Source organism: Brevibacterium sp. VCM10, assembly GCF_000583215.1.
Taxonomy (GTDB): domain Bacteria; phylum Actinomycetota; class Actinomycetes; order Actinomycetales; family Brevibacteriaceae; genus Brevibacterium; species Brevibacterium linens.
In genome coordinates this window covers 1-56,344 of sequence record NZ_JAJB01000034.1, presented here as the reverse complement: position 1 = coordinate 56,344, position 56,344 = coordinate 1, and the positions used below count along the sequence as shown (strand labels likewise).

The following is a 56,344-nucleotide window of genomic DNA, read 5'->3' as shown; positions in this document are numbered from 1 at the left end:
TCCGTCCACCTCGGCGGAGTCGATCATCGACGTAAGCGTGCGCGTCAGGCGGATCGCCTCGGCGACGAGGTCGACGTCTCCCGAGTGACCTTCGTTGAACACGAGGTAGAGGGTGGTGAGCACCGAGGACAGGTCGCCGGGCCGGTTGAGCCGCGCCCCTGCGATCGTGGCCTTGGCGCGGCTGATGCGCTGGGCCATCGTCGGCTCGGGCACCATATAGGCTGCGGCGATCTGCTTCGTCGTCAGTCCACCCACCGCCCGCAGGGTCAGGGCCACCGCCGAGGCGGGGCTGAGGTCGGGATGGGCGCAGAGGATGTAGAGGTCGAGGGTGTCATCGGCGTTCGGGACGCCGTCGGTCCCGGGTTCGGACGAGGTTCCGGGTGCGGCGAGGGTGGCGGCCATGACCCGTTCCTCGCGTTTCATCCGCGATCCTTCGGATCGCACGGCATCGAGGAACTTCCGCCATGCCACCGTCACGAGCCAGCCGCGTCGGTCACGGGGCGGGTCGGTAGGCCACGATCGCAGTGCTTCGATGAGCGCGTCCTGAACGGCATCCTCGGCGGTCGGGAAGTCTGCTCCACGGCTGACGAGGATGCCGATCACGGCGGGGACGAGCTCACGCAGCTCCGTCTCGGCGAGGGGATCCGGATCGATCATCGCGGACTCCGTTCGCTTCCCTGATCATTCGGCCACGCTGGGTGCCTGGCCGAGGAAGGGGCGCAGTTCGAGCCATTCGTAGATCGGCTCCCCTCCCTTGCCCGGTGCCGCGGACAGCTCACCGGCAAGTTCGAGAGCGCGGTCGTAGTTCTCGACGTCGATGACCATCCACCCGGCGATGAGGTCCTTCGTCTCCGGGAAGGGACCGTCGGTGACCGGAGGCTCGCCCGGTCCGCCGGATCGGACGAAGGTGCCCTCGGGCGAGAGCGCCTGGGAGTCGACGAATTCGCCGGAGTCCTTGAGCTTGTCGGCGAAGGCGTTCATGTACGCCACATGCGCGTCGACCTCCTCGGGACTCCACTGATCCATCGGGGTGTAATCCATATACTGCTCCGGCATCCGATAGTGCTTGAGCATGAGGTACTTGGCCATGATGGTCTCCTTGTCTCGTGCCGCTCGCACGGGTTGTGCTCGCTGACATGTCTGGGACGCAGCCGGACAGGTGTTCTCGACATCAGCGCCGAAGAATTCTCGATCTTCTTCGGCGCCGAAGCCGAACACAGTCCCAGAATAGGCCGATGTGTCCGTCCTGGAACATGCGTCACCGGATCCGAACACGAATCGGCCCAGGTCACGGCTCCGCGCTGAGAGGCTTGTCTTGTACGAAACACCGACAGCCTTTTGCACACGAGACCAGGAGCAGATCATGAAGGCACAGACACTTCTCAAGACCATCACCGTTGCCGGAGCCGTCGCCGCGACCCTGACGCTCTCGGCCTGCGATATGAACATCACCTTCGGCCCGGAAGGCCAGGGACAGGAACAGGGCCAGGACGGCCAGCAGGAGCAGCAGACCGAGGACACCGAGACGACCGCCGAAGAACCGGCATCGGATTCCGGCTCCACCTCGGACTCCGCCGGTTCGGGTTCGACCGGCACGAGCGATAACGGCACTAGCGACAACGGCACCACCGGCAGCGGCGGATCCACCGATTCGTCCAGCGCCTCCTCGGCGAGTGGCTCCTCCACCTCGAACGGCTCGTCGTCGACCGGATCGTCGTCCTCGAGCGACTCCACCTCGAGCGGATCATCGTCGTCGAGCAGCACGACCGACAACGGCTACCAGGGCCCGCGGATCGGCGAAGACGGAGTCGAACTCGACGCCGACGGCAACGGCAAGATCCCCGCCGACGTTCTCGAGGCGGACATCAAGAACGCCTACGCCAAGCAGGGCACCACGGTCGACACCGTCGACTGCTATTCCGACCTGCGGATCTTCTCCCACAGCGGATCGCAGAACTGCACCGTCACCGCTGCCGGCAAGAATCACTACGGCACTGTGAAGATCACCTCGGCGTCGCAGTCCGGCATCGGCTACAGCCTCGAGTTCCCGAACATCTGAGCCGTCCGCCGGGCCTACGAAACGTACCCCTCGAGCGTCTCGCATCCCCGAATCGCATTCCCCTGGTGACCTCGGCCAGGGGAATGCGTTCGTCGCGGTCTGGAACAGATCGGTATTCTTCGTTGTTGAGCCCAGCGTGGGTGTCGGTTCAGCCGCACGTCGGCCTCGAGGTTTCGGCCAGCCGAGCCCATGTCAGATTCGACAATCTCACCAATCACAACCGACAAGGAGCACCATCATGGCACTCTCGGACAAGAAGATCGCGTTCCTCCTCACCCGCGGCGTTGAGCAGGTCGAACTGACCAGCCCCCGCACAGCCCTCGACGAGGCCGGAGCGACGACCGTCATCGTCTCCCCCTCAGAGGGGACTCTGCAGGCGATGGAAGGCGATTGGGAGCACGCGAAGACCTTCGACGTCGACGTTCCCGTCGCCGAGGCCTCGGTCGATGACTTCGACGCCCTCGTCCTGCCCGGCGGCACTCTCAACGCCGATGCCCTGCGTCTGAATGAGGAGGCAGTCAACCTCGTCAAGGCGTTCTTCGCCGCCGACAAACCGGTCGCGGCCATCTGCCATGCGCCGTGGATCCTCGCCGAGGCGGGAGTGGCCAAGGGACGGAAGCTGACGTCGTTCATCTCGACGAAGACCGACCTCATCAACGCCGGAGCCGAGTGGACCGACACCGAGGTGGTCGTCGACGGCAACCTCATCACCTCCCGTGACCCCGGCGACCTCGACGCCTTCAACAAGGCAATCGCTGATAACTTCAGCTGACCTGGAACGATGCCTCTTTCGCCGAGGCGGAACCGCCTCGGCGAGGGAAACGTCGAACCGATCAGGGCAAGCCTCGACGAGCTCCCCGGAACGATCGTTCCGGGGAGTTCGTCTGTTCGACACCTGGGGTATTGACAGCCCCGCTTATGATCTACTCATGCCAGCTTTCCCGTTCGTCAAGGCGACGACTCCTGCCCTCGCGGCCGTTCTCATCGGACTGCTCCTCACGCTCTTCGCAGCCCCGTCCCCCGCGAACGCCGCGTATCCGACCGCGGGGGCGATCGGGACGGAGTGGAAGAAGTCCGGGGCGAAGGTGACGCCAGCGAAGCCGCCCTCGTCATTCGCGATCAAGGGGTCGGGGTTCGGCCACGGTGTCGGCATGAGCCAGTACGGAGCACGCGGGATGGCGGCGGCCGGAAAGTCCTCGACGCAGATCCTGCAGCACTACTACACAGGTGCGAAGGTCACGACGATGTCGAAGAACGCCGACGACAGGCTGCGGGTGCAGCTGCTGACCGGGAAGAAGTCGGTGACGATCACTCCCCGGTCCGGGAAACTGAGGGTCAAGATCGGGTCGAAGACCGTCGAGTCGGGGGCGACGGTCACGGTCGAGCGCACCTCGTCCGGTTCGGTCAAGGCGAAGGTCGGGTCGAAGAGCTATGCGGCCTCGAAGCTCATCGTCGAATGGCAGGGAACACGCTATTGGAAGTCATCCTCGGCGGCGACGGTGTCGGTCAGCGGTGCACAGAACGGGGCGACCGGCGTCTACCGGCACGGGCGGATCGAGATCGGGCAGCTGAAGAGCTCGCTCAATGTCATCAACGTGGTGGGTCTCAACAGCGGATATCTGCCGGGCATCGCCGAGATGCCGGCATCATGGCAGTCCGAGGCGCTGCGTGCTCAGGCCATCGCCTCCCGCACCTATGCCTATCGCACCCTCGGCACTCCGAAGTCCGCATGCGACTGCAATGTCTACGACGAAGTGGCCTCGCAGCGTTTCCTCGGGTGGACTCATGAGAACGCAGGCGATTCGGGTCCGTGGCGCAAGGCCGTGGCGGCGACCCAGACGATGAGCGGTCCGACGGTGAAGTCCGCGCGAGTCGTGACGTACAAGGGCAGCCTCATCGACGCCGTGTACTCCTCTTCTGCCGGGGCGACGACGCATTCGGCCGCCGAGGTGTGGGGATCCCCTGTGCCCTACCTCGTCTCCGTCGATGACTCACCGTCGAAGTATGCCTCCGCGAAGAACCCGAACGCCTCGTGGTCGGTGACGGCTAAGCAGGCCGATATGGCCAAGGCGTTCGGTCTGGCTGACGTCCGGTCGGTGGCGGTGACGAAGACCGGCTCGGGTCTGGTGAAGACGGTGAAAGCCACCTCGGTGAAGGGAAAGACCGAGAGCCTCACCGGCGATCAGCTGCGGACGAAGCTCAAGCTCAAGTCCGCATCGTTCAGCGTGGCCTGAGGGAACCTCGCCTCCAGGTTCAGACTCCGGCAGACGTGAGCAGTCCCCTGTTGACGAGTTCGGCTTCCTTCTCGCGCACGATCGGGATGACGGTCTTGCCGAAAGCCTCGAGTTCCTCCTGGAAGTGGAGGAAGCCGGTGAGGATGAGGTCGACGCCGATCTTCTTGTATTCGATGATGCGGTCGGCGACCTGCTCGGGGGTTCCGATGAGCTGAGTGCGGAAGCCGTCGTTGTACTGGACGAGGTCTTCGAAGCTCGAGTCCGCCCACATGCCTTTCTTATCGTGAGTCGAGGCTCCGGCCTGCTGCACGGACTTGCGGAATCCTTCGACGGCGCCCTCATCGGCTTTGGCGATGATCTCGCGCAGCTGTTCGCGGGCTTCAGCTTGGGTGTCGCGGACGATGGCGAACCCGTTGGGTCCGAAACGAACCTTTCGATTGCGGGCGCGGGCCACTTCGGTGACGTCGTCGTACTGTTCGCGGAATCCGTCGAAGTCCTTGCCGTTGGAGAAGTACCAGTCGGCGTGCTTGCCGCCGTTGATGCGGGCAGCCGACGAGTTTCCGCCTTGGAAGATCTCCGGGTGGGGGCGGCCTTCGACCGGATAGGGACCGGGGCGGAGGGTGAAGTCGTCGACGGTGTAGAAGTTGCCGCGGTACTCGACGTTCTCCTCGGTGAAGAGCTTGCGGACGACGTCCATGAACTCCGCGGACCGGCGGTAGCGTTCGCCGTGTTCGAGCCACGGCAGGCCGAGGCGGGTGTATTCGTCCTTGAACCAGCCGGAGACGACGTTGATCGCAGCTCGGCCCTTGCTGAACTGGTCGGCGGTGAGGATGAACTTCGCGAGCACGGCCGGTTCCCAGATGCCAGGGTGGATGGCGGCGATGACCTTGAGCTTCTCGGTGGCCAGGGCGAGCGCGAGTGACGTGGCGGTCGATTCGTGCTGCTGGGCCGCGCCGTAGCTGGAGAAGTAACGGACCTGGCTGAGCGCGTATTCGTAGCCGACCGCCTCGGCGGTCTGTGCGAGCTTGACGTTGTAGTCATAGCCCCAGTCGGTGCGCTGTTCGATGTTCGACACAACCAGGCCGCCGGAGACGTTGGGCACCCAGTAGGCGAACTTCAGGTCTTCGGGCTCACCGGTGTAGATCGGGTTGGCGTGGATGTTCGTCATTGTGAGTCCCTTCCCATCGAAACTGGCATGAGCACCGTGTCCGCTGACTGCGGGCTGCTTGCGTTTGCGGCGTCCGCACCGGACCGGTTGCTGCGACATCATCGGGCCAGTTCCCTTAAGTCGCTCGAGATGTGTGCAGGTGTGCCGTGCCAGACTGCTGAGACGCAGACCACAAGCGGCGGACAGATTTCGCGGACCGACGTACGGCGTCACAATGACGCACTTCGCCATGAGCCGTCATCCGATTTGTGTTCTTGTGGCGGTCGCCCGCTGCCGTCTCGCGGAGCACCCCTCACGTTTCGCGGCAAACCGCCTCGTTGCGCCGGTGAGTTAAGGCAGGAACGACGAGGGATGCGTAAGCACGTGTAGGAGATACCGCGACCGAGGTGATTTGCCGCGAAAGGTGATGGATGCCCGAAAACCGGCGTCCGACGACCACTCGAATGAAGTCAAAGCGCTCTGAACAAGTGGTCTCGTCCCAGCTTAGGATCTCAACGTCGACGTCCCGGCCCGCATTGACTGCGAGACCGGGACTTCCGTGGCGGAGGATAGGGGATTCGAACCCCTGAGGGCGTTAACCCAACCCGCGTTCCAGGCGAGCGCCATAGGCCACTAGGCGAATCCTCCGCGAATCAGCTTATCCGAGTCATGACGACAATGCGAAATCGCGGTGGCCGAGTGTGAAGCATCCCACTTCCCGCAGGTGAACACGCGACCTCGACGTCCGACCGCGATCCCGCGACCTCATCACCCGACGGCACACGGTTCAGTCCGCGACGGCGCGGAGATGCCGTTCTGCCGGCGGCTGCGCCCCGTCCTCCCGTCGGCGTTCGATGCTGCCGTCGTTGATCCAGCCGTGCAGCGTCTCCAAGCGGGACCGCGTCACCGTGTCCACCGGCTGATAGACCGAGAGCGTCAGCCTCTGGTTCTCCTGCGCGATGAGCGTCGTCATCGTCAGCTTGAGCGTGCCCACATACGGGTTCTCAATGGTCTTGACCCGCCCGACAGATCGACCGACCGTTCCCGAGTCCCACAGGCGGCAGAATTCCGGATTCCTGCGCAGCCGCGACAGCAGCGGCGACCACTCCGGATCGTCGATCGACTCCGCGTACGAGGCACGCAGCTTCGCCACGACCTGCGCCCGGTGACCGTCGTCGGAGTGGAAGGTCCGCGCCCATTCCGGGCTCTCGAAGGACTGGATCGCGCAGTTCCGGTCGGCCGGAGCGAGTGCTTCGAGGTCGGAGGCGAGATACCGTTCGACGGAGTTGAAGGCGAGGATCGTATACCGCGGATCAGTGACCATCGCCGGCATCGGCAGCAGTTCGTCGAGCAAGGTGCGGACCTGATCTCCCACCGCCGAGTCCCCCGGGTTCGCGACTCGATCCGGGTATCCGCCCAGCAGGAAGAGATGGGCACGCTCCTCACGGTCGAGCAGGAGCGCCTCGGCGATGGATTCGAGCACCGACTCCGAGGGGTGGACCTCGCGCCCCTGCTCAAGCCAGGTGTACCAACTGGTGCCGATGTTCGCGAGCACAGCGACCTCTTCGCGCCGCAGTCCCGGCACCCTCCGCCGGGTGCCCGACGCGAGACCGACCTCGCAGGGCCGCACCCGGTTGCGTCGCGAGCGCAGGAATCGTCCGAGCTCCTCAGTTCTCACTTGTGCCATGCCTCCATTGTCCGCCCGACGGTCACACCCTTCCACCCCGTCACCGCTCTCAACCTGGTGGTCCGACCAACACCATCAGCACGCCCTCCCACTCCCCCACCGCCCACCGCAGACTGGATCCATGAGAGATTCCCACACGCAGACATCATCGACCTCCTCCGCTGCGGTTCCGACCTCGGCCCTCGCCGAGGCGGCACCCGGTCCCGCGGCGCCCCCGACTCAGCCGTCCCCAGTCCTCTGGCCGCTCCACCTCGGTGCGTTCCTCGCGACGTTCATGTTCTCCGTCTCGAACGTCGCAATCCCCGCGGTGAAGGCCGACATCGGTGCGAGTGATGCGACCTCGGCCCTCATCGTCGGTCTGTTCTCCGCCGCCTTTGCCTCCGGCCTCATCCTCTGCGGTCGCATCGGGGACCGCTTCGGGCGTCGCCGCCTGTTCATGATCGGCACGGGCGCGCTCGTCATCACCTCAATAGCCGTCGGACTGGCACCCGATCCGCTCTTCCTGCTCGTGGCTCGCGCAGCCCAGGGCTCGGCAGCGGCGATGATGATGCCGCAGATCCTCGCGAGCTTCCAGCATTCGCTCTCCGGGGCCGCACGGCTGAAGGCGATCAGCCTCTTCGGCGCGTTCTCCGGAGTCGGCACCGTCGGCGGTCAGGTACTCGGCGGAGGCCTGATCTCGGCATTCGGCGATACCTGGGGGTGGCGGGCAGCATTCCTCAGCTGCGCGGTCGCCGCCGCTGCCGCCTTCCTCGGTTCCCTGCGACTGACCGAATCGCACAGCACCGACCCAGCCCCCCTCGACGCCCCCGGTGCGGTCCTCCTCGGCGTGGGCATGATGTGCCTCGTCATCGGACTGGCGCTGGGCCCTGTCACCGGCTGGCTGCCCATGCCGGCGATCCTGCTGACAGTCAGTGCGCTGTGCTTCACGGTTTTCGCTCTGTGGCAGTCGAGGGCCGCAGCGACCGGCCGGTTCCCACTCATCCCGCCCGACGTCGTCGCGGTGCCGGCCGCGTGGGCGGGAATGCTCATGGCTCTTGTCTTCTTCGCTGGATTCGGCACCTTCCTCTTCAACTTCTCCCTGCTCTCACAGACCGGACACTCCGATCCGGCATATGTCTCCGGTCTCACCCTCGCCGTGTTCTGCATCGCATTCCTCGTCGCCTCCTTAGTGGTTCATCGCCTGGTCGCATCTTTCACCGGTCCAGGCACGATGCTGCTGGGCACCGGGCTGCAGATTGCGGGACTCCTCGGCGTCGCATGGGTCGCCTCGAGCGCGGGAGCCGGGTGGCATCTGTGGTTCCAGGGTCCTGCACTCATCCTCGGCGCGGGTCAGGCAATGCAGTTCGGTCCGCTGGTGGGCACAGTCGTCGGCGCCGTCCCCGACCGGCTCGCGGGACTGAGCGGCGGTCTCATCGCGACGATGCAGCAAGCAGGCATCGCCGTGGGTGTCGCACTCCTCGGTGCGCTCTTCCACTCCTTCACAGCCGCTGTCGGGTTCGACAGTGCCTTCGCCTTCGCCTGCCTGGTGCAGATTGTGCTGAGCATCGTCTTCGGCGCAGGCGCGTGGTATCTGCATCATGCAGGCCGCAGATGATGTCCTGGAACGGCTGTTTCGGCATAGGCTTGCCGTGAGCAGTGCCTGAGCGGTCTCAGCCGACTCCGCTCAGGCACGGCACTGACAGAGGAGTCACCATGAAATTCATGCTCATCATGCGCACAGTCGACCAGGCCGCCGTCGAACGGATGGCCGAGGCGGATTTCGACGAGATGATCGCCGCCATGGGCGCCTACAACGAATCGATGATCAACGCCGGTGTCATGTCCGACGGCGCAGGTCTGGCCGATCCCTCCGAAGGCGCGGTCGTCGACTTCGGCGGACCCGAACCGACCTCGACGCCCGGCGCCTACGGCAGTCTGCGGGAGCTGTTCAACGGATTCTGGATCGTCGAAGTCGCTTCCCAGGACGAGGCTATCGCCTGGGCGAAGAAGGCTCCGCTGGAGGCCGGATCCCAGATCGAAGTGCGGCGAATCAACGGTCCCGAGGATTTCCCCGAGGACAACGAATGGATCCAGAAGGAGAAGGAATGGATCGAGCAGGGCCGCCTCGACAACGGTTGAGCCCTGCGGCACCCGATTACCCTGTGGCCCCGCCCACTCGTTTTGTTCACCGAGGCCGCTCTCGACTAGACTGATTCACGGCTCCCCGTGCGGCGTCATCTTGTGAACTCCCCCAGGGCCGGAAGGCAGCAAGGGTAAGCGAGCTCTGTCGGGTGCACGGGGAGTCCTCTATTCCCCAACATCACAATTCCACAACTCCCCTTATCCCCCGTCTGCCCTGGTCAGCTCTGCCCGCACTGACCTCCGGGCCCCGAAATCGGGGCCGCAAAGCGAATTCGTTAATACTTTCGTGATTTTGCTTCATTACCATTATTCGCAGTTCTCATCCCTGTGTTTTAACGAGGTTTCCCTGTTGTCCACGAAGATCCAAGGGGCCATTGCCGCCCTTTCGGCACTGGCCCTGCTCACGGCGTGTACCCCGTCGAGCGACGATCCCGATGCGACCCGCGATGGCGCGAACAAGACCGCCGAGGCGGCCGAGGATCCCGTATTCCGCGTCGGAGCCATCAGCTCCGAGGACGCAGAATCCGCGTCCGAATCGACGTCGACCTCGCAGCCCAGTGACGATGCGACCTCCACTGCGGAACCGAGCCAGTCCACCGATGCGGCCACCGCGATGCCCGGCGCCGGGGACTTCGGCGAAGTGACCGAATCCGGCGACGAGATCGACCTGGAAGCCGGCCAGCGGATCGGCATCTCCGTCGAGAACGCCGACCTCAGTGACATCTCCGTCACTGAGGAGGCTCACCCCCGGATCGCGCACGATCCCGGCACCTTCTTCGACGCCTCCGGCACCGCACTCGAGCCCGATGAGGACGCAAAGGCCGGTTCGTCGACACCGTCCTCCACCGAGTCCGAGCCCACCGACAACGCCGAAGCGGTCTCCGCCCCGGATGACTCCGCCGCCTGGATCTCGACCTACGGCCTCGTCGCCGACAGCGAATACACCGTAAAAGTCACCGCTACCACCGCCGACGGAGACGAAGTCGACCTCGACGCAACGATCACCGTCGACGCCAGCGACGGCGCTCCGATGTCGGTGCGCACGACACTCGCCGATGATCAGACGGTCGGCGTCGCCGCCCCCATCATGCTCAACTTCGGTTCCACCGTGTCCGAGGAATTCCGTGACGATGTGGAACGTCGACTCTCGGTCAAGGTCACCGACGAGGACGGCGAGGAGCGTGAGGTCGAAGGCTCGTGGGGTTGGCTCTATGACGATCCGCAGTCCCGCCTGCATTTCCGTCCGAAGGAGTTCTGGCCCGCTCATTCCAAGGTCTCCGTCGACGTTCCGCTCAAGGACGTGCCGACGGGTGAGAACAGCGTGGGACAGAACGATCTCACCCTCGATTTCGAGATCGGACGCAAACAGGTCGTCAAGGCCGACGTGAAGACCCACCGGATGACCGTCACCCGTGACGGCAAGACGGTCATGGACTTCCCGGCCTCCCTCGGCGCACCGAAGTCACCCTCGTACAACGGCACGCACGTGGTGATGTCGAAGGCCGCCGACTACACGATGACCTCCGAACAGTGGGACTACGAGACCGATGTCCAGTGGGCTGTGCGCATCCACAACAACGGCGAATTCATCCACGCCGCTCCCTGGTCGGCGGGCGTCCAGGGTTCTCAGAACGTCTCGCACGGCTGCGTCAACCTCACCACCGCGCGGGCGAAGGAGTACTATGACTCCGCGATCTTCGGTGATCCCGTCGAGATCACCGGTTCGCAGGTGAGCCTGTCGACCAATGACAGCGACATCTCGGATTGGGTCTATTCCTGGGATGAATGGAAGAAGCTGAGCGCCCTCGATTGAGAGCGCCCAGCTCGCCCGGCTGATTCGGCTGCCGCTTCGCCGTCGACCTACTTGTCGAGCTTCTTCACCGCTTTGTCGATCATCGGCACATAGCGCTCCAGCGTCCAGGGGACGGTGAGCGGGTTGATGATCGAGGATCCGGTGACGAAGGCCTGATCTTCGGAGGCCACGACGGCGCCGGATCTGATCGCCGGAATGTTCTTGTACAGTCCCTGCGATTCGATCTCCTTTTTGTTCTTCGCATCGGAGTAGAAGGTGAAGATGAGGTCCGAGTCGTTGAGCTTGTCCGCGTTCTCCAAGCCGATGAGCGCGGAATCCGTTCCCGGCTCGTCGTACTCCTTCTTCAGTTCGTCGATGACCGGATCCGGGGTCAGCCCGAGAGCCGAGACCATCGCCACGCGCTGTTCGGTGGGATAGAAGACGCCGAGGGTGCCGGGACCGGAGTTGTAGATATAGGAGAATGTGAGGTCCTTGTACTCGTCCCGCTCGGCTTCTTTCAGCTGTGTCTTGATGTCGTCGACGAGCCCAACGGATTCCTCTTCCTGACCGAGTGCCTTGCCGATCGTGGTGATCTGCTCATCCCATTCGATGGTCCACGGCTGCTTCGGGTAAGCCACGGTCGGGGCGATGGCATCGAGCTGCTCATACTGGTCGGCCGTGATTCCCGACCAGGGAGCGAGGATGACATCGGGTTCGAGTTCGGCAATGGCCTCGACGTCGAGTTCCGTATCGCCCTGGAACTGCTCGGGCAGCTTCTCGCCCTTGTCCTTCACGGCCTCGTAGATCCACGGCATATAGCCGGTGTCATCGGATCCCCAGGCGTATTCCTCCATACCGACCGGAGTCTTGCCCAACGCGATCGCGGTCTCCGTCGATCCCTGACCGAGGGTGACGACGCGCTGGGGCTCGGACTCGATGACCGCTTCGCCGAGTGCGTGCTTGATCGTCACGGTCTCGAAATTCGCTGACCCGGACTCCTCCGCGGCCTGCGATCCCTGCCCGCAGGCGGTGGCGGTGAAAGAGAGTGCGACGAGCGCTCCGGCGATGACGGCCCGGCGGCTGTGAGGAACTGGCATTCCTGTCCTTTCGACAGTGGTCGGAGCCGGTTGCGGCTCCTCGACATTAACGTAGGACAGCCTAACTTAACCTACCGACGTTTCCGCAACACCTGTGAGCCACTTCACTTCAGTCATCCTCATTCTGATCCGAGCTCGCAGGTCGGACTGGGAGTCGATGACGCGATCGATGAGTCCGTACTCGATCGCCTCCTCGGCGGTGAACCACCGGTCACGCAGGGAGTCGTCGAAGATGCGGTCGTAGGTCTTTCCGGCCGCCTCGGCGATCCGATGCAGGACGGTGTCTCTGACCGATCGGAGGTCGTCGCCCTGGAGTTCGATGTCGGCGGCTCCGCCGATCCCGCTCGACCGTGCCGCTGTGAGCGGACGGGCACCGGCGGCTGAGGCTCCGGTGGCCCTTGACTCTTCGACCGGGCCCGGACATAGGATCGGCCGCATGAGCACACAGCGAGATCGGGCCGGTCGCCTCATCGATGTGCACGGTCGCACATTCGCCGCGGAGGCCGGGATCACACTCCGGGACAAGCCGGCCCCGCTGTGGCAGCTGCTCGTCCTCAGCCTGCTCCTGTCCACGCGCATCAGCTCTGACATCGCCCTCGCGAGCGCGCGCGAGCTGTTCTCGGCGAAGTGGAGAACGCCGCGGCGTCTGCGCGCGAGCTCGTGGCAGCAGCGCGTCGATGCGCTCGGACGCGGCGGGTATCGCCGCTACGACGAGAGCACCGCCACCCGTCTGGCCGAGGCCGCCGATCTGCTCATCGACCGATGGGACGGGGACCTGCGGAAGCTGCGCGATGAGGCCGAGGGGCAGCCTCGTCGGATTTCGGGGCTCCTGCAGGAATTCACCGGGATCGGTCCGACCGGGGCATCCATCTTCCTCCGAGAGGCCCAGCAGGTCTGGCCCTCGGTGAGGCCTGCATTCGACACTCTCGTTCGCAAGGGCGCGAGGACGGCCGGGCTGCCGGAGCAGGACGAGAAGCTGGCCGCATTGGTCGATGACGACGACCTCGCAGGACTCGCGGCCGCGCTCGTGCGTCTCGCCCGAGACCCGGACCTCTCCGCCGACGCAGAGGACTGAGACCTCCGCCCAGGCCCGCGTGCTAGCATCGTGGCGTCTGAAAGGGGACGAGATGATGGCGAATATGTGGCTGACGCTGCAGCTGCTCGTCGTCGTGCTCTCTTCCGACCTCGACTCGGTCGTGCCCCAGTCCCCCACTCATCTCATCGTCCTCGCCCTCCTCGGTGCAGCCCTGCTGACGCCGATCGCCGCATGGGCGAGCATGGCCCTGCTGCGTGTGCTCTCGCTGTCGGCACGCCCGCCGTCTCTGCCGGGCACGCGCCGAAGCATCCGCGAATTCCGCATGCCGGAGGAACCCGGCACTCCGGGTACGGCTCTGCCCAGAGCTCCCTCTACCGTCGTTCACGCCATCGCCTGAACGACCCGTTCCGTACGGAATGTCTCCCCGCCTCGGCGCGGGCAATTGTCATCAATCGTCACGGTGATGGCCTTCAACGGCCCATTCAACCGCGCCTCAGTGCGCCTATGTCCGAAGGACGATCACCTGTGAACATCTACGAATTCCTGCCCATCCGCCTGCTCGTCGAGGCCGCCTACACAGTGGTCACGGGGATCAGCGACATTCTCGAACCGCTCGCTGGCGGCTTCAGCGCCGCCCTGGCCGTCATCGTACTCACCGTGCTGGTCCGCGCCGTGCTCATTCCCGTCGGGGTGTCCCAGGTCAGGGCCGGCATCACTCGAAAACGGCTGGCCCCGAAGATCAAAGAGCTGCAGACGAAGTACAAGAAGCAGCCCGAACTCATGCAGCAGAAGCTCATGGAACTGTACAAAGAGGAGAATGCCTCCCCCTTCGCCGGATGCCTGCCGGTGCTGGCACAGACCCCAGTGCTCATGGCCGTCTATGGCCTCTTCATCAATGCGACGATCGGCGGGCACGCCAATGAGCTGCTCGGTCACACGCTCTTCGGTCTGCCCCTGAACACGAGCTTCGTCAGACTGCTCGGCGCCGGGGATCTCACCGGCACGGCCATCACGGTCTACCTCATCCTCGTCGTGCTCATCACCGTCGTCGCCGGCTTCTCCCGCCATCTGCTCACTCCGGCTGCGCCCGAGACCCCGGCCGTTCCCGCGGGGAATCCAGGGAAGAACGGCGCGGATGCTCCGGCGATGCCGGATCTGTCCGGGGTGATGAAGACCCTGAGCTTCATGCCCTTCCTCACCGCGATCTTCGCGCTCTTCGTCCCCTTGGCCGCCGCACTCTACCTGGCGACGACGACCACGTGGACGCTCGGCGAACGGCTCGTCCTCAACAAGCTCCTCGGAGCGAACGACCCGCAGCCCGAACAGTCCTCTGCCACCCGCGGCTGAACCGGGACGCGACGCTGCCCGCAGCAACGACAGAGCCCGGGACGAAAGAACGGAATCCTTCGTCCCGGGCTCATGCGGGGACCGCCTCGGCGATCGAGGGATCAGGCCATGATCGGCTCCGGGCGAGCACCGGCCACGACCCTGAGGTCGCCGCCAACGACCGTGGCACGCACGGTGCCGCCCTCGTCGACCGCCTCGGTGACGAGGAGATCGGCGATGCGGTCGTCGAGTTCGCGCTGGATCACGCGACGCAGCGGACGGGCACCGAACTCGGGTTCGTATCCTTCATCGGCCAGCCAGTCGAGAGCCTCTGCCGAGACGTCGAGGGCGATGCCCTGGGCCTCGAGACGCTGCTTCGACGCGGCCAGCTGCTGATCGACGATGGAGCGCAGCTGCTCGCGGTCGAGGCGGGCGAACATCACGGTGTCGTCGATGCGGTTGATGAACTCCGGCCGCATGAATTCCTTGAGCCGGCCCATGACCTTGGCCTTGAGGTCTCTCTCTGCGTCCTGCGCAGCACCGGAGGCGAAGCCCAGCGGAGTGCCGGACATGAACTCGGAACCGAGGTTCGAGGTCATGATGATCACGGTGTTGCGGAAGTCGACCGTGCGGCCCTGACCGTCGGTGAGACGTCCGTCGTCGAGGACCTGCAGCAGCAGGTTGAACGCATCCGGGTGGGCCTTCTCGACCTCGTCGAGGAGGATGACCGAATACGGGCGACGGCGGACCTTCTCCGTCAGCTGACCGGCTTCGTCGTAGCCGACGTAGCCGGGAGGGGCACCGACGAGCCGGGACACAGTGTGGCGTTCGCCGAACTCGCTCATGTCGAAGCGGATCATGGCCGACTCATCGTCGAACAGGGTCTGCGCCAGAGCCTTCGCCAGCTCCGTCTTTCCGACGCCGGTGGGGCCGAGGAAGAGGAAGCTGCCGATGGGTCGGTTGGGATCGGCCATACCGGTCTGGCTGCGGCGGATGGCGCGCGACACTGCGGTCACGGCTTCGTCCTGTCCGACCACCCGGTCGTGGAGAACCTCTTCCATGTTCGCCAGACGCGCCTTCTGAGTCTGCGTCATCCGCTCCGCCGGGATTCCGGTGGCGCGGGAGACCACATGCGCGATCTCCTGCTCGCCGATGATCGCCTCTGCGGCAGCGGTCTTCACGGCCTCCGCGTCCGGGTTCTCGGCTGATTCGATCCGGGCGGCCACCTCGTTGATCTCATCGCGAACACGGCCTGCGCGCTCGTAGTCCTCGACCTCGATGGCGGACTTCTTCTCCGCTTCGAGCTCGGAGAGCTTGAGCTTGAGCGCGTCGATATCGACCGCGGGTCCGCGCCCCAGCGACATCCGGGCGCCGGCCTGGTCGATGAGGTCGATGGCCTTGTCCGGCAGGAACCGGTCGGTGATGTAGCGGTTCGACAGCTCCACGGCTGCGCGGACCGCCTCGGCGGTGTAGGTGACCTCGTGGAACTCCGCGTAGCGGTCTTTGAGTCCGTCGATGATCGTCACCGCGTCCTCGACACTCGGCTCGCCCACGGTCACCGGCTGGAAGCGGCGCTCCAGGGCGGAGTCCTTCTCGATGGTGCGGTATTCCTTGAGCGTGGTTGCGCCGATCATGTGCAGGTCGCCGCGGGCCAGGCGCGGTTTGAGGATGTTGCCGGCGTCCATCGAGTTCGCCTCGCCGTTGCCTCCGGCACCGACGAGGGTGTGGAGTTCGTCGACGAAGACGATCATGTCTCCGTCATCGGCGATCTCGTTCAGCGCTCCGGTCAGGCGCTCCTCGAAGTCACCGCGGTAGCGGGTGCCGGCGAGCATTCCGGGCATGTCGAGAGCGATGATGCGCTTGCCCTGCAGCTGCTTGGGAACTTCGCCCGAATGGATGGCCTGGGCGAGGCCTTCGGCGACCGCGGTCTTTCCGACGCCTGCCTCGCCGAGGAGGACCGGGTTGTTCTTCGTCCGGCGGGCGAGGATCTCGATCGTCTGTTCGATCTCCTCTGCTCGGCCGATGACGGGATCGAGCCTGCCCTCGGAGGCGAGTTCGGTGAGGTCGGTGCCGAACTTCTCCAGCACGGACTCCTGACCGTCCTCACCCTCGGCCTCCTGGCCCGGGTGCATGCCTGCGGCTTCGGCCGCCTCGGCGCCGGCCTGCAGTGCGGCCTGGGTGACTCCCGCCTGGGCGAGGATCCGGCCGGCGGGCATCTCCTGATTGAGCACGAAGGCGAAGAACATGTGCTCCGGATCGATGTAGGTCGATCCGAAGGCTCGCGCTACCTGGTAGGCATCGAGCAGGGCACGCTGGGCGGAGCCGGTCAGTGTGGGAGTGGAATCCGCCTCGGTGTCGGTTGCAGCCGGAAGCCGCTCTTCGATCGCATGGGCGATGGCCTCGGGGTCGGCGCCTGCCTGGCGCACGGCGGAGATTCCGGGTTCGGAGTCGACCATGGTGCGCAGAATGTGGAGTGCGTCGACCTCGGACTGGCCGTGTCGTCCTGCAAACTCCGCGGCCGCCTCGATGACCTCATGGCTGCGCTTGCTCAGCAGTCGGTTGATGTCGACGGAACGTCCTCGGCGGGCTCCGGTCTGTCCCTGGAGGAAACGAGCGAGGAACTCGTCGAACGAGTCTCCGCCCGAGCCTGCGGGTCCGAAGAATGTGGCCAAAGCTGACCTCCTCTTTCAAAGTTGAGCGTATACGACTCAATCAACAGAGGCGGGCGCGCGGTTATTCCCGAGTCGGCTGAGGTCGGTGTCACATGCGGTGACGGGCGGACGTGCGGTCAGCCCTTCGAGGGCCAACCGTTGGGCTCGCAGCCCTGCAGACCCTTCGTCTGCTGCTGCATGAGCGGTGCCGTCCTGCCCGGCCCGGGGCAGGACTCGTGGCCGTGGCCGAGGGCGTGACCGACCTCGTGATTGACGAGGTACTGCCGGTACTGGACGATGTCGTCGAACTCGTCCGTGGCAGAGACCCAGCGCTTGGCGTTGAGGATGACGTTGGGCCCGTTGCGGCACGAGAGTTTGCCCAAGGTCCGCAGCGGCAGACACATCTCGTCGACGGTGTCGGGGCTGGCGATGGAGATCATGACGTCCTGACCGTCATCAACGAGTTCGATGGAGACGTCGTCGATGCCCTGCCAGCCGCGTTCGTCCTGCAACGTCCTGATGATGAAGTCACCGGCCCCGTCGACGTCGATGGGCAGATTGTCCTCGACGCGCAGAGCGACCTTGAAGGTCCTTCCCTTGTCACGATTGGGTCCGGTCTCGTCTTTCGGCCGGTCCCATCGGCCGCTGCCGTGGGTGTCGATATCGTCTTCGCTCACCCCGGCGGCTCCCGCATCGTCAAGGCTCGCGGTCTCGGAAGGCGAAGGGGATGCCGTCGGCTCACCCGACTGCGTGGTCTCCCCCGTCGGGTCGGCGGAGGCGGCAGGAGTCTCGGCGGCCTTCGGAGTCGGTCGGGTCTCGTCGTCGGCGGCGGGCGCGCAGGCACTCAGTCCGATGAGCAGCGAGACCGCGGCAAGGGAGGTCAGGGTGCGGAGGCGTGGGCGGGAGACGGGGCGGGTTCGACTGAGCACGCCTGTGAGTCTATCCGGTGCCGATTCATCGAGAAACGGGCTGCGTGTCGAGAAACGGGTGTGCGCGCCCGTTTCTCGACACGCAGCCCGTTTCTCGGCGAGTGATCAGAACTCGAAGATGCCGCCGGGCCCGCGCAGCCTCGCATGCAGGCGACAACCCGACCCCTCGACCACAGTGGTGTCCCCGGCCCCGAGCACGTCGAGCACCTCCCGTGCAGCCTCAGGTTCTGGACTGTCCACACGGAAATCGAGCAGCTCGAGGGTGGGCAGGGCCGCCTCGGCGGGGTGGACGGATTCGCCCCAGTCGATGAGGAACGGCTGCGCACCCTCGCGCGGCAGCGGAGAACGCGTGGTCAGCCGCCACTCGAGACGGTCGCCTTCGGCAGTATCGCGGGCCATGTCCTGGACCTCGCCGAAGTCGATGCCCGCGGTGTTCGCGGCCGCGACCTTCGCGAGGAACGCCGGCGGGTGGATGGCCCAGGTCTGCAGGGTCGGCTCGGTGGCCAGATGTGCGTCGAGCGGAAGGGTGCCGTCAGCGGGCGGTTCCTGCTGCGGGTCGGGGCCGAGGATTTCGAGGTAGGTGCGCGCCGCCTCCGGCCAGCCCGCCGGGGCGAGCCCGAGGAGATGATTCGCGGTCCCCCGTCCCGGGTGCGAACCGCCGGGGACCGCGCGCAGACCGGTGGCCTCTTCGACGGCGGCGACCCCGGCCTCGAGGTCGGGCACCGTGATGATGAGGTGGTCGAGCTGCGCGGGGATGGTGTTCAGAGTGTCCATGATCCACCCGGACCTTTCAGATGAGCGTGTAGGCCCTCAGTCTCCCCCGCTTCGTCGCCCGGGGCAATGATGTCGAGTCCGATGCCGAAGAAGCCGAGGACCTCGCCGACCGCATCCGGTTCCCCACTCGAAGCCCAGAGCCGCTCAAGCCGGACCGAGGGTATCTCCTGGCTCGCCGGATGCTCGGAGTCCTTCCAATCGATGAGGAACGGCTGGATCCCCGACCACGGCAGCGGAGTGTGCCTGGTCAGCCGCCAATCGAGGACGGTGCCGTCCGGCTTGCGTCGGGTCATGTCATGAACCTCGCCGAGGTGGACGCGCGGTTCCCGTGACCGCGCAGCAGCCGTGACGAGTCCGTCGAAATCATCTGGTCGGATCGCCCACCTCTGCACCGTCGGTGAGGTGATCCCGGCCAGCCGAGTGGCTGCCGATGCTGGGTCCTGCTCGGGGTCGGGGCCGAGGATCTCGAGGTATGTGAGCGGGTTCGCACCACGTGGACGCGCGAGTCCGAGGGACTCGGTGAGGTCATCGCCGAGCTCGAGCCCGAGCAGCACATTGGCTGTCCCCAACCCCGGATGGGCCCCACCGTCGATCGCTTTCACCCCCAGAAGATCCGCTGATTGCTCAACATATTCCTCAAGGTCGGGAACGGCGATCACCAGATGATCGAAACTCGATGTGTTCAACATGTCTCAATATTAAGCCCCGGATTGACGCGGATTGCGCGGATGCGCTTAACTCAAGGCATGCACATCCACTTCGGGCCCCGCGCCGGACACTGCCGCTACCTGCCGTCAATGGCAATCGCAATGTCCGTATATTGTTGAACTATCCGACTCAATTCCCTCTGTTCCACCCCTTTGACCCGAAGGACCTCTGCCATGACGGACCACCGTCTCTCCACCTCAGCGCGTCTGACTCAGCGACGCCTCGACCGCCGCTCGGTACTGAGCCTCGGTCTCGGTTTCGGCACTCTGCTCACCCTCAGCGCCTGCACTCCCCACGACTCCGGTTCCTTGGCCGAGGGCGAACCCGTCCGCGGCGGGGTGCTCACCTACTTCGAACCCCAGACCTGGACTCTGCTCTACCCGCCGTCGGTCGGCTTCTACCCCAACGGCGGGATCATGAACAACATCTCCGCCCGTCTGCTGTGGCAGGATCCGAAGACTCTCGAACTCCACCCGTGGCTGGCCACCGAACTGCCGGAGACGAACGCCGATGCCACGACCTACACGTTCACCATCCGTGAGGGTGTGACCTATTCGGACGGTTCGCCGCTGACACCGGAGAATGTGGCGAAGAACTTCGATCTCTTCGGTCGCGGCGACGAATCCCGCACGCTGCCGGTGTCCGAGCAGATCTCGAACTACGAGCGCAGCGAAGTCCTCGACGAGAATCGGGTGCGGTTCCACTTCTCGGCCCCCTCCCCCGGTTTCGCACAGGCGACGTCGACGATGAACGCGGGACTGCTCGCCGATTCGACCCTCGACCTCGATGCCGAGGGCTTCGGCCCGGGCGGAGCCACGCAGATCCACACCTGCGGCCCTTTCCACATCACTGCCGAGACGATCGGCACGAAGCTCTCCGTCCGTGCCCGCGAGGACTACGACTGGGCGCCCCCGCATCTGAAGCATCAGGGCCGGGCCCACCTCGACGGCATTGACTATCTGACGAACAACGAATACTCCGTGCGCATCGGGGCCGTGCTCTCCGGACAGGCCGACGGCGTCCGCGACGTCCAGGCCCCGGATGAGTCCCGTGTCACCGAGCAGGGTCTGCGCCTCTATGCGAAGGCGACGAACGGCATCAACAACAGCATCAATTTCCGGTTCCGCCACGACCTGCTGTCCGATATCGACGTTCGGCGAGCGCTCATCGCCGCCATCGATCGCCAGGAGATCGTCGACAAGCTCTTCACCCCGAACTACCCCTTGGCCACCGGCCTGCTGGCCAAGGGAGCCATGGGATATGTCGACCAGTCGGGATCCTGGGACTTCGACCCGGAGAAGGCGAACCGCCTCCTCGACCAGGCCGGGTGGAGCGAGCGCAACGGGCAGGGCTATCGCGTCAAGGATGGTCAACCGCTGGCGCTGACGGTGAATATCGCGCTGCCGCAGCCCCGGTCGAACGAGGTCCAGACCCTCATCCAACAGCATCTGCGCCGCGTGGGCGTGCGCCTGTCGATCAATCCCGGTGACCAATCGAAGCAGACTCTCGACGCCCTCGAACTCGACACCGTGCAGATCTACCACTCGATGGTCGCCCGCGCCGACTTCGACAATCTGCGCTCGAACTACTCCTCGGTCAATCGCGACGTCTTCCTCAACGGAGTCGACCGCGCGGACGCCGACGACGATTCGGTCGACCCGAAGATCGACGAACTCCTCGAAACGCTGGCGTCCGAACCGAACCATGAGAAACGGCAGGAGGCCGCCGAGGCGGTCCAGAACTACCTCGTCGACCAGGCCTATGTGCTGCCGTTCTTCGAAGAACCACAGGTCTTCGCATTCCGCCGCCGCGTCCACGGCTTCACCACCGAACCCGTGGGCCGCCCCGACTTCTACAGCACCTGGCTGGCAGGAGAGAAATGATCCTCGACACCCGCTACCTCCTCCTGCGCCTGGGCCAAGCGGTCCTCGTGCTGCTGCTCGCGTTCACCGCGGCTTTCATCCTGCTCAGCCTCATCCCCGGAGACGGCGTCACTGCCCGCTTCGCCGATCCCGCCCTGGGTCTGTCCAATGACCAGATCGCCGAGATCCGTGAGGCCACCGGTGCCGACGACTCCTGGTGGTCACGTTACGTCCTCAGCCTCACCGGGTTCCTCACGGGCGACTTCGGCTACTCGGTCCAGACCGGTGCGGCCGTGTCGACGATCATCGCGGCGGCGCTGCCGTCGACCGCGGTGCTCGCGGCCTCCGGTTTCGTCACCGCCCTCGTCCTCGCCGTGATCATCGCCGTCTTCGCGACCTTCGGTCCGTCCACCGGGCCGACGGCCAAGGTGCGGCGAGTCCTCGACTCGGTGCCCAGTCTCTTCATCTCCATCCCGGTGTTCTGGCTCGGAATCCTGCTCATCCAGGTCTTCTCCTTCCAGCTCGGTCTCGTCTCCGTCGTCGACCCCGGCCCTGCCGAGGCGCTCGTGCTGCCGACCCTGACCGTGGCGGTTCCGCTGTCGGCCCCGATCGCCCAGGTGCTCATCCGCTCCATCACCGAGGTGCAGGCTTCCGGATTCGTCAAGGTCACCACGGCCAAGGGCGCCTCCGAACTGTGGATCCTCGTCCACACCGTCGCCCGCAATGCGGTGCTGCCGGGGCTGACGATCATCGGCCTCGTCTTCGGCGAACTCGTCGCCGGCGCCGTGGTCACCGAGACCGTATTCGGCCGGAACGGCATCGGACTCATCACCGCCCAAGCGGTCACCCACCGGGACAATCCGATCCTGCTGGCCGTCGTGGTCATCGCCACCTTCGGCTACGTCATCATCAACCTCGCAGTCGACCTCCTCTACCCCGTCATCGACGTCCGGCTGCGCACGAAACGCAGCGCCGCCTCGGCGGGCACAGCCCTGCGCAGCCACGACGAACCCACCCGTCGCGCCATGACGGCGACCGCGGCCAGCGTCGGCGTCGACCTCGACTGGAACGACGAGACGAAGGAGAAGAACTCATGAGCATCGTCGTCACCCGCGACCAGAGCACCGAGGCCCGACGCGCACGCGGCGGCCGGGCACGCGCCGCGATCACCCCGGCCACCATCGCCTCCGGGCTGGTGCTGCTCATCGCCATCGCCTGGGCGCTGTTCCCCGGTCTCTTCACCCACTTCGATCCCAACGACGGCGGAGACACCCCTGCCCTTCTGGCCCCGAGCCTCGAGCATTGGTTCGGCACCGACCAGACCGGCCGCGATGCCTTCACCCGCGTCGTCTACGGCGCCTCCCAGTCCCTGCTGGCCGCGCTCGTGGCCGTCGGGGTCGGGCTGATCGTCGGCACCACGATCGGGCTCATCGCCGGCACCCGGCGCGGGTTCGTCGACGATGTGCTCATGCGCCTGATCGACGTACTGCTGTCCATCCCCGCGATCCTGCTCAGCCTCTCGATCGTCGTCGTCCTCGGTTTCGGAACGATCAACGCGGCCATCGCCGTCGGAGTCACCGCCATCGCCCAGTTCGCACGACTGGCCAGGTCCCAGGCGGTGCAGATCAACACGAGCGACTACGTGGCCGCGGCCTACGGATCCGGCGGCACCTTCTTCTCCGTCCTGGTCCGCCATATCCTGCCGAATTCGATCTCTCCCGTGCTCTCACTGGCGGTGCTCCAGGTCGGTTCGGCGATCCTCCAGATCTCCACTCTCGGATTCCTCGGATACGGCACTCCGCCGCCCACCCCCGAATGGGGCCTCATCATCGCCGAGGGCCGCAACTTCGTCGCCACCGCATGGTGGCTGACCGTGCTGCCCGGCTTCGTCGTCATGGCCATCGTGCTCGCCACCCACCAGATCGGCAACACCCTGCGAAAGGTGACATCATGACCGACTCCTCACTGCTGCGCATCGACGGCCTGTCCGTCGACTACTCCCACCGAGGCGGCTCCGCGGCCCCGGCCGTGAGCGACCTCGATCTCGTGGTCCGTCCCGGTTCGATGACCGCCGTGGTCGGCGAGTCAGGTTCGGGGAAATCGACGACGGCCAACGCCGTCATCGGCCTCCTCCCCGCCTCAGCCAGGGTCGCGGCCGGGCGGATCCGCCTCGGCGATCTCGATCTGCTCAGCCTGGGCACCTCCGGGTGGCGCGGTGTGCGCGGTTCCCAGATCGGCTATGTCCCACAGGACCCGGGGTCCTCGCTCAATCCGCTGCAGACCGTGGGCAGGTCCGTCGCCGAGGCGCTGCGCATCCACCGTCGCGCGGGCCGCGCCGAGGCTCGCGCCCAGGTCATCGAGCTGCTGGGCCGGGTCGGCATCGACCAGCCGGAGAAACGGGCCGACCAGTTCCCGCATGAGCTCTCGGGTGGGATGCGGCAGCGGGTGCTCATCGCCGCCGCCATCGCTCTGCGCCCGCGCCTGCTCATCGCCGACGAACCCACCTCCGCCCTCGACGTGACGGTGCAGAAGCAGGTCCTCGACCTCCTCGATGAACTGCGCGCCGAGACCGGGATGGGTATCCTCTTCATCACCCACGATCTCGCCGTCGCCGGCGAACGCGCCGACGAGGTCGTGGTCATGCAGGGCGGACGCATCGTCGAATCGGGGCCGGCCGGACGGGTCTTCTCCGATCCGGCCACCGATTACACCTCCCGGCTCATCGCCGATGCTCCCGCACTGCAGACGAAGGCGAGATCTGCCCGCGCCGAGGCGACCAGGGAGTCCACAGACCCGTTCGTCTCCGTCGAATCGCTGACCCATGTCTTCGACCGCACGGGTGATCAGATCACCGGCGTCGAAGGTGTGGATTTCACGGTGGCGCGCGGGACCACGCACGGACTCGTCGGCGAATCCGGTTCGGGCAAGACGACCACGGGCAAGGCGCTGACCGGGTTCCTCACCCCGCAGTCCGGGCATGTGCGCATCGGCGACTTCGACGCCGCGGAGTTCGGACGCGGTCGACCCTCGCGGCAGCGGCTGCGGGAGTTCCGGCGCACCGTGCAGCTCGTGCATCAGAACCCGTTCTCCGCTCTCGATCCCAAACATTCCATCCGGTCGACCCTGACGGAGCCTCTGCGCAACTTCCGCCTCGGTGACCGCACCTCCCGCCCTCGACTCGTCGCCGAGGCCATGGATCGGGTGGCGCTGCCGAATGAGTTCCTCGATCGGCGTCCCGCCGAACTCTCCGGCGGGCAGCTGCAGCGAGTGGCGATCGCCCGCGCTCTCATCGTCGAACCCGAACTCGTCGTCTTCGACGAGGCGGTCTCGGCTCTCGATGTGACGGTGCAGGCACAGATCCTCACACTGCTCGATGAGCTGCAACGGGAGCTCGGTCTCACCTATGTCTTCATCACCCATGATCTCGCCGTCGTCCGCCAAATCGCTGATACGGTGTCCGTGATGTCGCATGGGCGCCTCGTCGACGATGGCGCGACCGAAGAGATCTTCACTCGCCCGCGGTCTGCCTATACCCGCACCCTGCTCGAGGCGATCCCCCGTCCCGCGACGCTGTCGGCCGCAGCAGCGCCTGCGAATTATCGACCCGCGACCCCGACCCTGCTCACCGCAGCAGCAGAAAGATGAGAACCATGACCCCTCACCCCACCGATCCTCAGGCCACCGGACCGAAGCTCGGATTCTTCACTCGCCTGCTCGAGGACGCCCCGGCAGCTCAGCGCTACCGCTTCGCCCTCGAACAGATCGAGACGGCCGAGGAGTTCGGCTTCCATTCGGCATGGGTCGCCCAGCACCACTTCTCCGCGGCAGAGGGCGGGCTGCCGTCCCCGCTCGTCTTCCTCTCCCATGCCGCCGCCCGCACCTCCCGAATCGACTTGGGCACCGCGATCATCACCCTGCCGATGGAGAATGCCGTGCGCGTGGCCGAAGACGCCGCCGTCCTCGACGAACTCTCCGCCGGTCGCCTCCAGATCGGTCTGGGCTCCGGCGGGAATCCGAAGTCCTTCCCAGCCTTCGGCACGAGCTTCGATGACCGTCGCGAGGTCTTCGCCGACAACCTCGCAACACTGCGCACCCTGTTCTCAGGCGACCGGCTTCCCACCGACCACAGTCTCTATCCCGTTCCCGACGCGGAGCGTCCGAGTCTCGAACGACGCCTGTGGCAGGCGACGTTCTCCGCCGGCGGTGCCGGTGCGGCAGGCGCCGCCGGTGACGGACTCATGCTCTCCAGGACTCAGCCACGACCCCAGGACAACCCGTCGGCACGCCTCGACGAGGTGCAGCTGCCGGTCATCGACACCTATCTCTCCCAGCTGCCGGACGGAGCCGAACCGCGCATCCTCGCCTCCCGTACCGCCGTGGTCGCCGATGCCGAAGACCTGCCCCGGCTGCGTGAGATCACCGAACCGGCGCTGCGGGCCGAGGCCGACCGCCTCGTCGGCTATGACACGTCGTCGCTGACCCTCGATGAGCTCCTCATCGCCACCGACACCTACCTCGGCACGCCCGAGCAGGTGAGCGAACGTCTGCAGCATGACCGCGTCCTCGATCGGGCCACCGATGTCAGCTTCCAGGTGCACTCGGTGCCGGCGACGAACGAGACCGCCCTGCAGTCGATCGAACTGCTCGCCACCGAGGTGGCCCCTGCCCTCGGGTTCTCCGTGACGAAGGAGCGGGTGCACTGAGATGGCCGATATCATCAACCTCCTCGCCGGAATCGCGGCGAATGATCCGCTCGATGAGCTGCGTGATCACCGGGCGCAGGCGAAGGAGAACGCTCAGCTGAGTTTCGAGGCTCTGCTCGAGCCCGAGGATCCGCGCGGTGTGTCTTACCGGGAGCGTTATGCCGTGGCCGCGTTCACCGCCGGCCTGCTCGGTTCGGACCGTGCCGAGGAGTTCTACCGTGACCTGCTTCGTGACGAAGACGAATCCGTGTCCTGGGCCGTCGCCGAACTCCTCGATGAGGCGACCGCTGCGGATTCAGTGCGGCGTGGGCCGTACGGAGACTTCGAGTCCCAGGCGCTGGCGGGCGAGAACGTTCCCGGGCCGTGGTTCACCGCCGCCCAGGCGACGGCGAAGAATCTCGGTGAGAAGCTGATGGCCGGGCTCGAATTCGCGCATCTTCTCGTCCTCCATCCGCGCGACAGCCGTCCCGGTCACCTGGCGCTGCTGCTCGAAGCAGGATGGGACGAGGACGGCATCGTTACGCTGGCTCAGCTGGTTTCGTTCCTCAACTTCCAGATCCGCATCAGCACCGGACTCGCCGCACTCACCGAGCCGGCGTCCACGGTTCCGTCCCCGGACGACGCAGCCCCGTCGACGCCTGACGGGAACGACAGCCCCGCCTCGGCGAGAGTCGAAGAGGCACTGCAGTCCGTCGGGGACCGGGTGAAGACGTACCCGAACCTCAAGCGCCCCGAACTGTTCCAACAGGGTGGGCTCGGCTGGGTGCCGTGGATCGCTCCCGTCGCCGAGGCGGACCTCACGGAGACGCAGCGTGACTCGCTCATCGAGGCGGGACGGGCGAAGAACCCCTACTTCCGGCTGCTTGCGAGGGATCCGGCCGCACTCAAGGCACGAACTCTGACCGACTTCGACATCTTCTTCAACACCACCGATGGTCTCGGTCGGGCCGAACGCGAACTCGCCGCGACCGCGGCCTCTCGTCTCAACGGATGCCTGTTCTGCGCGTCGATCCATTCCGACCGGGCCACCGAGGAATCCGGGCGTCGGGACCTCGTGCAGCGCCTCCTCGACGAAAAAATCGGCACGAAGAGCCACCTCGGCGATCAGGTGTGGGACGCCGTCGTCGATGCCTCGGTCGCGCTGACGCTGACCCCGCAGGTTTTCGGTGCCCGGCACGTCGAGCAGCTGCGTGCGGCGGGTCTGGACGACGGCGACATCATCGACGCCCTGAACTGTGCCGCCTTCTTCAACTGGGCGAACCGCCTGATGCTCTCCCTCGGCGAGCCGGAACAGCTGAAGTAGGCCTCGCCGAGAAACGGGCTGAGTGTCGAAAAACGCATGTGCGCACGCGTTTCTCGACACTCAGCCCGTTTTTCAGTGGGACGGTGCAGACTTCAGCCGACGTCCATGAGCGTCGAGCGGATGATGAAGCGGTTTCCCGTCGGTGATTCGACGCTGAAGCCGCTGCCGCGGCCCGGCACCACATCGATCGTCAGATGCGTGTGCTTCCAGTACTCGAACTGCTCCGTCGACATCCAGAAGTCCAGTCCGGCTTTGTCGGCGTCGTCGATGGGCAGTTCGAAGTGTCCGAGCAGCACATCGGCTTCCGAGGTGAGGAAGTCGCCTTCGGGGAAGCACATGGGCGACGAGCCGTCACAACAGCCGCCGGACTGGTGGAACATGAGCTGTCCGTGTTTGTCGACGAGGCTGGCGAGCAGGTCGATGGCGGCCTGAGTCATCGCCACTCGCGATTTCTCTTCGCCCTCGATCGTCGGTGTCGACTCGAGAGCTGCTGTTTCGGCTAAATCACTCATCAGAAGAATCCTTGTGCATTTTCGGAGTAGCTGACCAGCAGGTTCTTCGTCTGCTGGTAGTGGTCGAGCATCATCTTGTGGTTCTCGCGTCCGATGCCCGAGGACTTGTATCCGCCGAACGCGGCGTGGGCCGGGTAGGCGTGATAGTTGTTCACCCAGACGCGGCCAGCCTGGATGTCGCGACCGGCGCGGTAGGCGGTGTTGCCGGTGCGTGCCCAGACTCCGGCGCCGAGGCCGTAGAGGGTGTCGTTGGCGATGCCGATGGCGTCGTCGTAGTCGGAGAACGAGGTCAGCGCCACGACGGGTCCGAAGATCTCCTCCTGGAAGATGCGCATCTTGTTCGTGCCTTTGAAGATCGTCGGCTGGATGTAGAAGCCACCGGCGAGGTCGCCATCGAGTTCGGCCTTGTCGCCGCCGATGAGCGCCTCGGCGCCTTCGTCCTTGCCGATCTTGAGGTAGGACATGATCTTCTCGAACTGGTCGTTCGAGGCCTGCGCTCCGACTTGGGTCTCGGTGTCGAGCGGGTTGCCCTGTTTGATCGATCGGACGCGTTCGACGCCGGCGGCGACGAAGTCGTCGAAGATCGATTCCTGGACGAGCGCACGCGACGGACAGGTGCAGACCTCGCCCTGGTTGAGAGCGAACATCGCGAAGCCCTCAAGCGCTTTGTCCCGGTAGCTGTCGTCGGCGGCCATGACGTCGTCGAAGAAGATGTTCGGTGACTTTCCGCCGAGCTCCAGGGTGACCGGGATGATGTTCTGCGAGGCGTACTGCATGATGAGGCGGCCGGTCGTCGTCTCGCCGGTGAACGCGATCTTGCGGATGCGTTTGTTCGACGCGAGCGGCTTGCCGGCTTCGACGCCGAATCCGTTGATGATGTTGAGGACGCCGGGAGGCAGCAGGTCGCCGATGAGTTCGGCGAGGACGAGGATCGACGCCGGGGTCTGCTCGGCGGGTTTGAGGACCACGCAGTTGCCTGCGGCGAGCGCCGGAGCGAGCTTCCAGGTGGCCATGAGCAGGGGGAAGTTCCAAGGAATGATCTGTCCGACCACGCCGAGGGGCTCGTGGAAGTGGTAGGCGACGGTGTCGTCGTCGATCTGGGAGATGCCGCCTTCCTGCGCCCGGATGGCCGAGGCGAAGTAGCGGAAGTGGTCGACGGCCAGCGGCAAGTCCGCAGCCAGCGGTTCGCGGATTCCCTTGCCGTTGTCCCAGGTCTCGGCGACGGCGAGCATCTCGAGGTTGGATTCGATGCGGTCGGCGATCTTCAGCAGGATGTTCGACCGTTCGGCGACGGAGGTCTTGCCCCAGGCCGGTGCCGCCGCCCATGCGGCGTCGAGTGCGGTTTCGACATCGTCGGCGGTGGAGCTGGGGATCTCGGTGAATGCCTGTCCGGTGACGGGAGTGATGTTCTCGAAGTAGTTGCCGTCCTTCGGCGGCACCCACTCTCCTCCGATGTAGTTCTCATAACGGGGCTTGAACGTGACGAGCGCGCCGTCGGTACCGGGTGCTGAGTAGACTGCCATGACACTCCTTCGTGTGAGTCCATCCACCCCACAACACGTGCCTCGTCCGATGGCGGTCGGAGGCGCGGAGCGGATATGTCCGTGTCCTCTCACCTTAGGTCGGAACCGGGGTGCGGACAATAGCCGTTGAGGGAGTTCGCAGGTGGTCGCCGAAGGCTCAGCCGGCGCTCACAGATCGACAATGGCACCAGTGGGCGGGAGAGTTCCGCCGAACCGAATCGGCACAGCGTCGGCGCATGCAAGGTCAAGACTGCTGATCGTCTGGACATGCAGATGAGGCTCGGTGCTGTTGCCTGAGTTCCCGCAGCGCCCGAGTCTCTCACCTGTCTGGACAGTCTGTCCGACCTGGACTTGGACGCTTCCCTGCTGGAGGTGGCAGAGTGCCACAACGAAGGCACCGGTTCGGATCATGACGTGATTCCCGGCGAGCGCGAGCCATCCGGCCTCGACTCGGCTGCGTTGAGTTATTGCGTAGCCGAGCGAAGGCAGACCACGGTACGCAGGATGATCGGTCGCTGCGTCGTGGATGGCGACAACAGTGCCGTCGATAGGGGCGAGCACACTGCGGCCGAAACCTATGAACTGCTCCGGAGGTTCGGGGCGAAACAGCGAGGTGATTCCGAACGCGGCCGATCGGCCCGAGTGATCGACCGGCACGAAGTCGATCGCGTACGAGGTCGCGAACCGGGTTGTGCCGTGGCTGGGTACCTGGTCGGCCGGGCTGTTCTGGACAAGCCAGCGACCGGTGAAGGGGTAGACAAGGTCGAGGGACTCAGCTGACATCTCCGCCGTCGCCGCATTCCGCATCCGGTTGATTCGCCGCGTCAATAAAAATGTCGCGCAGCTGTTCCAGCGAATCGAGTTTCAGGTCGGCGAGTTCGGCTTCAGGACGATGCCGCTGAATATGCGCCCATGGGCCTCTCATCAGGAATGCCGTCCGAATACCCATTGAGTTGGCCGGTGCGATGTCGTTATCGACCCGATCGCCGACATAGAGGATCTGGTTTTCGGGCACTGCTGCAGCATCGATCACCCGAGCAAAGAACCCTTTCGACGGCTTCTTCACTCCCCACTCGGACGAAGAAGCTATGAAGTCGACAGGGACCCACGTACTGCTCAATCGCCGAGCGAGCCCAGCAGGTTGGTTTCCGGCGATTCCCACTATCGTGTCTGTCGCCCGAATGGTCTCAGTACAGTCGAATGCGTCTGGGTACAGATCGACAGGTTCAGTTTGAGTCAGTCCAGCAGGTGGATGTAGTCCGAGCTCGGTCCAGATACCACTGTGGTCGTCTCCTCGTTCAATCAGCACCCCAAGCACAGCGAAGAACGTCAAAGACGTCGCTCCAGCACGTGCCGCATGGTCGGCCCACATCCGAGTCTCGTCGACAAGAGTTTCACCCACGTCGAAGACTACGGCTCGGATGTCGGCTCTGGAGAAGTCAGTCATCAATCGGTCTCCAAATCGAATATTCGACTACGTCGCGGAGTCTCCCACCGATTGTCTGGTGCTCCACAACCAGCTGACCGCGGAGATATCCCGCACGTCCAGCCGTGCGAAGAGACGGAACGTTCCAGGGTTCGATATACAGATCGATGCGCTGGATCTGAGGAATCGACAGACCGAAATCCGTCAGCGCAATGAGAGCGTCTGTTGAGAACCCACGGCCTTCTGCGTGGCGGCCCTGCTGCCGGCGGACCCAAGAACTGGCTTCCGCCTTGTCGGCAGTGCCAAGCAGCGAACTGGTCAACGGCACAGAGGGGTCGGTCGACAGGCTTCGTGCCATTTCGACGTCATGTTGTTCAGCCGGGCGCTGCTGAATCGCCCCGTGGGCTGGAAGAATCTGTGCTCGATTCGGCAGTGTCATCCCACCGACTTCAACATGATCAGGCAGGGCGTATCCGCTCCCCACAGGTCGGTCTCCTCCAGCGGCAGGAAGCCCATCTTCTCGTAGAAGTGACGGGTCCGCGCATAGTTAGGGTCTGCCTTCGACGGTCCGAGGGTCTTCACCTCGAGCAGCTTCGTCCCCCGGGCCCGCGCATCCTCGGTGATGGCCTCGATCATCGCCGTCCCGACTCCCCCGCCGTGGACGGCGCGGTCAACGACGGTGAAATGGATCTCGCTGGTCTGCGGGAAATGATGCGTCACCAAGGTGACCCCGACGACTCGTCCGCTGTCGTCGCGCACCGTCCACGTCTCCAAGGTCCGGGCATCGTCGATGTATTCGGCGTTGGATTCGGGTCTGCCGAACCATTCCGGCACAGTTGCGAGCAGCCGTTCCACATCTTCGGGGAAGGCATCGTCGCGCTGAGCTCTCCAGCCCGCATCAGTCATGGGCTCCACCCTAAACTCCAGGTCGATGCTCCGGTACCCCGTTGCTAGACTCAGCCCCATGAGCGAGCCCGATTCCCCCGTCCTCCGACTGATCCCGTACCTCGCGGCGATCTCTGCAGCAATCTTCGCGGGACTGGCGATGGCCGGAACCGGAGAGAGCAACCTGCTTGTCACTCTGGTCGTGGCAGGAGCCGGGTACTTCGGTGCCTACTTCATCGTCAAGCTCATCATCCACGTCCTCGTCACCCGAATCGATTCCGGCAGCAACGACGACCACGGCTGAGGTCCGATCCGCCGTTCCTACTTCTTTGCCTGCGCCGGAACGACGACCTTGCGGATGATAATGAGCGCCGAGGCGGCCACCGGCACCGCGACCACCGCACCGAGCACACCGCCTAGGGTTCCGCCGGCGATCGCGGCGATGATGACGAGGGCACCGGGCACGTCGACCGCGGCGTTCATGATCCGCGGGCTGAGCAGATACGCCTCGACCTGCATGTACACGAGGTAGTAGATGCCGGCAGTAATGCCCAGCCCGGGCGAGACCATCAGGCAGGACGCGGTGATGATGATCGCGCCGGTGATCGGTCCGACCAGGGGAATGAGCGAGGCGAGGAACGCCACGAACGCCAACAGCGCCGGCAGCGGGGCGCCGATGATGGTGAGGAAGATCGCCGAGCACACACCGTTGACGACTCCCAAGGACACCTGGCCGAGGACGTAGCGTCCGATGGATCGGGTGACCTCCTCGGTGACGGATTCGACCGTCGGCCGTGATGAGGCCGCCACCAGCGAGAACATTGCGGATTTGATCGTCGGCATGGACACGGCGAAGTAGATGGTGAGGATGACGACGATGATCACACCGGTGAGGAAGCTCAAGATCCCCGCCCCGATGGACACGACGCCGCCGCCGAGGGAGAGCACATTCTTCGGATCCGAAGCCCACTCCGAGATGTTGGCGAACACCGCATCGATGTCGATCGCGCCGGTGAATTGCTCTTCGAGCTCCGTCACCCACCCGGTCGTGGCAAGGTTCGCCACGATTCCGGGCAGATCCGCGACGAACGTCTGGATCTGACTGATCACGGCCGGCGCGATGAGCAGTGCGACGCCGACGACGATGAGGATGAAGGCCACGACGACGATGAGCACCGACAGCGACCGCGGCACCCTGCGGTCGACGAGCCACTGCACGATCGGCTCGAGCCCGAGGGCGAGGAACAGCGCCAGACCGATGTAGATGATCACTGTCGCTACGGACTGCAGCGCCGTCATCACCAGGATCGCCAGCCCCACGCCCAAGGCTCCGGTGAAACCGAGCCGGAACGCGCTGTTGAGTGTGAGGGACTTGCCCTGCCCAGTGCCCATGGGACCCAGTGTAACCAGCGATCATGCACTGGTCGGTCGACTCACGTTAGGATCGGAGCGAACCCTCAACCGCTAAGAAAGTGAATCGTCGAGCATGAGCGCAGATCCGAACGGCATCGATGTCTGGGAAGCGTTCCTCGACCCGCAGACCGACTATTCGCTTCCCGACTTCGCCGCGGTCACCGCAGAGACGCTGCTGACCGCGGTTCACACGGCCACCGATTTCGCCCGCGCCGAGGTGGCTGCCATCGTCGCCGACGACGCCGAGTCCACGTTCTTCTCCACCACGGTGAGATTCGAATCCGCGTCCGTGCCGATGACCCGCATCGCCTCCGTCGCCGCAGCCATCGAGTCGAATCATCTCCGTCCCGAACTCACCGACGCCATCTCCGAGATCTGGGAGCTCCTGTCGGCCGCCCAGACCGAGATCCTGCTCAACGTGGACCTCTTCCACCGCATCGAACAAGTCTCGGTCGCCGACCTCAACCCCGAGGACAAGCGTCAGCAGGAACTGACCATCGATCTCTTCGTGCGTGCGGGAGCCCGCCTCGGCGAAGAGGAACGAGAGCAGATGGCCACGATCGCGGCCGAGCTGACCACTTTGGAGAACTCCTTCTCCCGCGCTCTGCAGCTCGATACGCGCGAGCTGGCCGTCCACCTCAGCGAGGCCGATTCTCTGGCTGGGATGAACGACGATCAGATTGCGGCCGCGGCGAATCGCGCCGCCGAGCGCGGCGTCGACGGCTACCTGCTGCCGCTGAACAACTTCACCCAGCAGGGTGTGCTCGAATCCCTGAACACCGCGCAGACGCGCCGGCACGTGCTGAACAATTCGATGGCGCGCGGTTCCCGCGGCGGCGACGGCGACACCCGCACCCAGGTCGCCGACACCACGGCGCTGCGTGCGCTCAAGGCGCATCTGCTCGGATACCCCTCCTACTCGTCCTTCGCCATCGACAATCAGACCGCGGGCAATCCCGATGCCGCTGCCGATATCGTCTCCTCTCTCATCAATCCGGCGAACGCCCAACTCGATGAGGAGCTGGCACAGGTCAAGACCCGCTACGGCCTCGAGACGGTCGCAGCAGAAGACGTCAAGTACTACCTTGCGAAGTTCCGCGCCGACGAATTCGGCATCGACCCCGACGAGGTGGCCAAGTACTTCGAGTTCGACACGGTCCTGACCGAGGGCGTCTTCCGAGCCGCCACCGGCCTGTACGGCATCACCTTCGCCCCCTACGACGGTGTGACGGCCTGGCATGAGGACGTCCGCGTCTACGAGGTCACCGACGTCACCGAACGTCCCTTGGGGCTCGTGCTCATCGACCCCTACTCGAGGGACACCAAGCGCGGCGGAGCCTGGATGGACCAGCTGGTTCCGTCCTCCCGACTGACCGGGCTGCTGCCGGTCGTCACCCTCTCGCTCAACCTCGCCAAACCCGGCCCAGGTCGGCCCACCCTGCTCAATCCGACCGAGCTGACGACCCTGTTCCACGAATTCGGGCATGTCCTCCACGGGCTGTTCGCGAACTCCACGTATCCGTCGACGGCGGGCACTGCGGTTCCGCGTGACTATGTCGAGTTCCCGTCCCAGCTCAATGAGATGTGGCGCTTCCACCCGCAGGTCCTCCCCCACTTCGCCAAGCACGTCGACACGGGTGAGCCGATGCCGGCCGAACTCGTCGACGCCCTCATCGCCTCAGAGAAGTTCGGGCAGGGCTTCGACACGATCGAATACCTGGCAGCTGCCATGCTCGACCTGTCCTGGCATTCGCTTGAGGCGGGTGAACACATCACCGAGGTGCTGTCCTTCGAATCCGAGGTGCTCGCCGCGGCCGGGTTCTCCCCGCTCGTTCCGCCGCGCTACCGGTCGACGTACTTCGGACACATCTTCGCCTCCGGCTATGCGGCCGGCTACTACTCCTACCTCTACTCCGAAGTCATCGCCGCCTGGGTGAGCGAATGGTTCGAGGCCCAGGGCGGGCTCAACCGGGAAGCCGGTGAGGCCTTCCGCGAGGCGATCCTCGCGCCGGGCTATTCGGTCGACCCGATGGCCGCGATCGAACGCTTCTTCGGCACCCGCCCGGATGTCGCCCCGCTGCTGCGCCGCCGCGGTCTCGCCGAACCTGTCACGGAGGCGGACGATCAGGACGAGGAGGCCACGACCGAGACCGAGCCCGGAGCCGCCTCGGCGAGGTGGGGCCACCCCAACCACGAGGCGGTCGCCGCCGATCTCACGGCTGCGGGCATCGATCCGCGCATCGAGATCTTCGACGGTTCGACGCCGACGGCAGCCGCAGCGGCCGAGGCCCTGGGCATCGAGGTCGGGGCGATCGCGAACAGCCTCATCTTCTCCTCCGGCGGCTCCCCCGTGCTCATCATGGCCTCGGGCGCCCACCGGGTCGACACCGCCCATGTCGCCGAACTCATCGGCGTCGACTCTCTCGACCGGGCGTCGAAGGAACTCGTGCGCGAGGCCACGGGGCAGGTCATCGGCGGGGTCGCTCCCTGCGGTCATCCGGGCCCGATTCCCACCTATGTCGATGTGTCGCTGAAGGACTATCCTGTTCTCTGGGCCGGCGCGGGGACACCGAATTCGATGGTGCCCCTGACGTACGAGCAGCTGCTCACGGTCACCGGAGGAAAGGAAATCACCGTTGTCGCAGAAGAGTCCTGAGTCTGGGCGCTCCGAGTCTGAGTCCGGGCGCTCCGAGTCTGAGTCCGGGCGCTCCGAGTCTGAGTCTGGGCAGCCGGGTCGCACCACCGATCCGGCGCACACCACCTCGGCTGCACGTTTCGCAGCTTTCGCTTCCTCTCGCGGCCGCTACTATGCGGTCTTCCTCGCCGTGTTCTGCGCGGTGCTCATCATCTCGAACATCTCGGCTACGAAGGTCATCGGCTTCGGCCCCGTAGTCACCGACGGTGGCGCGTTCCTCTTCCCCATCGCGTACATCCTCGGCGATGTGATCAGCGAAGTCTACGGCTTCAAAGCCGCTCGCAAGGCTGTGATCACCGGTTTCGGCCTGCAGATCCTGGCCACTTTCGTCTTCTGGCTCGTGCTCATCTCGCCTCCGGGACCAGGCTACGAGAACCAGGACGCCTTCGCCGCGGTACTCGGCTTCTACCCGCGCATCGTCGCGGCCTCCCTCGTCGGCTACTTCGTCGGCCAGCTGCTCAACTCCTGGGTGCTCGTGGCGGTGAAGAAGCGCATGGGCGAGTCGAAGCTGTGGGTGCGACTGCTCACCTCGACCGGCGTCGGCGAGTTCGTCGACACGCTGCTGTTCTGCATCATCGCCTTCGCCGGAGTCATCCCGGGACTCGACTTCCTCAACTACATCGTCGTCGGCTTCGTCTACAAGGTCGCCGTCGAAGTCATCTTCCTGCCCGTGACCTACCGCGTCATCAAGCTCGTCAAACGCCACGAACCCAGCTACGAACTCGACGCGGCTGAAGCCTAGGCGAACCGGACGCCCAGTGCGGGTGGCAGCGGACGCCCAGCGCGGGTGGCAGCGGACGCAGCGTGGTCGGCCAAGCACGAACGGTGGTCTGCGGCGAGTGTCATCGAGTTTCGTCCTCGGCCGCATCGACTTCTGTCCCTGAACGCATCGACTTCTGATCAGGTCATCGGGATAAAACTCGATGCGCTGATCAGAAGTCGATGACTGACCGGAACGGACCAGTCGAAGACCGACCGGCACGGGCCGGGGCGACCGCCACCACCGGGTCCGCGCCTACTTCTTCGCGTAGTACCGGCCGAGGACCTCGGTTTCGAGCTCGTCGAACCGGCCGTCGACAATCGACTGCCGGATCTCGTCGACGAGCGAGACGACGAAGTGCTCGTTGTGAATGGTGCACAGGGTGGAGAAGAGCATCTCCTTCGCCTTGTACAGGTGCCGCAGGTAGGCCCGCGAGTAGTTCCGGCACGTGTAGCACGAGCAGTCGGGGTCGAGCGGGCCGAAGTCTCGGCGGTACTTCGCACCGGTGAGGTTGTACCGGCCGTCGCGGGTGTAGATCGCGGCATTGCGGGCCACGCGGGAGGGCGAGACGCAGTCGAAGGTGTCCGCGCCGGTCTTGATCGCCTCGAACAGGTCGTCGGGTTCGGAGATGCCCAGCAGGTGCCGCGGCTTGTTCTCCGGCAGCTCCTCGCACACCCAGCGGATGATGATGCCGAGGTTCTCCTTCTCCAGCGCCCCGCCGATGCCGTAGCCGTCGAAGTCCATGGCGCCCAGGTCGCGGGCGGCCTTCCGTCGCAGGTCTTCGTACTGCGCACCCTGCAGCACACCGAACAGCGCCTGGTAGGGCCGGTGCGACCGCTCCTCGGTGAGGCGGAAGTGCTCCTCGATGCAGCGGATCGCCCACAGTCGGGTCCGCTCCAGCGACTCCTCCTGGTAGCCGCGAGTGTTGACCAGCGTGGTCAATTCGTCGAAGGCGAACATGATGTCGGCGCCGAGTTCGTGCTGCACGCGCATCGAGATCTCAGGGGTGAAACGGTGCATCGACCCGTCGAGATGGGACTTGAACGTCACCCCGTCGTCGTCGACGTTCGACAGCCGCTCCTTGCCGACGGCGACGAGGTCGTCGTTCTGCTCCCCCGTCGACTCCATCGAGATGACCTTCTTGAATCCCGACCCCAGGCTCATCACCTGGAATCCGCCCGAGTCGGTGAAGGTCGGTCCCGGCCAGTTCATGAACCTGCCCAGACCGCCGGCCTCGTCGATGAGGTCCGACCCCGGCTGCAGGTAGAGGTGGTAGGCGTTCGAGAGCACCGCCTGACCGCCGAGTTCGGCGACCTCGTCGGGGCGCACAGCCTTGACCGTGGCCTTCGTGCCGACCGGGATGAATGCGGGGGTCCGGATGTCGCCGTGCGGGGTGCGGATGACTCCGGTACGTCCGCCCGTGTCCAGGCGGGTGCCCACCTCGAAGCCGAACTGTGATCGGTCGTTGATGGGCGCGGTCTCGGATGCTGCCGGGGATTGGTCTGTAGTCACCAGACAAGCTTAACTAAGTCCATGACGTTCACCCAGATGCTCACCTGCGCAGAGGCCGCCCCCATCGTCATCGACGGCGGGCTGGGCAGTGCCGCCGAAGATCGCGGCATCGACCTCGACCATGCGCTGTGGTCGGCCGAGCTCATCCGCCGTGATCCGGACACCCTGCTGGCAGTGCACTCCGCCTTCGCTGATGCCGGTGCCCGCATCCTTACGACCGCGAGTTACCAGGCGACGCCGACGGGCTTCGTCGAAGCAGGAATCAGCGTCGCGGAAGGCAACCGGATCATCACCGACAGCGTGAGAGTCGCGCGCAGTGCCGCAGAACGCAGAGACGTCCTCACCGCCGGTTCCGTCGGCCCCTACGGCGCAGCTCTGGGCGACGGTGCCGAATACACCGGCGACTACCGCTTGTCCTCGTCCGAATACACCGCCTTCCATCGTCCACGCATCGCTGCCCTCGCCGAGGCGGGAGCGGACCTGCTCGCCATCGAAACCCAGCCGCGCCTCGACGAGATCGCAGCGATCATCGGCCTGACAGACGAGACCGGACTTCCCTCCTGGGTGACCGTGACTCTACAGACCGGCACGGACACGAACGTCCCGACCTTGCCCGACGGCAGCACCTTGGCGGAGCTCGCGGAGGCGGCGGCCACCTCGGCGAGTGTGCAGGCGATCGGAGTCAACTGTGTGCGCCCATCCCTGGTGACTCCGGCACTGAGAGAACTGTCCCGGCACACGGATCTGCCGCTCATCGCCTATCCGAACTCGGGTGAGATCTACGACGCGAACACCCTGACCTGGCGCGACGGTGCGGAAGCCGGAGTCGGGTCGTGGCCGATGGCGGAGTGGACCCGCCTCGGTGCGCAGATCATCGGCGGCTGCTGTCGGGTGCGTCCGGAGGACATCGCAGTCCTGACGGAGCGGACCCGAGCCTGAGTCCTCAGGCCCGAGCTCTCACGAGGTCCGGATAGAACTTCTCGGCGACGTTCGGGTGGGACCGCAGCCGAGAGAGGAAGGCGTTCTCGCCGTACACGGCGTGCAGAGCGTCGCGTTCGTCCTGAGTCACACCGCGGGCATCGGCGGCGAGTTCGGCGGGCAATTCGACCTCGGGCAGACGAGCGTTCAGAGCCGGGTTGAAGAAGAACGGGATGGAGATGCGGTCCTGCCCGGGTCCGGTCGGCAGGACACGGTGGACGGTGGCTTTGAGGTAGCCGTTCGTGGCGACTTCGAGGAGTTTGCCGATGTTGACGACGAAGGTGTTCTCGATCGGATCCGCATCGATCCAACCGTCATCGGTAAGCACCTGCAGGCCGGTGGTGCCCGGCTGCGGGTAGAGCAGGGTGAGTGTGCCGGCGTCCCGGTGTTCGCCCACGCCCTGGGTGACGGACTCGGATTCGGCTTCGGGGTAGCGGACGATCTTGATGAAGGATTCGGCATCCTCGGCGAAGGCGGACGCGAAATGATCGCCCGCCTGACCGAGGCTCAGCGCCCACTGTTCGAGGAGACGAGCGCCGACCTCGCTCAGCTGCGCGTGCCAGGATTCCGTGGCCTCGCGCAGCTCGGGCAGCGATTCCGGGTACTGGTTGGGACCGGTGAGGTGGTCGAAGTCGTTGACCGGTTCGGTCACGGGTGCGCGTTCTGGGCCGATGTCGATCTGCTCCCGCCAGTCGACGCGGCCTTGGGTGCGTTCGCCGCCGGTGCGGGTGTAGCCGCGGAAGTGCGGGGAGTTCGTGTTCTCGATCGCGAGCTTCTCTTCCTCGGGCAGAGCGAAGAAGCGGCCGGCGACGTCGATGATGCGGGTGAAGTCGGCATCGGGAATTCCGTGGCCGGTGAGGTAGAAGAAGCCGATCTCATGGGTGATGCGGCGCAGGTCCGCACGGAATGCCTCGGCGGTCGCGGGGTCATCGGCCAGGCTGAGGTCGAGGATGGGGAGCTGGGTGACGGTCATGCCATCACGGTAGACCGCGACAGGAAGCCAGTGTGTGAGCGGTGTCACGGAGCGACGCACTCCGTCATCATCTTGTCATGGACGAAACCAGACAGAGACCGTCCCGCACAGTGCGCTCTCCCGGAACTCCTGCTTGAATGGTCGGGTGACCCACTTCTATCGCCCGTCCGAGGGCCACCGCCTGCCGCACGACCCCTTCAACGCCATCGTCGCACCGCGACCCATCGGCTGGATCGGCACAGTCGATGCCGAGGGCCGCCGCAATCTCGCGCCCTATTCGTTCTTCAATGCGCTGAACTACTCTCCACCGCTCGTGGGCTTCTCCAGCAACGCGTGGAAGGACACCGTTGCCAACTGCCGAGAGACCGGGGAGTTCACCTGGAACCTCGTCACTCGGACCCTCGCCGAGGCGATGAACGCCTCGTCGACCACCGCGGAGGTCGACGAGTTCTCCGCCGCAGACGTCGAGGCGGCCGAGTCCGTGGAGATCTCTGCGCCACGCGTGGCAGCCTCACCGGCGACCTTCGAATGCCGAGTCACTCAGATCATCGACCTGCGTACCGCGGACGGGGAGAGCTCCGGCTCGTGGTTCACCGTGGGTGAAGTGGTGGGGGTCCATCTCGACGAATCCCTGCTCACCGACGGGATCGTCGACACAGCCGCCGCCGAGCCGGTGCTGCGCGGCGGCGGACCGACCGCATACTTCGGGATCAGCTCGGATCAGCGCTTCGACATGCGCCGACCGGGCTGAGTTCGATCACCCGAGGAGCTCAGCCGAGCATCTTACCCGGGTTGAGGATCCCCAAAGGATCGACCGCGGACTTGATCGACGACTGCAGCATCTGAGCGCCGGCATCGAGTTCGCGCACCAGCCAGTCCTTCTTCAGATACCCGACCCCGTGCTCGCCCGTGATCGTCCCACCCAGATCCAGACCAAGCTGCATGATCTCCGCGAACGTCTCCTTCGCTTCGGCCACGCTCGCCGGATCGTGAGCATCGAAGAGCACACTCGGATGCATGTTCCCATCCCCCGCATGACCGGCCGTGGACACCTCCACCGCGTGCGCGGCCGCGATCTCGTCCAACCTGGCAAAGAACTCGCCGAGGCGGGACCGAGGAACGCACACATCATCGATGAGCTCTCCCCCACCAAGCCCCGACACGTACTTCTCCATCGCCGGAGACACCGCACGCCGAGCCGCCACCAGCATCTCAGAATCCGCCGGATCCTCGGAGAAGAACACCTCATCGGCACCCTGCGCCCTGGCGATCGCCTCGAACGATTCCAGCTCGGTCACACCAGCCTGCCCCGGAGCATCCGACTGCACCAACAACAGCGCACCGGCCCCGTCGGGCAGCCCGAAATCACCATAGGCATTGATCATGCCCACGGTGCCTCCGTCCATGAGCTCGAGCATCGACGGGGCCGCCCCGGACGCCATGAACTCAGAGACCGTATGCCCGGCCGACTCCAAGTCCGGGAAGATCCCGACACCGGTCACCGGCGGAGCCAACAGAGGTCTGAGCCCGAGGGTGATCTCGACGATGACTCCCAGAGTCCCCTCGGACCCGACGAACAGACCCGCCAGATCGAGACCGGCCACACCCTTCGCCGTCTGCCGACCCAACCGGGTCACTGTCCCATCGGCGAGGACCACGGTCAGACCGCGCACATAGTCTCGCGTCACCCCGTACTTCACACAGCACATGCCGCCGGCGTTCGTCGCGACGTTCCCGCCGATCGTGGAGATCGCCACCGACCCCGGATCCGGCGGATACGACAGACCGTGCTCGGCCAGAGCCGATTTGAGATCTTGGTTGATGACACCGGGCTGGACACGGCACGTCTGGTTCACCTCGTCGATGTCGACGATCGCGTTCAGCTTCGCGACGTTGAGCAGGATCGCCCCATCGGTGGCGTTCGCCGCCCCCGACAAACCCGTCCTGGAACCCTGGGTGACCACCGGGATCCGATGCGCGGTGGCAAACCGCATCACCGCGACCACATCATCGACGTCGGCAGCACGAACGAGCGCCGAGGCGGTCCCGACCCGACAGAACAGGGCCTTGTCCGCCGAATAGGAGTCGATGACATCCCGATCGGTGACCAGGGCGCCTTCGCTCAGCTCGGCCGCAAGTCCGTCCAGGTCCGTGCCCACTGTCGTCTCCGCACTCATCGTCACAGCGACGCAGCCACCTTGAGCACGCGCTCGAGTGCCTCATCGGGGCCGATGCTCACACGCACGCCGCCCTGCAGGCGACGCACGGCCACGGCCTGCTTCGCACACTCGCCTTCGAAGGCGACGGCCGCCTCGGGGTCGAGTGCGATCCACACATAGTTGCCCTGGGCGTCGGGCACGGACAGACCCAGCTCCCGCAGATCATGCGCGAACCGGTCGCGCACCGCGGCGACTTCCTTGGCGCGCACGGCCACCTCGTCGACCCGGGACAGCGATTCCCGGGCCGCGGCCTGAGCGCCGGCGGTGACGGAGAACGGAGCGATGACCTGTCGCATCGCCGAGGCGATCTCGACATCGGCGATGCCGTAGCCCACACGCAGACCCGCCAGGCCGTGCGCCTTCGAGAAGGTGCGGGCGAGCACGAGATTCGGGTGCCTCTTCCGTGCGGCCAGACCGTCGGCCGCCTCGGTGGCGAATTCGAGGTACGCCTCGTCGAGGACGACGATGACGGACTCGGGCACCTCGGCGAGGAATCCGTCGAGTTCGGCGTCCGTGATCGTCGGACCGGTCGGATTGTTCGGCGAGCACAGCAGCACGAGGCGGGTCGTGTCATCGATCGCCGCGGCCAGGCCGGCGAAGTCGTGGCGACCGTCTGCCAGGAGATCGACGGGGCGCTTCTGGGCACCCCGCGCCGAGGCGAGGATCGGGTACATCTCGAACGACGGCCACGGATAGACCACGGAGGTGCCCGCCTCGAGGGTGATGTTCGTCAGCGCCGTGAGGACCTCGGAGGCACCGGCACCGGGAACCACCTCGGCGGGTTCGACATCGAGGTGGGAGGCGATATCGGCCACGAGCGCGGCCGCCGTGGGATCGGGGTAGTTCCCCGGAGTCGCCGAGGCGGTCGCCACCGAATCGACGATGCCCGGCAGCGGCGGCAGGTGGTTCTCGTTCGAGGACAGTTTGAACGGGGTCAGGCCCGGGGATGCGACGGGAGGCTTGCCGGGAACATAGGGAGGGAACTCGGCGAGCGCGTCACGGAGCAGGAAACGTTTGGACATGTGCCCATAGTTGCACACCTTGTGGCGAGCAACACAGACTGTCTTGCCAAAGCGTCCGAATGGTCGGATTCCGACGGCTGGGGCGGACACTCATCCGCTGTGAGAATGCTCTCGCCACACGCTGTTGCCACTGCCCGAGTTACAGGAGTGCTGATGCCGGAGAGTACCCTGAGAGACGAATACACATAGTCAGAGACGAGGAATGAGAGTCCAAATGCCCTCACCGCAGGAAAAAGTCGACGTCGTCTTGATCGGCGGCGGCATCATGAGCGCCACGCTGGGCGCCATGCTGACCGAACTTCAGCCCGAATGGGACATCCGTGTCTACGAGAAGCTCGACTATGTGGCCACCGAGAGCTCGGATCCCTGGAACAATGCCGGCACCGGCCACGCCGCACTCTGCGAACTCAACTACACCCCCGAGGACTCCAATGGTCAGATCGACCTGGAGAAGGCCTCGAACATCAACCAGCAGTTCCACCACTCGCGCCAGTACTGGTCGCACCTCGTCGACACCGGTGTCATCACCGACCCGAAATCCTTCATCAACCCCATCGCCCACGTCAGCTACGGCCGCGGCGACAAGGGCCGTGACTACATCAAGAACCGCTACGAGACGATGGTGCGCAACCCGCTGTTCGCGGACATGGAGTACACCGACGACCCGGCGACTCAGGCCGACTGGCTGCCGCTGATGTTCGAAGGCCGCGGACCGGGACAGGTCAACGGCATCTCGCGGATCAAGAAGGGCACTGACGTCGACTTCGGCTCTCTGTCGACTCAGCTGCTCAGCTACATCGCCGACAAGGGCGCGACCGTGCGCACCAGCCACCAGGTCACCGATCTGCAGCGCTCCTCCGACGGATGGACTCTCACCGTCAAGGACCTGCTCTCGCACGAGACCCACCAGGTGGGCGCGAAGTTCGTCTTCGTCGGTGCCGGCGGCGGCGCGCTGCCGCTGCTGCAGAAGTCCGGCATCCCCGAGGGACGCGGCTACGGCGGCTTCCCGGTCTCCGGAATCTTCCTGCGCACCGGCAATGAGGATCTCGTCGCCCGCCACCAGGCGAAGGTCTACGGCCAGGCGGCACAGGGTGCTCCTCCGATGTCCGTGCCGCACCTCGACACCCGTGTCGTCGACGGCAAGGACTACCTGATGTTCGGCCCGTACGCCGGGTTTTCGCCGAAGTTCCTCAAGAAGGGACGCTTCACCGACCTGCCGTTCTCCGTGCGCGGGAACAACCTCGCCACGATGCTCAACGTCGCCAAGGACAACACGGATCTCGTCACCTACCTCCTCGGCGAGCTGGCGGCGACGAAGAAGGCGCGCTTCGAGGCGATGAACCAGTTCATCCCGAACATCGACCCATCCGACTGGGAGTTCATCCAGGCCGGTCAGCGCGTGCAGGTGATGAAGAAGGATCCGAAGAAGGGCGGTGTCCTCCAGTTCGGCACCGAGCTCATCTCATCGGCCGACGGTTCGATCGCCGCTCTCCTCGGCGCCTCGCCGGGTGCGTCGACGGCGGTGCCGATCATGATCGAGCTGCTCAAGACCTGCTTCCCGCGTGAGTACGCGGGCTGGGAGAAGAGCTTCAAGAACATGATCCCTTCGCTCGGCCGCGACCTCGTCGACGACGAGACGCTGCTCAAGGAGGTCTCCGAGTACACCTCGCGGACGCTGCAGCTCATCTGACACAGCGCAGACACGAGAAGCGGCCTGCCGGAATCACTTCCGGCAGGCCGCTTCTTGTGTCAGGCCTGGTCCCTCAGCAGGGCCTCAGAGCTCGACTTGGCGGTTGACGTCCTTGTAGAGCAGGTAGCGGAAGCGTCCGGGCCCGCCCGCGTAGCAGGCCTGCGGGCAGAAGGCGCGCATGGAGATGAAGTCACCCTCCTGCACCTCGACCCAGTCGCCGTTGAGACGGTAGACGGCCTTGCCCTCGAGCACGTAGAGGCCGTGCTCCATCTCGTGCGTCTCCGCGAACGGGATGACCGCTCCGGCCTCGAACGTGACGATGTTGACGTGCATGTCATAGGCGAGATCGTCCGGGTCGAGCGGACGGGTCGTGCGCCAGCGCCCGTCGGTGCCGGGCATCGGCGAGGGCTCGACATCGGCTTCGTTGCCGAACTTCGCCTCCGGGGTCAGCCCGGCCACGGGCTGGTAGCGTTTGCGCACCCAATGGAAGCGGGCCGCCTCGGTGCCGGTGGACTTCGCCGACCACTGCGAACCGGCGGGCAGGAACGCGAACCCACCCGGGCTCAGCGTGTGCGCGGTGCCCTCGTGGGTGACCTCGAGCGTTCCCGCCATGACGAAGAGGAACCCCTCGACCTCGGGCTGCGGTTCCGGCTTCTCGGAACCGCCTCCGGGGGCGACTTCGAGGATCGTCTGCGAGAACGTCACCGCTCCCCCGGCCACGGGCTTGCTCAGCACCCACGACCGGGTCCCGGTCCATTCGGGCAGATTCGAGGTGACGATGTCGCGCAGCACTCCGCGCGGGATGACCGTATAGGCCTCGGTGACGAGCGCGCGGTCGGTGAGCAGATCGGACTGCGGCGGGTGGCCGCCGGTCGGGGCCCAGTAGGTGTACGGGTCGGTCGTCGTCATGGGTGGGGTCTCCTTTGGTCGGTGGTCAGTGCGCTCAGTCGAGCGAGCCGGTGCGGGCGAGCTGCCCGAGCTGGGTGAGGCTGAGGTTCGTCCGCGAGGTCACGAACTCCTCGGTGTGGGCTCCGCAGACGAGCCCCCGATCGAGGTAGCGGGCGAGCGCCTTCGCGGTGGCGGGTTCGTCGAGGACGGTCGAATCCGCCTTGAACACGTAGTCGTGCAGGCGCTGCGCCGCCCGGGCCCCGCCTTCGCGGTAGAAGGCGAAGGTCGCCAGGAACCGGGTCGGCAGCTGGTGCGGGTGCAGGTCCCAGCCCTGGTAGATCCCCCGCTTGAGGTGCCGGCGGACGAGGCCGGCGTGCAGCGCCCACGCATGGTGGACCTCTGCGGGTTCGCCGAGCGGGAGGATGTTCGTCGACCCGTCGGAGAGGTGGACTCCGGTGCCGGCGACGGCGAGCATCATCTGGTTCTTCGCGAAGTCCGCGACCGGATGGTCCATCGCCTGGTAGGCCGCGGCCACGCCCATCGACGCCGAATAGTCATACGTTCCGTAGTGCAGCGAAGTCACGCGTCCGGCCCCGGCCTGCAGGGACGCCGCCAGTGGCACGGTGCCGTCGGCGGCGAGGACGATCTGCGGGGTCTCGACCTGGATCTCGAAGGTGATCGTCCCCTCGCCGAGGCTGTGCTCGGCTTCCAGCGCCCGCGCGGCGAGCACCATCGCCCTCACCTGATCGACGGTGCTGACCTTCGGGAGGGTGAGCACGAGGTTCTCCGGCAGTCGGCCGCCGGCCTTGATGAGCTCCGACAGGAACAGGTCGAGGGTGCGCAGGCCGCGCTCCCGGGTCGCCTTCTCCATGCATTTGAACCGGATGCCGACGAAGCCGGGGGCGCCCCTCTCGGTGCGTCCGGCCACCGCATCGCGGGCGGCCTGGACGACCCACCGGTCCTCGGTCTCATCGCCCTGATCGCCGAATCCGTCTTCGAAGTCCAGGCGCAGGTCCTCGATCGGTTCGCGTTCGAGCTTTGCGGTGACCGCCTCGGCGAGGAGTTCGGCCTCCCTGGCCACCTGGTGGATGCTGGCCACCTGGCCGGGGATCGCGGGACCGGATTCCTTCCGGGCGGCGGTGATGACGCGTTCGGCCAGCTGCAGCATTCCGCCATGGGCCTCGACGCACTCGAGCGCCTGCTGTCCCCACTGGTACGGCAGGTCCGCGCTCGTGCGGTGTCCGGGCACGTACACGGTGTGGACGGGTTGGCGGACGTCGCGTTCCCCGGGGTATGCGGTCGCCAGAAGCTCGTCTGTGTCCCCCAGCAGTGAGTCGATATCGGCCAGTGTTGATCGTTCCACTTTCACATTCTCTTTCTCTGCACGGGGTTCGACGGCGAGGCGGCGGTGCCGGGCCTGGCCTCATTGTCTCTCATTCACCACCGCCTGGCACGGAGGCTCTCTGGGGTTTCAGGACGAGACCTCGGCGACCGCCTCGGCGACCTTCTTCGCAACCTCCGGGTCGAAGACGGAGGGGATGACGTAGCCGGGGTGGAGTTCGTCCTCGGGGATGCACGAGGCGATGGCATCGGCGGCTGCGACCATGATGTTCTCGTCGACGTCGCGGGCTTCGGCATCGAGGAGGCCGCGGAAGATCCCGGGGAACGCGAGCACGTTGTTGATCTGGTTCGGGAAGTCGCTGCGGCCGGTGGCCACGACGGCGGCGTGCTTCGCCGCCTCGGCGGGGTCGACCTCGGGGTCGGGATTGGCCATGGCGAAAACCAGCGCGTCCGTGTTCATCGCCGCGATATCGTCCCCGTTCAGCACGTTCGGGGCGGAGACGCCGATGAATGCGTCGGCACCGACGACGGCTTCCTTCAGCGTGCCGGAGAAGCCCTCGGGGTTCGTGTTCGCCTGCAGCCACCTCTTGTGGTCGGTGTCGACGGTCGAATCCGGGCCGATCGCTCCGTCCCGGCCGCAGGCGATGATGTTCGTGGCTCCGGCGACCTGGAGGAGGCGGATGATGGCGTTGCCGGCCGCGCCGACTCCCGAGACGACGATGCGCAGGTCCTCGAGCTTCTTGCCCACGACCTTGAGTGCGTTCTTCAGCGCGGCCAGGGTGACGACGCCGGTGCCGTGCTGGTCATCGTGGAAGACGGGGATGTCGAGTTCGTCGCGCAGCCGGGCCTCGATCTCGAAGCAGCGCGGGGCCGCGATGTCCTCGAGGTTGATTCCGCCGTAGGCCGGGGCGAGGGCCTTGCAGATGGAGATGATCTCCTCGGTGTCCTTCGTATCGAGGGCCACCGGCCAGGCGTCGACGTCGGCGAACTGCTTGAACAGCACGGCCTTGCCCTCCATCACCGGCATGGCCGCTTCGGGACCGATGTCGCCGAGGCCGAGCACCGCGGTGCCGTCGGTGACCACGGCGACGGTGTTGCGTTTGATCGTCAGCCGACGCGCATCCTCTTTGTTCGCGGCGATCGCCTTGCATACGCGCGCCACACCGGGGGTGTAGGCGCGGGAGAGGTCATCGCGGTTGCGCAGGGGCACCTTCGGGGCGGATTCGAGCTTGCCGCCGAGGTGGAGGAGGAAAGTCCGGTCGGAGACCTTGTGGACCTCGACGCCGGGCAGGGCGCCGAGAGCGTCGGAGACCTCGTCGGCGTGGGCGACATCGCGGGTATCGGCGCTGACGTCGACGATGACCGAGCGCGGAGTGGACTCGACGACGTCGAGGGCGGTGACCGAAGCGCCGGCGGCGGCGGCTGCGGCGACGAGGTCGGAGGTCGAGGCCTGACCGATCTCGGTGCCGACGCGCAGGGTGATGGAATATCCGGGGCTGGTGGCGACCATGGGAAATATCCTCCTTGATATCGAATTTCCGTATTATGGATACTAACTTTTGCCTGGTGGAAATTCTAGACGGTCCCCGTGAATTCGGAAAGTTTCTTCCATTCGAGGGCTAGACTGAACGGAGTTTCACTGCCGAGACTCACCACAGATTAAGGAACTTCGATGAGCAGCAACGACACCCCGGCGATCCGCCAGTCCAAGGGCGGAGTGCAGTCCGTCGAACGTGCGTTCGGACTGCTCGAATGCATCGCGAACTCCGCAGGATCGGCGACGCTGAGCCATATCGCCGCGGACGTCAATCTGCCCCTGCCGACGATCCACCGCCTGCTCAACACCCTGGTCAACCTCGGCGTGGTCCGGCAGCTGCCCGACCGCGGCTATGCGCTGGGACCCGGCCTGGTGCGGCTCGGCGACATCGCCGGCTCGCAGCTCGGCGCGATTGCGCGGCCCTATCTGCGCGAGCTCGTCGCCGAACTCGGGGAGTCGGCGAATGTGGCGACGATGGACGGAGACATGGTCGTCTACGTCGATCAGGTCGCCTCCGAACGACAGATGAGGATGTTCACCGAGGTGGGACGCCGTGCCCATATGCACGCCACCGGGGTCGGCAAGGCCATCCTCGCGGGCCTCGACTCCGAGCAGGTGAGGCATATCGCGACCACCGCGGGCATGCCCACCCCCACGGAATACAGCATCGGGACGATCGACGGTCTCGAGGCCGAGCTCGAGCGCATCCGCGAACGCGGCTATGCCATCGACGAACAGGAGCAGGAGCTCGGAGTGCGCTGCTTCGCCATGGCCATCCCCGACTCCCCCGCTCCCTTGGCGATCTCCGTATCGGGTCCGATCAGCCGCGTCGACCAGGCGTTCGCCGATCGGGCGGTCCCGCTGCTCAAAGACGCGGCCGCCCGCATCTCCGCAGAGATGCAGAGCGGCCGCTGACGTCGCCCGCGGGTCCTCGACCGGGTCAGGAGTCTCCGCCGGCCGTTCCCGAGGTGCCGGCGTTGACGTCGCTGAGTCGATAACGTCGAGCCGCCTCGGCGGGGATTGACCCGTCGATCTCACCGCGCTTGGCGAGCAGCTGCAGGGTGCGCACGACCATCGAGTGCGCGTCGATCTTGAAGTGCCGGCGAGCGGCGGCACGGGTATCGGAGAAGCCGAACCCGTCGGCGCCCAGCGTCGCGAAATCGTGGTCGAGGAACGGCCGGATGAGGTCCGGCTGGGTCGAGTCGAAATCGCTCGTGGCCACGATCGGCCCCGGCTGACCTTCCAGCTTCTGCCGCACATAGGGCACGCGATCCGCGGCTTCGTCGTCGCCTGCGGCCGCGTTGAGTTCCGCGGCTTCGCATTCGAGCCCGTCGCGGCGCAGCTGGGCCCATGAGGTCACCGACCATACGGCGGCGTCGACGCCCCAGTCGGCGGCGAGCAGGTCCCGGGCTTCGAGCGCCCAGGGCACTGCCACACCGGAGGCGAGCAGCTGCGCTTGCGGACGGTCGCCTCCGGCCGCCTCGGCGACGCGGTGGATCCCCTTGAGGATGCCTTCGACGTCGACGTCCTCGGGTTCGGCGGGCTGGAGCATCGGCTCGTTGTACACGGTGAGGTAGTACATGACGTTGCGCTCGTCCTCGCCGAGGTCGTGCTCGCCGTACATGCGGTGTAGGCCGTCGCGGACGATATGCCCGATCTCGTAGCCGTAGGCCGGATCATAGACGCGCACGGCCGGGTTCGTGGCCGCGAGCACCGGGGAATGCCCGTCGGCGTGCTGGAGTCCTTCTCCGGTCAGGGTCGTCCGTCCGGCGGTGGCGCCGATGATGAACCCGCGGGTCATCTGGTCGCCGGCGGCCCAGAAGGCGTCGCCGGTGCGCTGGAACCCGAACATCGAGTAGAACACGTAGATCGGGATCATCGGTTCGCCGTGGGTCGAGTACGAGGTTCCCGCAGCGGTGAACCCGGCGGCGGCACCGGCCTCGTTGATGCCCACGTGGAGGAGCTGACCGCTGGTCGCTTCCTTGTAGGAGAGGAACATCTCGCGGTCGACGGCGAGGTAGTTCTGTCCGTTCGGGTTGTAGATCTTCGCGGTCGGGAAGAACGCGTCGATGCCGAAGGTGCGGGCCTCATCGGGGATGATGGGCACGATCCGCTCGCCCAGCCCCTTCTCTCGCATGAGGTCCTTGAGCAGCCGGACGAAGGCCATCGTCGAGGCGGCCATCTGCTGCCCCGAGCCCTTCTTCGTCTGCGCGAACGCCTTGTCACTCGGTGCGGGCAGGGTGATCCGATTGTTCTCCGGCTTCCGCGCCGGCAGGAATCCGCCGAGCTGACGCCGGCGGTCGAGCATGTACTGGATCTCCTCGGAGTCCTTGCCCGGATGGTAGTAGGGCACCGCGTACGGGTCTTCGTCGATGACCTTGTCGCTGATCGGGATGTCCATCCGATCGCGGAAGGCCTTGACGTCTTCGGCGGTGAACTTCTTCATCTGGTGGGTGGCGTTGCGGGACTCGAACGTCGTGCCCAGTCCGTAGCCCTTGACGGTCTGCACGAGGATGACGGTGGGCTTGCCCTTGGTGTTCACGGCCTTCTGGTAGGCGGCGAAGACCTTGTGATAGTCGTGGCCGCCGCGCTTGAGGTTCCAGATGTCGTCGTCGGACAGGTGGTCGACGAGCCCCTTCGTCGCAGGGGTGCGGCCGAAGAAGTTGTCGCGGATGAAGCCGCCGGATTCGGCCTTGAAGGTCTGGTAGTCCCCGTCGAGGGTCTCGTTCATGATCTTCACGAGGTCGCCGGTGCGGTCCTTGGCCAGCAGGTCGTCCCATTCGCGGCCCCATAGCACCTTGACGACGTCCCAGCCGGCGCCGGTGAAGGTCGCCTCGAGCTCCTGGACGATCTTGCCGTTACCGCGCACGGGTCCGTCGAGGCGCTGCAGGTTGCAGTTGATGACGAAGGTGAGGTTGTCGAGCCCTTCGTTGGCTGCCAGCTGCAGGGCGCCGCGCGATTCGGGTTCGTCCATCTCACCGTCGCCGAGGAACGCCCACACCCGCTGATCCGAGGTGTCGGAGATGCCGCGGTTGTGGAGGTAGCGGTTCATCTGCGCCTGATAGATCGCGTTGATCGGGCCCAGACCCATCGACACGGTCGGGAACTGCCAGAACTCCGGCATCAGCCGCGGGTGCGGATACGAGCTCAGTCCGTGCGGGGCGCGTGAGACCTCCTGCCGGAACCCGTCGAGGTCGGCCTCGGTCAGGCGGCCCTCGAGGAACGCTCGGGCGTACATCCCCGGTGAGGCATGGCCCTGGAAGAAGACCTGATCGCCGCCGCCGGGATGGTCCTGGCCGCGGAAGAAGTTGTTGAAACCGATTTCGTAGAGTGTCGCGGCGCCGGCGTAGGTGGAGATGTGTCCGCCCACGGAGATCTCCGGTCGCTGCGCCCGGTGGACGAGCATGGCGGCGTTCCAGCGCAGCCACCGGCGGAAGCGACGTTCGACCTTCTCCTCACCCGGATAGAAGGGCTCCTGGTCGACGGGGATGGTGTTGACGTAGTCAGTGGTGGTGACCTTGGGCTGGGCGACGGAGTTCGTGGCCGCGCGTGCACGCAGCGCCTCCATGATCTCGGCCGCGCGCTGGGTTCCGCGCGCGTCGACGAGCCCTTCCCAGGACTCGATCCATTCATCGACCTCTTCGTCGGTGATTCCCCTCGGACTCGCCGAGGTTGTGTCCTGTGTCATATCGGGGTTTCCTTCTCACGGGGTCCGGGCTCCCGGAACAGTACCCCGGGAGCCCGGAGATGGAAAGTCCTGTCTCAGCAGGTGATGGTCAGGTCTCAGCAGAAGCCGGCGACCTGCGCCCACGCGTCCCTGTTCTCGTCGACGCCTTCACGGGTGAAGGTGGCTTCGATGAGGCCGTAGGGACGGTCGGCGACGATGAAGACCTCGTTCGGGTTCTCGAGCCCGAAACGGTCGATGTCATAGAGGAAGTGGTGCTTGTTCGGGCAGGAGAAGCGGATCTCGTCGATCTCCGGCACGGCCTCGATGACCTTCTCCCCCATCTGGTACAGCGTGTGCTGCAGGGCATGGGAGAAGTGGTCGGTGAATGAGTCGAGGATGATCTCCTTGACTTTCGTGTAGACGGCCTCGAAGTCGAGGTCGGTGGTGTTGTAGATCCACCGGGTGGCGATATCGGTGGCGAGGATCCGGTCGTCGGTCTCCGGCAGGGTCGTGTACTTGTCCTTCGGGTAGCCGACGAAGCCCGATTCCGTGGTCTTGAGCACGGTGAGTCCGTTGAAGCCGGAGATCAGCGTGTCCGTGTCGCCGTCTCGGGTGAAGACGGCGGTGCGGACCTCGGGTGCGGATTTGAAGAACGAGTGCTTGTGGTCGTTGATCCGGTCCCAGCCGTATTCCTCGGCTTCCCAGCGTCCGCCTGTGACCCAGTCGAAACTCGAGGTGAAATGGTCGGCCAGGCCCATGAGGAACTGTTCGGGCGAGCTCACGCCCAGTTCCTTGGCCTTCGCGAAGACCGTGTTCTTCTGGGTGTCGGTGGCGACGACGTGCTCGTTGTTGCCTTCGGTGTGCGCAGTCTCGAAATCGCCCCACAGCTGCGAGGTGACGTTGAGATCGCGGATCTCGTGGCGGTCGGTGTCGCGGTAGACCCGCATGAGTCGGTTCTCCGCCTTGCCGTACTGGTTCGATGTCAGTCGGACCTTGCTCATTTTCTTCCTCCAGTTCGTCGGCGTGCGGCCCTGCGCACGCCGTGACCATTCGATTGGCGAGGCCTGCCGGCAGTTCCCGGTCGGCTTCGGCGGTTTGTTGAGGATGCGATCCTGCAGGGGGCCTGCTTCCCCTGTGAGCGGTTGTGGGCGCGGCTCAGCTGCCGCGGTAGGTGCTGTACGCGAAGGGGCTGAGCAGCAGCGGAATGTGATAGTGCTCCTGGCCGGCCTGGACGGTGAAGTCGATGGTGACCACCGGGTGGAAGTGGTCGACCTTTCGGGCCGCGAAGTAGTCGCCGGTGCCGAAGACGATCCGGTAGTCCCCCGGTTCGAGGTGGTCGGGGCCGAAGTCGGAGACTCGCCCGTTGTCGTCGGTGCGGGCCGAGACGATGACCTCGTCACCGGAGTAGAGAGTGACCTCGAGGTCGGCGGCGGGGGTGCCGACCATCGAGTCGAGGGCGTGGGCGGTGATGAAGCTCATGCGAGGATTCCTTCGAGTCGGAGTTCGGCGATCTGGATGAGCTGCTGCCCGACCTCGGCGGTCTCATCCTCTGCGGTGTTGTCCATGCGGCGCTGCAGTTCGGACAGGATCTCCTCAGGGGTGCGGCCGGCGGCACGGATGAGGAAGACGCGGTCGAAGCGGGCCTCGTAGGCGGCGTTGCCCTCGGCCAGCTGGGACTGCACATCTGCTTCCAGGGTGCCGAGTCCGGCCTGTTCACGGCTCGAGTGGGCCGCCTCGGCGCTCTCGCCCTTCGCTTTCTCACCGATGCGCGGATGGTGGGACATGGCCGCGTCGATCTCGGCGGTGGTCAGCGGTGCAGCGGATCGGGACGCGGCCGTCGCGGAGTCGAGGTCGGTCAGGGGGCGGGCATCGACGATCGCCTCGATCCACCGGTCGACATCGAGGCAGGGACGCAGAACTCCGCGGGCGTCATCGGCCGGGAGTCGATTGAACTCGGCCAGGTCCACGGTGACCTCCTAGGCAGGCGCTGAATGACTTTCACCGTTCGGAATACCATTTCCGAACAACTGATCCGAGTCTGCTGGGCGCCATCGGCAATGTCAAATTGCTCACAAATTCTTATGGAAACTTTCTTCCGTATGGTGGATACTGTTCGTGTGGCAACCGCCGCACACCCGACCATCGACGATGAGGTTGAATGAGTGCATGAGCCTGACAACGACAGATCAGACCCCGTCAATCGTCTGCGCCCCTGACTCCTTCAAGGGCTCAGCCTCCGCTCCTGCCGCCGCGGCCGCCATGGCCCGCGGAGCTCGGGCGGTCTTCCCCGGCGCACGAGTCACCGAACTGCCCTTCGCCGACGGCGGGGAGGGCACGCTCGACGCCCTACTCGCCGTCTGGGGAAACCGGCCGCGCACTGTGGACACGGTCGATGCCCTGGGCAGGACCACCTCGGCGGACTTCGGCCTCTCCCCCGACGGAAAGACCGCGGTCATCGAGGCGGCCCAAGCCAATGGCCTGCCGCAGGTCTCGGACGTGGAGCTGCAGCCCGAACGCGCCGATACCTACGGCGTCGGGCTCATCGCGGCCGCGGCACTCGACCTCGGCGTCGAGGAGATCCTGCTGTGCATCGGCGGCTCGGCGAGCACGGACGGCGGAACCGGAATACTGGCCGCCCTCGGCGCACGCTTCACCGACGTTGCAGGTCAGCCGGTCACACCGGGCGGAGGCGGCCTGGCCGCGATCGCTGCGGTGGACACTTCGGGGCTGGACCGGCGGGCGACGGCCGTGCGGTGGCGCATCGCCGTCGATGTCGACAATCCGCTCACCGGGCACCGAGGGGCCGCTGCGGTCTTCGGTCCGCAGAAGGGGGCGGACGCGGACTCGGTAGCCGTGCTCGATTCCGGGCTGGGTCATTTGGCCGAGGTGCTCACCGGCACCTCTGCCGAGGCGAAGGATCTGGCGGCGACTCCGGGGTTCGGGGCCGCCGGCGGGATTCCGCTGGCGCTGACGACGCTGCTCGGCGCCGAGGTGGTTCCCGGATCGACGATGGTCGCCGAGGCTGTGGGCCTGTCCGAGGCGCTGGCCGAGGCCGACTTTGTGCTCACGGGAGAGGGGTCCTTCGATTCCCAATCCTTGGGCGGGAAGGTCGTCGCGGCCGTACGGGACCACGCCCCCGCCTCGGCGAGGGTGATCGTCATCGCCGGTCGGGTCGGCCTGTCCGCCGCGGAGTGCTGGGAGGCCGGGATCACGGCGGCGCTGTCGATCGCACCGGGACCCGCGGACCTGGCCACCCTGTCCGAGCGCGCCGAAGCGCTCATCGAGGACACGGCCGCGCAGGCGTGTGCACTCAGCTCGCCGCCGAACACACCATTTCAACGACGAAAGGACGCACCATGACCACGACCATTCAGACTCAGCTCACTGTCGGAGACATCGCTCCCGACTTCACGCTCACCGACGCCGAGGGACGGACCGTCTCGAAGGACGACTTCGCCGGCCGCAGCGTCATCCTCTACTTCTACCCGAAGGCGGCATCGCCGGGCTGCACGACGGAGGCCTGCGATTTCCGGGACAACCTCTCCGCCCTGGCGGCCGCCGGCTTCGAGGTCCTCGGAGTCTCCCCAGACGACACCGAATCGCTCAAGGAATTCGCCACTGAGGAGGGCCTGACGTTCTCGCTGCTCTCCGACCCCGGTGCGGCGGTGGCGAAGGCCTACGGCAGCTACGGGCAGAAGACGATCGGGGAGCACACGTTCCAGGGAACCCAGCGCTCGACCTTCGTCATCGGCGCCGACGGCACGCTCACCCACGCCGAGTACAACGTCGACGCCCGCGGCCACGTCGCCCGCCTCCGCACCCAACTCCTCCCCTAATTGCTACCTGACGGCGGCCCAGCAACCTCGCGCGAGGT

At 65.7% G+C, this 56,344-nt stretch carries 53 protein-coding genes, 1 tRNA gene and 1 other RNA gene (1 of these 55 cut by a window edge); 26 read left to right on the top strand and 29 right to left on the bottom strand.

From position 1 onward, the window contains the following. Positions 1-657, bottom strand: the 5' portion of a protein-coding gene (locus tag AD89_RS0111085) for an RNA polymerase sigma factor (RefSeq protein WP_025778850.1). Its footprint begins 558 nt before the window's first position; 657 of the gene's 1,215 nt are visible here — the first part of the coding sequence; its start codon is at positions 655-657; its stop codon lies beyond the left edge, outside the window. 24 nt (positions 658-681) lie between these two features. Then, positions 682-1,089, bottom strand: coding sequence for a YciI family protein (locus AD89_RS0111080; protein WP_025778848.1), 408 nt, complete (start codon positions 1,087-1,089; stop codon positions 682-684). A 274-nt stretch (positions 1,090-1,363) separates the two neighbouring features. Between AD89_RS0111080 and AD89_RS19325 the strand changes: the two genes are divergently transcribed. The 3 genes from AD89_RS19325 (at position 1,364) to AD89_RS0111065 (ending at position 4,293) form a co-directional block, all read left to right on the top strand. Beyond that, positions 1,364-2,059 carry a hypothetical protein gene (locus AD89_RS19325; protein WP_025778846.1) on the top strand — a complete coding sequence of 232 codons (696 nt, stop codon included), beginning with the start codon at positions 1,364-1,366 and terminating at the stop codon, positions 2,057-2,059. A 238-nt stretch (positions 2,060-2,297) separates the two neighbouring features. Continuing rightward, the gene (locus AD89_RS0111070) at positions 2,298-2,831 is read left to right on the top strand and encodes a type 1 glutamine amidotransferase domain-containing protein (RefSeq protein ID WP_025778843.1); all 534 of its coding nucleotides are present in this window, start codon (positions 2,298-2,300) and stop codon (positions 2,829-2,831) included. Positions 2,832-2,988: 157 nt separating this feature from the next. Then, complete coding sequence (locus AD89_RS0111065) at positions 2,989-4,293, top strand: SpoIID/LytB domain-containing protein (protein ID WP_025778842.1); 1,305 nt, start codon at positions 2,989-2,991, stop codon at positions 4,291-4,293. A gap of 19 nt (positions 4,294-4,312) precedes the next feature. Here AD89_RS0111065 and sfnG read toward each other — a convergent pair whose 3' ends face one another. The 3 genes from sfnG to AD89_RS0111050 form a co-directional block, all read right to left on the bottom strand. Further along, positions 4,313-5,461, bottom strand: a complete 1,149-nt coding sequence (sfnG, locus tag AD89_RS0111060; RefSeq protein ID WP_051505221.1) for a dimethylsulfone monooxygenase SfnG — start codon at positions 5,459-5,461, stop codon at positions 4,313-4,315. A gap of 539 nt (positions 5,462-6,000) precedes the next feature. Beyond that, positions 6,001-6,088, bottom strand: a tRNA-Ser gene (locus AD89_RS0111055). A 139-nt stretch (positions 6,089-6,227) separates the two neighbouring features. After that, positions 6,228-7,127, bottom strand: a complete 900-nt coding sequence (locus AD89_RS0111050) for a helix-turn-helix transcriptional regulator (RefSeq protein WP_025778838.1) — start codon at positions 7,125-7,127, stop codon at positions 6,228-6,230. A 121-nt stretch (positions 7,128-7,248) separates the two neighbouring features. Here AD89_RS0111050 and AD89_RS0111045 point away from each other — a divergent pair, with 121 nt between their 5' ends. The 4 genes from AD89_RS0111045 (at position 7,249) to AD89_RS20490 (ending at position 11,061) form a co-directional block, all read left to right on the top strand. Further along, positions 7,249-8,721: an MFS transporter gene (locus tag AD89_RS0111045; protein ID WP_025778836.1), complete on the top strand. Its 1,473-nt coding sequence runs from the start codon at positions 7,249-7,251 to the stop codon at positions 8,719-8,721. Between the two features lie 98 nt (positions 8,722-8,819). After that, a complete protein-coding gene (locus AD89_RS0111040; protein WP_025778834.1) occupies positions 8,820-9,245 on the top strand; it encodes a YciI family protein in 426 nt (141 codons plus the stop codon). Between the two features lie 76 nt (positions 9,246-9,321). Then, positions 9,322-9,417: signal recognition particle sRNA small type (gene ffs, locus AD89_RS19690), an RNA gene on the top strand. A gap of 180 nt (positions 9,418-9,597) precedes the next feature. Further along, the gene (locus AD89_RS20490; RefSeq protein ID WP_025778832.1) at positions 9,598-11,061 is read left to right on the top strand and encodes a L,D-transpeptidase; all 1,464 of its coding nucleotides are present in this window, start codon (positions 9,598-9,600) and stop codon (positions 11,059-11,061) included. 47 nt (positions 11,062-11,108) lie between these two features. On the opposite strand, the gene AD89_RS0111030 is transcribed toward AD89_RS20490, so the two are convergent. Both AD89_RS0111030 and AD89_RS19320 read right to left on the bottom strand, forming a co-directional pair. Beyond that, entirely contained in the window at positions 11,109-12,137 is a 1,029-nt protein-coding gene (locus tag AD89_RS0111030) for an iron-siderophore ABC transporter substrate-binding protein (protein WP_025778830.1), read from the bottom strand. Positions 12,138-12,203: 66 nt separating this feature from the next. Next, positions 12,204-12,575: a ClpP family protease gene (locus tag AD89_RS19320; RefSeq protein ID WP_231488594.1), complete on the bottom strand. Its 372-nt coding sequence runs from the start codon at positions 12,573-12,575 to the stop codon at positions 12,204-12,206. Here AD89_RS19320 and AD89_RS0111020 point away from each other — a divergent pair. From AD89_RS0111020 to AD89_RS0111010, 3 genes are all read left to right on the top strand, one after another. After that, a complete protein-coding gene (locus tag AD89_RS0111020) occupies positions 12,574-13,212 on the top strand; it encodes an endonuclease (RefSeq protein ID WP_025778826.1) in 639 nt (212 codons plus the stop codon). The genes AD89_RS19320 and AD89_RS0111020 overlap by 2 nt on opposite strands. A gap of 52 nt (positions 13,213-13,264) precedes the next feature. Next, positions 13,265-13,570: a hypothetical protein gene (locus AD89_RS0111015; RefSeq protein ID WP_035320514.1), complete on the top strand. Its 306-nt coding sequence runs from the start codon at positions 13,265-13,267 to the stop codon at positions 13,568-13,570. Positions 13,571-13,698: 128 nt separating this feature from the next. After that, positions 13,699-14,520 (top strand): YidC/Oxa1 family membrane protein insertase, encoded by an 822-nt coding sequence (locus tag AD89_RS0111010; protein ID WP_025778822.1) that lies wholly within the window; start codon positions 13,699-13,701, stop codon positions 14,518-14,520. Between the two features lie 101 nt (positions 14,521-14,621). On the opposite strand, the gene AD89_RS0111005 is transcribed toward AD89_RS0111010, so the two are convergent. The 4 genes from AD89_RS0111005 to AD89_RS0110990 all read right to left on the bottom strand — a co-directional run bounded on the left by AD89_RS0111005 (position 14,622) and on the right by AD89_RS0110990 (position 19,542). Further along, complete coding sequence (locus tag AD89_RS0111005; protein WP_025778820.1) at positions 14,622-17,171, bottom strand: ATP-dependent Clp protease ATP-binding subunit; 2,550 nt, start codon at positions 17,169-17,171, stop codon at positions 14,622-14,624. A gap of 116 nt (positions 17,172-17,287) precedes the next feature. After that, entirely contained in the window at positions 17,288-18,079 is a 792-nt protein-coding gene (locus AD89_RS0111000; protein ID WP_025778818.1) for a DUF3152 domain-containing protein, read from the bottom strand. Between the two features lie 105 nt (positions 18,080-18,184). Beyond that, positions 18,185-18,853: a VOC family protein gene (locus AD89_RS0110995; RefSeq protein ID WP_051505217.1), complete on the bottom strand. Its 669-nt coding sequence runs from the start codon at positions 18,851-18,853 to the stop codon at positions 18,185-18,187. Next, positions 18,841-19,542 (bottom strand): VOC family protein, encoded by a 702-nt coding sequence (locus AD89_RS0110990; RefSeq protein WP_025778815.1) that lies wholly within the window; start codon positions 19,540-19,542, stop codon positions 18,841-18,843. Before AD89_RS0110990 ends, AD89_RS0110995 begins: the two co-directional genes overlap by 13 nt. Positions 19,543-19,734: 192 nt before the next feature. Between AD89_RS0110990 and AD89_RS0110980 the strand changes: the two genes are divergently transcribed. The 6 genes from AD89_RS0110980 to AD89_RS0110955 are packed head-to-tail and all read left to right on the top strand — an operon-like array spanning position 19,735 to position 27,429. Continuing rightward, positions 19,735-21,444, top strand: a complete 1,710-nt coding sequence (locus AD89_RS0110980; RefSeq protein ID WP_025778813.1) for a TIGR04028 family ABC transporter substrate-binding protein — start codon at positions 19,735-19,737, stop codon at positions 21,442-21,444. Further along, complete coding sequence (locus AD89_RS0110975) at positions 21,441-22,520, top strand: ABC transporter permease (protein ID WP_025778811.1); 1,080 nt, start codon at positions 21,441-21,443, stop codon at positions 22,518-22,520. The genes AD89_RS0110980 and AD89_RS0110975 overlap by 4 nt, the downstream gene beginning before the upstream one ends. Then, a complete protein-coding gene (locus AD89_RS0110970) occupies positions 22,517-23,377 on the top strand; it encodes an ABC transporter permease (RefSeq protein WP_025778810.1) in 861 nt (286 codons plus the stop codon). Before AD89_RS0110975 ends, AD89_RS0110970 begins: the two co-directional genes overlap by 4 nt. Continuing rightward, complete coding sequence (locus tag AD89_RS0110965) at positions 23,374-25,068, top strand: dipeptide ABC transporter ATP-binding protein (protein ID WP_025778808.1); 1,695 nt, start codon at positions 23,374-23,376, stop codon at positions 25,066-25,068. The genes AD89_RS0110970 and AD89_RS0110965 overlap by 4 nt, the downstream gene beginning before the upstream one ends. Before the next feature lie 5 nt (positions 25,069-25,073). After that, on the top strand, positions 25,074-26,126 hold the full coding sequence (locus AD89_RS0110960; RefSeq protein WP_025778806.1) for a putative FMN-dependent luciferase-like monooxygenase: 1,053 nt from the start codon (positions 25,074-25,076) through the stop codon (positions 26,124-26,126). A gap of 1 nt (position 26,127) precedes the next feature. Continuing rightward, positions 26,128-27,429: an alkylhydroperoxidase domain protein gene (locus tag AD89_RS0110955; protein WP_025778804.1), complete on the top strand. Its 1,302-nt coding sequence runs from the start codon at positions 26,128-26,130 to the stop codon at positions 27,427-27,429. A gap of 92 nt (positions 27,430-27,521) precedes the next feature. Here the strand turns inward: AD89_RS0110955 and AD89_RS0110950 are convergent, their stop codons facing one another. From AD89_RS0110950 to AD89_RS20560, 3 genes are all read right to left on the bottom strand, one after another. Then, positions 27,522-27,941 carry a DUF779 domain-containing protein gene (locus AD89_RS0110950; RefSeq protein WP_025778802.1) on the bottom strand — a complete coding sequence of 140 codons (420 nt, stop codon included), beginning with the start codon at positions 27,939-27,941 and terminating at the stop codon, positions 27,522-27,524. Beyond that, positions 27,941-29,464, bottom strand: coding sequence for an acetaldehyde dehydrogenase ExaC (gene exaC / locus AD89_RS0110945; protein ID WP_025778801.1), 1,524 nt, complete (start codon positions 29,462-29,464; stop codon positions 27,941-27,943). The genes AD89_RS0110950 and exaC overlap by 1 nt, the downstream gene beginning before the upstream one ends. 168 nt (positions 29,465-29,632) lie before the next feature. Beyond that, a complete protein-coding gene (locus AD89_RS20560) occupies positions 29,633-29,875 on the bottom strand; it encodes a peptidoglycan DD-metalloendopeptidase family protein (protein ID WP_331279721.1) in 243 nt (80 codons plus the stop codon). Between AD89_RS20560 and AD89_RS20555 the strand changes: the two genes are divergently transcribed. Beyond that, positions 29,816-30,244, top strand: a complete 429-nt coding sequence (locus AD89_RS20555) for a hypothetical protein (RefSeq protein ID WP_331279722.1) — start codon at positions 29,816-29,818, stop codon at positions 30,242-30,244. The genes AD89_RS20560 and AD89_RS20555 overlap by 60 nt on opposite strands. On the opposite strand, the gene AD89_RS0110935 is transcribed toward AD89_RS20555, so the two are convergent. The 3 genes from AD89_RS0110935 to AD89_RS0110925 are packed head-to-tail and all read right to left on the bottom strand — an operon-like array spanning position 30,237 to position 31,796. Continuing rightward, a complete protein-coding gene (locus AD89_RS0110935) occupies positions 30,237-30,911 on the bottom strand; it encodes an HAD family hydrolase (RefSeq protein WP_025778797.1) in 675 nt (224 codons plus the stop codon). The two genes, AD89_RS20555 and AD89_RS0110935, sit on opposite strands and share 8 nt — an antisense overlap. After that, entirely contained in the window at positions 30,904-31,329 is a 426-nt protein-coding gene (locus AD89_RS0110930; protein ID WP_035320513.1) for a GNAT family N-acetyltransferase, read from the bottom strand. The genes AD89_RS0110935 and AD89_RS0110930 overlap by 8 nt, the downstream gene beginning before the upstream one ends. Further along, on the bottom strand, positions 31,326-31,796 hold the full coding sequence (locus AD89_RS0110925) for a GNAT family N-acetyltransferase (protein WP_025778792.1): 471 nt from the start codon (positions 31,794-31,796) through the stop codon (positions 31,326-31,328). The genes AD89_RS0110930 and AD89_RS0110925 overlap by 4 nt, the downstream gene beginning before the upstream one ends. Positions 31,797-31,854: 58 nt before the next feature. Between AD89_RS0110925 and AD89_RS0110920 the strand changes: the two genes are divergently transcribed. Next, the gene (locus AD89_RS0110920) at positions 31,855-32,079 is read left to right on the top strand and encodes a hypothetical protein (RefSeq protein WP_025778791.1); all 225 of its coding nucleotides are present in this window, start codon (positions 31,855-31,857) and stop codon (positions 32,077-32,079) included. Positions 32,080-32,096: 17 nt separating this feature from the next. Here the strand turns inward: AD89_RS0110920 and AD89_RS0110915 are convergent, their stop codons facing one another. Further along, positions 32,097-33,167 carry an AI-2E family transporter gene (locus AD89_RS0110915; RefSeq protein WP_025778789.1) on the bottom strand — a complete coding sequence of 357 codons (1,071 nt, stop codon included), beginning with the start codon at positions 33,165-33,167 and terminating at the stop codon, positions 32,097-32,099. Between the two features lie 94 nt (positions 33,168-33,261). Here AD89_RS0110915 and AD89_RS0110910 point away from each other — a divergent pair, with 94 nt between their 5' ends. Both AD89_RS0110910 and AD89_RS0110905 read left to right on the top strand, forming a co-directional pair. Next, on the top strand, positions 33,262-35,844 hold the full coding sequence (locus AD89_RS0110910) for a M3 family metallopeptidase (protein WP_025778787.1): 2,583 nt from the start codon (positions 33,262-33,264) through the stop codon (positions 35,842-35,844). Further along, the gene (locus AD89_RS0110905) at positions 35,825-36,625 is read left to right on the top strand and encodes a queuosine precursor transporter (RefSeq protein WP_025778786.1); all 801 of its coding nucleotides are present in this window, start codon (positions 35,825-35,827) and stop codon (positions 36,623-36,625) included. The genes AD89_RS0110910 and AD89_RS0110905 overlap by 20 nt, the downstream gene beginning before the upstream one ends. A 273-nt stretch (positions 36,626-36,898) precedes the next feature. Here the strand turns inward: AD89_RS0110905 and tgt are convergent, their stop codons facing one another. Further along, entirely contained in the window at positions 36,899-38,158 is a 1,260-nt protein-coding gene (tgt, locus tag AD89_RS0110900; RefSeq protein WP_442853639.1) for a tRNA guanosine(34) transglycosylase Tgt, read from the bottom strand. Between the two features lie 18 nt (positions 38,159-38,176). On the opposite strand from tgt, the gene mmuM reads away from it, so the two are divergent. Beyond that, complete coding sequence (gene mmuM / locus AD89_RS0110895) at positions 38,177-39,094, top strand: homocysteine S-methyltransferase (protein ID WP_035320512.1); 918 nt, start codon at positions 38,177-38,179, stop codon at positions 39,092-39,094. 4 nt (positions 39,095-39,098) lie between these two features. On the opposite strand, the gene AD89_RS0110890 is transcribed toward mmuM, so the two are convergent. Next, complete coding sequence (locus AD89_RS0110890; RefSeq protein ID WP_025778782.1) at positions 39,099-40,106, bottom strand: isopenicillin N synthase family dioxygenase; 1,008 nt, start codon at positions 40,104-40,106, stop codon at positions 39,099-39,101. 145 nt (positions 40,107-40,251) lie between these two features. Between AD89_RS0110890 and AD89_RS0110885 the strand changes: the two genes are divergently transcribed. Continuing rightward, positions 40,252-40,857, top strand: coding sequence for a flavin reductase family protein (locus tag AD89_RS0110885; protein WP_025778780.1), 606 nt, complete (start codon positions 40,252-40,254; stop codon positions 40,855-40,857). A gap of 19 nt (positions 40,858-40,876) precedes the next feature. On the opposite strand, the gene AD89_RS0110880 is transcribed toward AD89_RS0110885, so the two are convergent. Next, the gene (locus tag AD89_RS0110880; protein WP_025778779.1) at positions 40,877-42,283 is read right to left on the bottom strand and encodes an FAD-binding oxidoreductase; all 1,407 of its coding nucleotides are present in this window, start codon (positions 42,281-42,283) and stop codon (positions 40,877-40,879) included. 2 nt (positions 42,284-42,285) lie between these two features. Beyond that, complete coding sequence (locus AD89_RS0110875) at positions 42,286-43,347, bottom strand: aminotransferase class I/II-fold pyridoxal phosphate-dependent enzyme (RefSeq protein ID WP_025778777.1); 1,062 nt, start codon at positions 43,345-43,347, stop codon at positions 42,286-42,288. 214 nt (positions 43,348-43,561) lie between these two features. Here AD89_RS0110875 and AD89_RS0110870 point away from each other — a divergent pair, with 214 nt between their 5' ends. Continuing rightward, the gene (locus AD89_RS0110870) at positions 43,562-45,037 is read left to right on the top strand and encodes a malate:quinone oxidoreductase (protein ID WP_025778775.1); all 1,476 of its coding nucleotides are present in this window, start codon (positions 43,562-43,564) and stop codon (positions 45,035-45,037) included. Positions 45,038-45,121: 84 nt separating this feature from the next. Here the strand turns inward: AD89_RS0110870 and AD89_RS0110865 are convergent, their stop codons facing one another. From AD89_RS0110865 to AD89_RS0110855, 3 genes are all read right to left on the bottom strand, one after another. Next, positions 45,122-45,946 carry a bifunctional allantoicase/(S)-ureidoglycine aminohydrolase gene (locus AD89_RS0110865; RefSeq protein ID WP_025778772.1) on the bottom strand — a complete coding sequence of 275 codons (825 nt, stop codon included), beginning with the start codon at positions 45,944-45,946 and terminating at the stop codon, positions 45,122-45,124. A gap of 34 nt (positions 45,947-45,980) precedes the next feature. Beyond that, positions 45,981-47,288, bottom strand: coding sequence for a DUF6986 family protein (locus AD89_RS0110860; RefSeq protein ID WP_025778770.1), 1,308 nt, complete (start codon positions 47,286-47,288; stop codon positions 45,981-45,983). Between the two features lie 108 nt (positions 47,289-47,396). Beyond that, positions 47,397-48,776, bottom strand: a complete 1,380-nt coding sequence (locus tag AD89_RS0110855; protein ID WP_025778768.1) for an NAD-dependent malic enzyme — start codon at positions 48,774-48,776, stop codon at positions 47,397-47,399. A 162-nt stretch (positions 48,777-48,938) separates the two neighbouring features. Here AD89_RS0110855 and AD89_RS0110850 point away from each other — a divergent pair, with 162 nt between their 5' ends. Beyond that, entirely contained in the window at positions 48,939-49,718 is a 780-nt protein-coding gene (locus AD89_RS0110850; RefSeq protein WP_025778765.1) for an IclR family transcriptional regulator, read from the top strand. A 25-nt stretch (positions 49,719-49,743) separates the two neighbouring features. Here the strand turns inward: AD89_RS0110850 and aceE are convergent, their stop codons facing one another. The 4 genes from aceE to uraD all read right to left on the bottom strand — a co-directional run bounded on the left by aceE (position 49,744) and on the right by uraD (position 54,437). After that, positions 49,744-52,491 (bottom strand): pyruvate dehydrogenase (acetyl-transferring), homodimeric type, encoded by a 2,748-nt coding sequence (aceE, locus tag AD89_RS0110845; RefSeq protein WP_025778763.1) that lies wholly within the window; start codon positions 52,489-52,491, stop codon positions 49,744-49,746. 95 nt (positions 52,492-52,586) lie between these two features. Next, complete coding sequence (gene pucL / locus AD89_RS0110840; protein WP_025778761.1) at positions 52,587-53,471, bottom strand: factor-independent urate hydroxylase; 885 nt, start codon at positions 53,469-53,471, stop codon at positions 52,587-52,589. 154 nt (positions 53,472-53,625) lie between these two features. Beyond that, positions 53,626-53,949, bottom strand: coding sequence for a hydroxyisourate hydrolase (gene uraH, locus AD89_RS0110835; RefSeq protein ID WP_025778759.1), 324 nt, complete (start codon positions 53,947-53,949; stop codon positions 53,626-53,628). Continuing rightward, entirely contained in the window at positions 53,946-54,437 is a 492-nt protein-coding gene (gene uraD, locus AD89_RS0110830; RefSeq protein ID WP_025778758.1) for a 2-oxo-4-hydroxy-4-carboxy-5-ureidoimidazoline decarboxylase, read from the bottom strand. The genes uraH and uraD overlap by 4 nt, the downstream gene beginning before the upstream one ends. 199 nt (positions 54,438-54,636) lie before the next feature. Between uraD and AD89_RS0110825 the strand changes: the two genes are divergently transcribed. Both AD89_RS0110825 and bcp read left to right on the top strand, forming a co-directional pair. Further along, positions 54,637-55,830 (top strand): glycerate kinase, encoded by a 1,194-nt coding sequence (locus tag AD89_RS0110825; protein ID WP_025778756.1) that lies wholly within the window; start codon positions 54,637-54,639, stop codon positions 55,828-55,830. After that, positions 55,827-56,306 (top strand): thioredoxin-dependent thiol peroxidase, encoded by a 480-nt coding sequence (gene bcp / locus AD89_RS0110820; RefSeq protein ID WP_025778754.1) that lies wholly within the window; start codon positions 55,827-55,829, stop codon positions 56,304-56,306. The genes AD89_RS0110825 and bcp overlap by 4 nt, the downstream gene beginning before the upstream one ends. The last annotated feature ends 38 nt before the right edge of the window (positions 56,307-56,344 follow it).

Bases quoted from the DNA above. Each gene is read 5' to 3' on its own strand.
- bcp (WP_025778754.1), top strand. From the start codon at position 55,827: ATGACCACGACCATTCAGACTCAGCTCACTGTCGGAGACATCGCTCCC.
- aceE (WP_025778763.1), bottom strand. From the start codon at position 52,491: ATGACACAGGACACAACCTCGGCGAGTCCGAGGGGAATCACCGACGAA.
- AD89_RS0111045 (WP_025778836.1), top strand. From the start codon at position 7,249: ATGAGAGATTCCCACACGCAGACATCATCGACCTCCTCCGCTGCGGTT.
- AD89_RS0110890 (WP_025778782.1), bottom strand. From the start codon at position 40,106: ATGACCGTCACCCAGCTCCCCATCCTCGACCTCAGCCTGGCCGATGAC.
- AD89_RS0111015 (WP_035320514.1), top strand. From the start codon at position 13,265: ATGATGGCGAATATGTGGCTGACGCTGCAGCTGCTCGTCGTCGTGCTC.
- AD89_RS0111070 (WP_025778843.1), top strand. From the start codon at position 2,298: ATGGCACTCTCGGACAAGAAGATCGCGTTCCTCCTCACCCGCGGCGTT.
- pucL (WP_025778761.1), bottom strand. From the start codon at position 53,471: ATGAGCAAGGTCCGACTGACATCGAACCAGTACGGCAAGGCGGAGAAC.
- AD89_RS0110915 (WP_025778789.1), bottom strand. From the start codon at position 33,167: ATGGGCACTGGGCAGGGCAAGTCCCTCACACTCAACAGCGCGTTCCGG.
- AD89_RS0111065 (WP_025778842.1), top strand. From the start codon at position 2,989: ATGCCAGCTTTCCCGTTCGTCAAGGCGACGACTCCTGCCCTCGCGGCC.
- AD89_RS0110910 (WP_025778787.1), top strand. From the start codon at position 33,262: ATGAGCGCAGATCCGAACGGCATCGATGTCTGGGAAGCGTTCCTCGAC.
- AD89_RS0110925 (WP_025778792.1), bottom strand. From the start codon at position 31,796: ATGACTGATGCGGGCTGGAGAGCTCAGCGCGACGATGCCTTCCCCGAA.
- exaC (WP_025778801.1), bottom strand. From the start codon at position 29,464: ATGGCAGTCTACTCAGCACCCGGTACCGACGGCGCGCTCGTCACGTTC.
- AD89_RS0110975 (WP_025778811.1), top strand. From the start codon at position 21,441: ATGATCCTCGACACCCGCTACCTCCTCCTGCGCCTGGGCCAAGCGGTC.
- AD89_RS0110995 (WP_051505217.1), bottom strand. From the start codon at position 18,853: ATGGACACTCTGAACACCATCCCCGCGCAGCTCGACCACCTCATCATC.
- AD89_RS19320 (WP_231488594.1), bottom strand. From the start codon at position 12,575: ATGCGGCCGATCCTATGTCCGGGCCCGGTCGAAGAGTCAAGGGCCACC.
- sfnG (WP_051505221.1), bottom strand. From the start codon at position 5,461: ATGACGAACATCCACGCCAACCCGATCTACACCGGTGAGCCCGAAGAC.
- AD89_RS0110855 (WP_025778768.1), bottom strand. From the start codon at position 48,776: ATGGTCGCCACCAGCCCCGGATATTCCATCACCCTGCGCGTCGGCACC.
- AD89_RS0110880 (WP_025778779.1), bottom strand. From the start codon at position 42,283: ATGAGTGCGGAGACGACAGTGGGCACGGACCTGGACGGACTTGCGGCC.
- AD89_RS0110980 (WP_025778813.1), top strand. From the start codon at position 19,735: ATGACGGACCACCGTCTCTCCACCTCAGCGCGTCTGACTCAGCGACGC.
- AD89_RS0110990 (WP_025778815.1), bottom strand. From the start codon at position 19,542: ATGTTGAACACATCGAGTTTCGATCATCTGGTGATCGCCGTTCCCGAC.
- AD89_RS0110950 (WP_025778802.1), bottom strand. From the start codon at position 27,941: ATGAGTGATTTAGCCGAAACAGCAGCTCTCGAGTCGACACCGACGATC.
- AD89_RS0111040 (WP_025778834.1), top strand. From the start codon at position 8,820: ATGAAATTCATGCTCATCATGCGCACAGTCGACCAGGCCGCCGTCGAA.
- AD89_RS0110825 (WP_025778756.1), top strand. From the start codon at position 54,637: ATGAGCCTGACAACGACAGATCAGACCCCGTCAATCGTCTGCGCCCCT.
- AD89_RS0111020 (WP_025778826.1), top strand. From the start codon at position 12,574: ATGAGCACACAGCGAGATCGGGCCGGTCGCCTCATCGATGTGCACGGT.
- AD89_RS0111050 (WP_025778838.1), bottom strand. From the start codon at position 7,127: ATGGCACAAGTGAGAACTGAGGAGCTCGGACGATTCCTGCGCTCGCGA.
- AD89_RS0110965 (WP_025778808.1), top strand. From the start codon at position 23,374: ATGACCGACTCCTCACTGCTGCGCATCGACGGCCTGTCCGTCGACTAC.
- AD89_RS0110960 (WP_025778806.1), top strand. From the start codon at position 25,074: ATGACCCCTCACCCCACCGATCCTCAGGCCACCGGACCGAAGCTCGGA.
- AD89_RS0111080 (WP_025778848.1), bottom strand. From the start codon at position 1,089: ATGGCCAAGTACCTCATGCTCAAGCACTATCGGATGCCGGAGCAGTAT.
- AD89_RS0110970 (WP_025778810.1), top strand. From the start codon at position 22,517: ATGAGCATCGTCGTCACCCGCGACCAGAGCACCGAGGCCCGACGCGCA.
- AD89_RS0110920 (WP_025778791.1), top strand. From the start codon at position 31,855: ATGAGCGAGCCCGATTCCCCCGTCCTCCGACTGATCCCGTACCTCGCG.
- AD89_RS0111030 (WP_025778830.1), bottom strand. From the start codon at position 12,137: ATGCCAGTTCCTCACAGCCGCCGGGCCGTCATCGCCGGAGCGCTCGTC.
- uraH (WP_025778759.1), bottom strand. From the start codon at position 53,949: ATGAGCTTCATCACCGCCCACGCCCTCGACTCGATGGTCGGCACCCCC.
- AD89_RS19325 (WP_025778846.1), top strand. From the start codon at position 1,364: ATGAAGGCACAGACACTTCTCAAGACCATCACCGTTGCCGGAGCCGTC.
- AD89_RS0110930 (WP_035320513.1), bottom strand. From the start codon at position 31,329: ATGACACTGCCGAATCGAGCACAGATTCTTCCAGCCCACGGGGCGATT.
- AD89_RS0110850 (WP_025778765.1), top strand. From the start codon at position 48,939: ATGAGCAGCAACGACACCCCGGCGATCCGCCAGTCCAAGGGCGGAGTG.
- AD89_RS0110870 (WP_025778775.1), top strand. From the start codon at position 43,562: ATGCCCTCACCGCAGGAAAAAGTCGACGTCGTCTTGATCGGCGGCGGC.
- mmuM (WP_035320512.1), top strand. From the start codon at position 38,177: ATGACGTTCACCCAGATGCTCACCTGCGCAGAGGCCGCCCCCATCGTC.
- AD89_RS20560 (WP_331279721.1), bottom strand. From the start codon at position 29,875: ATGATCCGAACCGGTGCCTTCGTTGTGGCACTCTGCCACCTCCAGCAG.
- AD89_RS0110865 (WP_025778772.1), bottom strand. From the start codon at position 45,946: ATGACGACGACCGACCCGTACACCTACTGGGCCCCGACCGGCGGCCAC.
- AD89_RS0110875 (WP_025778777.1), bottom strand. From the start codon at position 43,347: ATGTCCAAACGTTTCCTGCTCCGTGACGCGCTCGCCGAGTTCCCTCCC.
- AD89_RS0110955 (WP_025778804.1), top strand. From the start codon at position 26,128: ATGGCCGATATCATCAACCTCCTCGCCGGAATCGCGGCGAATGATCCG.
- AD89_RS0110935 (WP_025778797.1), bottom strand. From the start codon at position 30,911: ATGACTGACTTCTCCAGAGCCGACATCCGAGCCGTAGTCTTCGACGTG.